At 68.1% G+C, this 57,671-nt stretch carries 49 protein-coding genes and 1 pseudogene (2 of these 50 cut by a window edge); 27 read left to right on the plus strand and 23 right to left on the minus strand.

The features are described from left to right. The 4 genes in view from C6Y44_RS00275 to C6Y44_RS00290 are tightly spaced (at most 29 nt apart) and all read right to left on the minus strand, a layout consistent with a single transcriptional unit that may run on beyond the window. Positions 1–283 carry the 5' portion of an ABC transporter ATP-binding protein gene (locus C6Y44_RS00275; RefSeq protein ID WP_085468680.1) on the minus strand. The gene continues 440 nt to the left of window position 1, outside the view, so only the first 283 of its 723 coding nucleotides appear in the window; it begins with the start codon at positions 281–283; the stop codon falls past the left edge of the window. Beyond that, positions 259–1,146 carry an ABC transporter permease gene (locus C6Y44_RS00280; protein ID WP_159417082.1) on the minus strand — a complete coding sequence of 296 codons (888 nt, stop codon included), beginning with the start codon at positions 1,144–1,146 and terminating at the stop codon, positions 259–261. The genes C6Y44_RS00275 and C6Y44_RS00280 overlap by 25 nt, the downstream gene beginning before the upstream one ends. A 29-nt stretch (positions 1,147–1,175) precedes the next feature. Further along, entirely contained in the window at positions 1,176–2,525 is a 1,350-nt protein-coding gene (locus C6Y44_RS00285; protein WP_159417081.1) for an LLM class flavin-dependent oxidoreductase, read from the minus strand. Between the two features lie 21 nt (positions 2,526–2,546). Then, positions 2,547–3,605, minus strand: coding sequence for an ABC transporter substrate-binding protein (locus tag C6Y44_RS00290; RefSeq protein ID WP_159417080.1), 1,059 nt, complete (start codon positions 3,603–3,605; stop codon positions 2,547–2,549). Positions 3,606–3,848: 243 nt separating this feature from the next. Between C6Y44_RS00290 and C6Y44_RS00295 the strand changes: the two genes are divergently transcribed. Then, positions 3,849–5,249 (plus strand): wax ester/triacylglycerol synthase domain-containing protein, encoded by a 1,401-nt coding sequence (locus tag C6Y44_RS00295; protein ID WP_192378603.1) that lies wholly within the window; start codon positions 3,849–3,851, stop codon positions 5,247–5,249. Here C6Y44_RS00295 and C6Y44_RS00300 read toward each other — a convergent pair whose 3' ends face one another. Next, positions 5,250–6,005 carry a FadR/GntR family transcriptional regulator gene (locus C6Y44_RS00300; RefSeq protein ID WP_085468685.1) on the minus strand — a complete coding sequence of 252 codons (756 nt, stop codon included), beginning with the start codon at positions 6,003–6,005 and terminating at the stop codon, positions 5,250–5,252. Between the two features lie 5 nt (positions 6,006–6,010). Beyond that, positions 6,011–7,378 (minus strand): phosphotransferase family protein, encoded by a 1,368-nt coding sequence (locus C6Y44_RS00305; protein ID WP_159417078.1) that lies wholly within the window; start codon positions 7,376–7,378, stop codon positions 6,011–6,013. A gap of 190 nt (positions 7,379–7,568) precedes the next feature. Here C6Y44_RS00305 and C6Y44_RS00310 point away from each other — a divergent pair, with 190 nt between their 5' ends. Both C6Y44_RS00310 and C6Y44_RS00315 read left to right on the plus strand, forming a co-directional pair. Then, on the plus strand, positions 7,569–9,221 hold the full coding sequence (locus tag C6Y44_RS00310; RefSeq protein WP_225623681.1) for a thiolase C-terminal domain-containing protein: 1,653 nt from the start codon (positions 7,569–7,571) through the stop codon (positions 9,219–9,221). Positions 9,222–9,267: 46 nt separating this feature from the next. Further along, entirely contained in the window at positions 9,268–10,497 is a 1,230-nt protein-coding gene (locus C6Y44_RS00315) for a CaiB/BaiF CoA transferase family protein (RefSeq protein WP_159417077.1), read from the plus strand. Between the two features lie 49 nt (positions 10,498–10,546). Here C6Y44_RS00315 and C6Y44_RS00320 read toward each other — a convergent pair whose 3' ends face one another. Continuing rightward, the gene (locus C6Y44_RS00320; protein ID WP_159417076.1) at positions 10,547–11,233 is read right to left on the minus strand and encodes a TetR/AcrR family transcriptional regulator; all 687 of its coding nucleotides are present in this window, start codon (positions 11,231–11,233) and stop codon (positions 10,547–10,549) included. Positions 11,234–11,462: 229 nt separating this feature from the next. On the opposite strand from C6Y44_RS00320, the gene C6Y44_RS00325 reads away from it, so the two are divergent. From C6Y44_RS00325 to C6Y44_RS00375, 11 genes are all read left to right on the plus strand, one after another. Then, positions 11,463–11,651 carry a ferredoxin gene (locus tag C6Y44_RS00325; RefSeq protein WP_016691128.1) on the plus strand — a complete coding sequence of 63 codons (189 nt, stop codon included), beginning with the start codon at positions 11,463–11,465 and terminating at the stop codon, positions 11,649–11,651. 97 nt (positions 11,652–11,748) lie between these two features. Further along, on the plus strand, positions 11,749–12,609 hold the full coding sequence (locus C6Y44_RS00330) for a mycofactocin-coupled SDR family oxidoreductase (RefSeq protein ID WP_159417075.1): 861 nt from the start codon (positions 11,749–11,751) through the stop codon (positions 12,607–12,609). 37 nt (positions 12,610–12,646) lie between these two features. Beyond that, positions 12,647–14,119 (plus strand): aldehyde dehydrogenase family protein, encoded by a 1,473-nt coding sequence (locus C6Y44_RS00335; protein WP_085468691.1) that lies wholly within the window; start codon positions 12,647–12,649, stop codon positions 14,117–14,119. 34 nt (positions 14,120–14,153) lie between these two features. Then, positions 14,154–15,371 (plus strand): cytochrome P450, encoded by a 1,218-nt coding sequence (locus C6Y44_RS00340; protein WP_159417074.1) that lies wholly within the window; start codon positions 14,154–14,156, stop codon positions 15,369–15,371. Between the two features lie 55 nt (positions 15,372–15,426). After that, a complete protein-coding gene (locus C6Y44_RS00345; RefSeq protein ID WP_085468693.1) occupies positions 15,427–16,614 on the plus strand; it encodes an amidohydrolase family protein in 1,188 nt (395 codons plus the stop codon). A gap of 26 nt (positions 16,615–16,640) precedes the next feature. Further along, on the plus strand, positions 16,641–16,901 hold the full coding sequence (locus C6Y44_RS00350) for a hypothetical protein (protein ID WP_037189688.1): 261 nt from the start codon (positions 16,641–16,643) through the stop codon (positions 16,899–16,901). Then, complete coding sequence (locus C6Y44_RS00355) at positions 16,898–17,848, plus strand: DUF7065 domain-containing protein (protein ID WP_085468694.1); 951 nt, start codon at positions 16,898–16,900, stop codon at positions 17,846–17,848. Before C6Y44_RS00350 ends, C6Y44_RS00355 begins: the two co-directional genes overlap by 4 nt. A gap of 56 nt (positions 17,849–17,904) precedes the next feature. Beyond that, positions 17,905–18,651 carry a Clp protease N-terminal domain-containing protein gene (locus tag C6Y44_RS00360; RefSeq protein WP_085468695.1) on the plus strand — a complete coding sequence of 249 codons (747 nt, stop codon included), beginning with the start codon at positions 17,905–17,907 and terminating at the stop codon, positions 18,649–18,651. A gap of 84 nt (positions 18,652–18,735) precedes the next feature. After that, a complete protein-coding gene (locus tag C6Y44_RS00365; RefSeq protein ID WP_085468696.1) occupies positions 18,736–19,392 on the plus strand; it encodes a superoxide dismutase family protein in 657 nt (218 codons plus the stop codon). Positions 19,393–19,528: 136 nt separating this feature from the next. Then, positions 19,529–21,010, plus strand: a complete 1,482-nt coding sequence (locus C6Y44_RS00370; RefSeq protein WP_159417073.1) for a carboxylesterase/lipase family protein — start codon at positions 19,529–19,531, stop codon at positions 21,008–21,010. Between the two features lie 96 nt (positions 21,011–21,106). Further along, a complete protein-coding gene (locus tag C6Y44_RS00375; RefSeq protein WP_159417072.1) occupies positions 21,107–23,224 on the plus strand; it encodes a catalase in 2,118 nt (705 codons plus the stop codon). 129 nt (positions 23,225–23,353) lie between these two features. Here the strand turns inward: C6Y44_RS00375 and C6Y44_RS00380 are convergent, their stop codons facing one another. Next, positions 23,354–24,397, minus strand: a complete 1,044-nt coding sequence (locus C6Y44_RS00380; protein ID WP_085468699.1) for an FAD-dependent monooxygenase — start codon at positions 24,395–24,397, stop codon at positions 23,354–23,356. A 67-nt stretch (positions 24,398–24,464) separates the two neighbouring features. Here C6Y44_RS00380 and C6Y44_RS00385 point away from each other — a divergent pair, with 67 nt between their 5' ends. From C6Y44_RS00385 to C6Y44_RS00395, 3 genes are all read left to right on the plus strand, one after another. Continuing rightward, a complete protein-coding gene (locus C6Y44_RS00385) occupies positions 24,465–25,049 on the plus strand; it encodes a TetR/AcrR family transcriptional regulator (protein WP_159417071.1) in 585 nt (194 codons plus the stop codon). Positions 25,050–25,350: 301 nt separating this feature from the next. Then, positions 25,351–29,946, plus strand: coding sequence for a glutamate synthase large subunit (gene gltB, locus C6Y44_RS00390; RefSeq protein ID WP_159417070.1), 4,596 nt, complete (start codon positions 25,351–25,353; stop codon positions 29,944–29,946). After that, positions 29,939–31,390 (plus strand): glutamate synthase subunit beta, encoded by a 1,452-nt coding sequence (locus C6Y44_RS00395; protein WP_060652370.1) that lies wholly within the window; start codon positions 29,939–29,941, stop codon positions 31,388–31,390. Before gltB ends, C6Y44_RS00395 begins: the two co-directional genes overlap by 8 nt. 180 nt (positions 31,391–31,570) lie before the next feature. Here the strand turns inward: C6Y44_RS00395 and C6Y44_RS00400 are convergent, their stop codons facing one another. Both C6Y44_RS00400 and C6Y44_RS00405 read right to left on the minus strand, forming a co-directional pair. Further along, the gene (locus C6Y44_RS00400; protein WP_159417069.1) at positions 31,571–32,758 is read right to left on the minus strand and encodes an acetyl-CoA C-acyltransferase; all 1,188 of its coding nucleotides are present in this window, start codon (positions 32,756–32,758) and stop codon (positions 31,571–31,573) included. 67 nt (positions 32,759–32,825) lie between these two features. Continuing rightward, a complete protein-coding gene (locus C6Y44_RS00405) occupies positions 32,826–33,770 on the minus strand; it encodes a winged helix-turn-helix transcriptional regulator (protein ID WP_159417068.1) in 945 nt (314 codons plus the stop codon). Between the two features lie 209 nt (positions 33,771–33,979). Between C6Y44_RS00405 and C6Y44_RS00410 the strand changes: the two are divergent. The 4 genes and pseudogenes from C6Y44_RS00410 (at position 33,980) to C6Y44_RS00425 (ending at position 38,587) form a co-directional block, all read left to right on the plus strand. Further along, a pseudogene (locus C6Y44_RS00410) lies at positions 33,980–35,196 on the plus strand (acetyl-CoA acetyltransferase). Positions 35,197–35,212: 16 nt separating this feature from the next. Further along, positions 35,213–36,730: a carotenoid oxygenase family protein gene (locus tag C6Y44_RS00415; RefSeq protein WP_159417067.1), complete on the plus strand. Its 1,518-nt coding sequence runs from the start codon at positions 35,213–35,215 to the stop codon at positions 36,728–36,730. Between the two features lie 43 nt (positions 36,731–36,773). Continuing rightward, entirely contained in the window at positions 36,774–37,544 is a 771-nt protein-coding gene (locus C6Y44_RS00420) for a YncE family protein (RefSeq protein WP_225623682.1), read from the plus strand. Positions 37,545–37,744: 200 nt separating this feature from the next. Beyond that, positions 37,745–38,587: a cutinase family protein gene (locus C6Y44_RS00425; protein ID WP_159417065.1), complete on the plus strand. Its 843-nt coding sequence runs from the start codon at positions 37,745–37,747 to the stop codon at positions 38,585–38,587. Between the two features lie 3 nt (positions 38,588–38,590). On the opposite strand, the gene C6Y44_RS00430 is transcribed toward C6Y44_RS00425, so the two are convergent. Continuing rightward, positions 38,591–39,502: an SDR family NAD(P)-dependent oxidoreductase gene (locus C6Y44_RS00430; RefSeq protein ID WP_120280994.1), complete on the minus strand. Its 912-nt coding sequence runs from the start codon at positions 39,500–39,502 to the stop codon at positions 38,591–38,593. A gap of 36 nt (positions 39,503–39,538) precedes the next feature. Further along, a complete protein-coding gene (locus C6Y44_RS00435; protein WP_159417064.1) occupies positions 39,539–40,180 on the minus strand; it encodes an MSMEG_1061 family FMN-dependent PPOX-type flavoprotein in 642 nt (213 codons plus the stop codon). A gap of 176 nt (positions 40,181–40,356) precedes the next feature. Between C6Y44_RS00435 and C6Y44_RS00440 the strand changes: the two genes are divergently transcribed. Then, the gene (locus C6Y44_RS00440; RefSeq protein WP_159417063.1) at positions 40,357–40,839 is read left to right on the plus strand and encodes a nuclear transport factor 2 family protein; all 483 of its coding nucleotides are present in this window, start codon (positions 40,357–40,359) and stop codon (positions 40,837–40,839) included. 58 nt (positions 40,840–40,897) lie between these two features. Here C6Y44_RS00440 and C6Y44_RS00445 read toward each other — a convergent pair whose 3' ends face one another. The 3 genes from C6Y44_RS00445 to C6Y44_RS00455 form a co-directional block, all read right to left on the minus strand. Further along, complete coding sequence (locus C6Y44_RS00445) at positions 40,898–41,497, minus strand: histidine phosphatase family protein (RefSeq protein WP_159417062.1); 600 nt, start codon at positions 41,495–41,497, stop codon at positions 40,898–40,900. 44 nt (positions 41,498–41,541) lie between these two features. Next, positions 41,542–44,874: a bifunctional lysylphosphatidylglycerol synthetase/lysine--tRNA ligase LysX gene (gene lysX, locus C6Y44_RS00450; RefSeq protein WP_404817781.1), complete on the minus strand. Its 3,333-nt coding sequence runs from the start codon at positions 44,872–44,874 to the stop codon at positions 41,542–41,544. Between the two features lie 104 nt (positions 44,875–44,978). Further along, positions 44,979–47,093: an MMPL family transporter gene (locus tag C6Y44_RS00455; RefSeq protein ID WP_174246957.1), complete on the minus strand. Its 2,115-nt coding sequence runs from the start codon at positions 47,091–47,093 to the stop codon at positions 44,979–44,981. A 46-nt stretch (positions 47,094–47,139) separates the two neighbouring features. Between C6Y44_RS00455 and C6Y44_RS00460 the strand changes: the two genes are divergently transcribed. Next, the gene (locus tag C6Y44_RS00460; RefSeq protein ID WP_159417061.1) at positions 47,140–47,640 is read left to right on the plus strand and encodes a MarR family winged helix-turn-helix transcriptional regulator; all 501 of its coding nucleotides are present in this window, start codon (positions 47,140–47,142) and stop codon (positions 47,638–47,640) included. Between the two features lie 60 nt (positions 47,641–47,700). Continuing rightward, positions 47,701–48,477: a putative protein N(5)-glutamine methyltransferase gene (locus C6Y44_RS00465; RefSeq protein WP_159417060.1), complete on the plus strand. Its 777-nt coding sequence runs from the start codon at positions 47,701–47,703 to the stop codon at positions 48,475–48,477. Between the two features lie 22 nt (positions 48,478–48,499). Here C6Y44_RS00465 and C6Y44_RS00470 read toward each other — a convergent pair whose 3' ends face one another. The 4 genes from C6Y44_RS00470 to C6Y44_RS00485 all read right to left on the minus strand — a co-directional run bounded on the left by C6Y44_RS00470 (position 48,500) and on the right by C6Y44_RS00485 (position 51,209). After that, the gene (locus tag C6Y44_RS00470; protein ID WP_159417059.1) at positions 48,500–49,318 is read right to left on the minus strand and encodes an anti-sigma factor; all 819 of its coding nucleotides are present in this window, start codon (positions 49,316–49,318) and stop codon (positions 48,500–48,502) included. After that, the gene (locus C6Y44_RS00475) at positions 49,311–49,883 is read right to left on the minus strand and encodes a sigma-70 family RNA polymerase sigma factor (RefSeq protein ID WP_024102602.1); all 573 of its coding nucleotides are present in this window, start codon (positions 49,881–49,883) and stop codon (positions 49,311–49,313) included. Before C6Y44_RS00475 ends, C6Y44_RS00470 begins: the two co-directional genes overlap by 8 nt. 77 nt (positions 49,884–49,960) lie before the next feature. Then, positions 49,961–50,584 carry a DUF1365 family protein gene (locus tag C6Y44_RS00480; RefSeq protein ID WP_033098124.1) on the minus strand — a complete coding sequence of 208 codons (624 nt, stop codon included), beginning with the start codon at positions 50,582–50,584 and terminating at the stop codon, positions 49,961–49,963. Further along, positions 50,574–51,209: an alpha/beta hydrolase family protein gene (locus C6Y44_RS00485; RefSeq protein WP_033098139.1), complete on the minus strand. Its 636-nt coding sequence runs from the start codon at positions 51,207–51,209 to the stop codon at positions 50,574–50,576. Before C6Y44_RS00485 ends, C6Y44_RS00480 begins: the two co-directional genes overlap by 11 nt. A 171-nt stretch (positions 51,210–51,380) precedes the next feature. Here C6Y44_RS00485 and C6Y44_RS00490 point away from each other — a divergent pair, with 171 nt between their 5' ends. After that, positions 51,381–52,055: a fasciclin domain-containing protein gene (locus C6Y44_RS00490; protein WP_033098125.1), complete on the plus strand. Its 675-nt coding sequence runs from the start codon at positions 51,381–51,383 to the stop codon at positions 52,053–52,055. 30 nt (positions 52,056–52,085) lie between these two features. Then, the gene (locus C6Y44_RS00495) at positions 52,086–52,676 is read left to right on the plus strand and encodes a lipocalin family protein (protein WP_159417058.1); all 591 of its coding nucleotides are present in this window, start codon (positions 52,086–52,088) and stop codon (positions 52,674–52,676) included. 145 nt (positions 52,677–52,821) lie between these two features. Here the strand turns inward: C6Y44_RS00495 and C6Y44_RS00500 are convergent, their stop codons facing one another. From C6Y44_RS00500 to C6Y44_RS00510, 3 genes are all read right to left on the minus strand, one after another. Next, on the minus strand, positions 52,822–54,285 hold the full coding sequence (locus tag C6Y44_RS00500; protein WP_159417057.1) for an SDR family oxidoreductase: 1,464 nt from the start codon (positions 54,283–54,285) through the stop codon (positions 52,822–52,824). Beyond that, positions 54,282–55,646 carry a TIGR01777 family oxidoreductase gene (locus C6Y44_RS00505; RefSeq protein ID WP_159417056.1) on the minus strand — a complete coding sequence of 455 codons (1,365 nt, stop codon included), beginning with the start codon at positions 55,644–55,646 and terminating at the stop codon, positions 54,282–54,284. Before C6Y44_RS00505 ends, C6Y44_RS00500 begins: the two co-directional genes overlap by 4 nt. Before the next feature lie 283 nt (positions 55,647–55,929). Beyond that, on the minus strand, positions 55,930–57,285 hold the full coding sequence (locus C6Y44_RS00510; protein ID WP_033097882.1) for a cryptochrome/photolyase family protein: 1,356 nt from the start codon (positions 57,283–57,285) through the stop codon (positions 55,930–55,932). Between the two features lie 28 nt (positions 57,286–57,313). On the opposite strand from C6Y44_RS00510, the gene C6Y44_RS00515 reads away from it, so the two are divergent. After that, entirely contained in the window at positions 57,314–57,535 is a 222-nt protein-coding gene (locus tag C6Y44_RS00515; RefSeq protein WP_033097898.1) for an RNA-binding S4 domain-containing protein, read from the plus strand. A 25-nt stretch (positions 57,536–57,560) separates the two neighbouring features. On the opposite strand, the gene rraA is transcribed toward C6Y44_RS00515, so the two are convergent. Further along, positions 57,561–57,671, minus strand: partial view of a ribonuclease E activity regulator RraA gene (gene rraA / locus C6Y44_RS00520; RefSeq protein ID WP_016695034.1) — the 3' portion only. 378 nt of this gene lie beyond the right edge of the window; only the last 111 of its 489 coding nucleotides appear in the window; its start codon lies off the right edge, out of view; the stop codon is at positions 57,561–57,563.

Here is a 57,671-nt window from a genome sequence, read left to right on the forward strand (position 1 = left end):
GGATCACGTTGTCGAGCACCCGAGCCCAGGGCAGCAGCCGTGAGTCCTGGAAGACCACCGCCCGCTTCTGCGGCACCTCGAGGGTGCCCGAGCCGGGCACGCCGTGGTCGAGTTCGGCCAGGGCGCGCAGCAGGGTGCTCTTGCCCGAGCCGCTGCGGCCGAGTAGTGCCACGAACTCGCCGGGGGCGATCTCGAGGTCGATGTTGTTCAGCACCGCCCGTCCGTCGAAGCCGCGGCTCAGGCCCCGGGTGCGTACGGTCAGTTGCCGATCGTCCTGCGCCATGCCAGCGCCTTCCTCTCTGCCGCACGGACCAGCAGGTCGCTGCCGAATCCGAGGATCGCGTAGACCACCAGTCCGACGATGATGATCTCGGTCATGCCGTAGTTGCGGGCCTGGTACATCAGGTAGCCGATGCCGCTCGAGGCATTGACCTGTTCGACGACCACCAGGGCCAGCCATGCGATGGTCACCGCCAGGCGTAGGCCGGTGAAGAAACCGGGCAGCGCCCCCGGCAGGGCGATGCGCCGGACGAACCGGGCGCGGGACAGATCCAGCGTCTCGGCCAGTTCGACGTAGCGGGCGTCGATGCCGCGCAGCGCCGAGTAGGTGTTGATGTAGACGGGGACGAACACCGACAGGGCGATGAGCAGGATCTTCATCTCCTCGCCGATGCCGAACCACAGAATCGCCAGCGGCATCAACGCCAGGGTGGGGATGGAGCGCTTGATCTGCACCGGGCCGTCGATCAGTGCCTCACCGATGCGCGACAGGCCGGCGGCCAGTGCGAGCACCAGTCCGAGGACGACACCGATGACCCCGCCGATCAGGGCGCGCTGGACGGAGGTCCACAGGTTCGACTGCAGCCGCCCGTCGCCGATCAGTTCCCATGTGGTGGTGACGACCGTCCACGGCGCCGAGAGGGTCTTCGGATCGAGCACCCCGGTGGCCGAGGTGATGATCCATGCCACCAGCAGCAGCGCCGGGCCGATCGCCAGGCCGAACTTGATCGGCTTGCCGGGGGCGAGGCGGCTGCGGGTCGTGCGCGGCGACAGGTCGGCCGTCGCGCCGGGATCGGGCTTCTGGTCGGTGTCGGCGTCACCGGCCAGGCCACTGCCGAAACGCCGGGGTTCGACGGAGACGCTCATGGCTCCAGTCCTTTCGTCGGTTCGGTCGGTCAGACGCCGGCGGCAGCGAGCTCGCGTGCGTACTGGCTCTCCGGACGCGGCAGGCCGTAATGGTCGCGCAGCGTGGTGCCGGTGTACTCGGTCCGGAACAGGCCGCGCTCCTGCAGGATCGGCACCACCTGGGAGGCGAACGCCTCGAGACCCTGCGGGTACTGCGGCGGCATGATGTTGAAGCCGTCCGCGGCGCCGTTGGTGAACCACTCCTCGATGATGTCGGCGATCTGCGCCGGCGTACCCGCGACGACGTTGTGGCCACGTGCGCCGGCGAGCTTGTGCAGCAGCTGACGCAGGGTCGGCTGTTCGCGCTCGACGATCTTCGCGAAGACCAGGCGGCGGCTGTTGTCGTTGTCGGTGATGTCGCCTGCGCCGGCGAACAATTCGACCGGCACCTTCTCGTCCAGCTCGAGCCGGGACACGTCGATGCGGCCCATCTTCTGGAGCTGCCCGAGGCCGTATTCGACGATGGTGAGCTCGTTGAACTCGCGCTGCAGTTCCTTCGCCTCGGCCTCGGTCGCACCGATGAACGGGCTCAGGCCGGGAAGGATCTTCACGTGATCGGGGTTGCGCCCGAATGCCGCTGCGCGGGTCTTGATGTCGGTGTAGAAGGCCTGGGCGTCCTCGATGCGCTGGTGCGCGGTGAAGATCGCCTCGGCGTAGGTCGACGCGAAATCGCGCCCGTCATTGGAGGATCCGGCCTGCACGAGCACGGGGCGTCCCTGCGGGGAGCGGGCCGAACCGAACGGGCCGCGCACCTTGACGTAGTCACCCTCGACGTCGATGCGGTGGATCTTGTCCGGGTCGGCGTAGACGCCGGCGGCCTTGTCGAGGACGAGCGCGTCGTCCTCCCACGAATCCCACAGCTTGATCGCGGCGTCGACGAATTCGCGTGCGCGGTCGTACCGTTCGTGCACGTCCGGGTGTTCGGTGTACCCGAAGTTCGCCGCTGCGGCGTCGGTCGCGGTGGTGACGATGTTCCAGGCGGCACGGCCACCGGAGATGTGATCGAGCGAGGAGAACAACCGGGCGAGGTTGTAGGGCTCGTAGTAGGTGGTCGACGCCGTGGCGATCAGCCCGAGATGCGTGGTGACCGTGGCCATCGCGACCAGCGTGGTGATCGGTTCGAGGCCGTAGTCGGGACGGTACTTCACCTCGGTGCGCAGGGCCGGGCCGTCGGCGAAGAACACCGCGTCGAGCTTCGCGCTCTCCGCGAGGCGGGCGAGTTCCTGGAAGTAGGTGACGTCGTAGAGACGCTCGGGCACGCTGCCGGGATGACGCCACGAGGCCTCGTGGTGGCCGGTCGGGTAGATGAAGGCGTTGAGGTTGAGCTGGCGGTTCGTCATGTCGGATTTCCCCTCGGAAGGTCAGCTGCGGGTGTGGGAGGCGCCGGTCTCGGCGACCGCTTCGGTGACGACCTCGTCGAAACGCAGGTCGAAGGCGTCGGCGGCGTCGACGGGCTTGGGCAGTTCACCGGCGGCATCGATCACGTCGATGGTGTGCTGCTGGATCTCGATGAGCTCCTCGTCGAGGTGCGGGAAGGTGGTGATCCCGGAGGTGTCGAGGATGCGCTCGCCGTCCTCGGCCGTCAGGCCCTGGCTCTTCACGAAGTAGGTGTCGATGTACGCGTCGCGGTTGTTGTTGGCCCAGTCGACGGACGTGATGTACGCGGTGACGTAGGCGCGGACCGCCGCGGCGGTCGCCGGGTCCGACAGGGCCTTCTTGCTCGAGTAGAGGTACGAGATGCCTTCGCTGAGGTCCTCGATCTCGGGGCGCGGCAGCGACGTCGCGCCCGGTGTCTGCATGTAGCGGGAGAAGACCGGCTCGCTCATCGGGGCGGCGTCGATCTGGTTGGAGCGCAGCGCGTCCGGGAAGTCCGGCAACGACATCGACACGAGCTCGACGTCGTCGACCGACAGCCCGGCCTTGTCGAGGCCACGGAGCACGAAGGCCTGCTGCGAGGTGCCCTCGGCGTAGCCGATGCGCTTGCCCTTCAGATCCGCGAGCGTCTCGATGTCCGAAGCGTTCGGAGCGATGCCCATATTGAGGCTGTTGTTCGTCTGCATGGCCGCGACGACCTGCACGTCGTCACCGGCGACCAGCGACTGGACGGTCATGATCTCGCCGGCCCACGCGACGTCGACCGCGTCGGCGCGGAACGCCTCGAGGATCGCGGGCGCGCCCTGGAAGGTCGCGAACTCGTACTCGAACGGCAGCGCGTCGAGTTGTCCGGAACCGGTGAGGAGGGACAGCTGCCGCTCACCCTGGTCGGCGATGACGAGCTTGGTGCCCGCGGGGATCTCGGTGGGCAGCGCGCTGTCGGAACCGAGGCCGCCGTCGCCCGAGGAACCGGAGCTACATGCCGCGACCGCGGTCAGAAGGAGCGCGATGATGGCCGTCGATCCGGCACGACGTAGACGGGGCATGGACTTCCTCACGGTTCTGGCGATGGGGAGCGATCTTCGACGGCGTCGAAGTCGTCACCGATCCTGTGCGATCCGTCGGCGGGGGACCAGGGTTTGCGTCAGCGTGAGCGAAAGGTCCTCGATCCGGCCCATCGGTGCTGTTCGAGGGCCGATATCGCGAGTATCCGCGCATCGCGGCGGTTACCGTGCGAGGGAGAACCGGAGGCGGGGGAGGTGGCGCGCATGGGTGCGGACGATCGGCACATGTCACAGCCGGATCTGATGTCCTGGCGGATGGAGAAGGACCCCGTCCTGCGGTCTACGATCGTCGCGGTGGCGCTGCTCGACCGGTCACCCGACCAGGAGCGCTTCGTCCGGATGATGGAGCGCGGAACACGTGCGGTGCCGAGCTTCCGTCGCAAGCTCGTCGAATCCCCGTTCGGGCGGACCCCACCACGGTGGGTGGACGACCCCGACTTCGATCTGTCCTGGCATCTGCGGCGCATCGCGCTCCCGCATCCCGGGGGACTGGACACCGTGCTCCCGCTCGTGCGTGCCGCGGCGATGTCGGCCTTCGACAAGGACCGTCCCCTCTGGGAGGCGACGATCGTCGACGGCCTCGACGACGGTCGCGCCGCGATCGTCCTCAAGGTGCACCACTCGCTCACCGACGGTATCGGCGGCATCCAGATCGCGAACGAGATGGTCGACTTCGAGCGCGACGGTACCGACCGCGGGCCACTGCCCGAGGATTCGCCGGCCTCGGCTCCGGCATCGGACCTCGCCGATTCCGTGGGCTGGTACCTCTCGACGGCCGGCGAGATGGTGGGGAGGGGTGTGCCATGGCTCGTGCGTTCCGGTCTGCGGTCGGTGACGAATCCGGTCGCGGCGCTGCGCAGCGTCGTGGACACGGCCCGTTCGACGGCCCGGTTCGTGCAGCCGGTGTTCACGACGCTGTCTCCGGTGATGGTCGGCCGCAGCACGGTTCGGGAGGTCGCGGCCCTCGATCTGCCGCTCGACGCGCTGCGGCGGGCCGGACGGGCAGCGGACTCCTCGCTCAACGACGCCTTCCTGGCCGGAATCCTGCTGGGGCTGAGGCACTACCATTCCCGGCACGGTGAGCAGGTCGCCGAACTGAGGACGACGCTGCCGATCAGTCTCCGGCGCGAGGGCGACGCGATCGGAGGCAACCGGATCACCCTGGCGCGGTTCGCGCTTCCCCTCGACATCGCCGATCCGGTCGCATCGATGCACCGGGTGGACCGGATCGTCCGGTCGTGGCGGGACGAACCGGCCGTGCCGCTCTCGTCCGCCATCGCGGGTGTGCTGAACGTGCTCCCGGCCGGTGTGCTGGGTGGAATCCTCGAGCACATCGACTTTCTCGCGTCGAACGTCCCGGGTTCCCCGATCCCGCTGTACATGGCCGGGGCGGAGGTGCTGAGGTACTACCCGTTCGCTCCCACCGTCGGCTCGGCCGTCAACATCACCCTGATGTCGCACACGAACCACTGCTGCATCGGAATCAACGCCGACTCCGCCGCCGTCCCCGACCTGCCCGTCCTCGTCGAGTCGCTGGCCGAGGGCTTCGGTGAGGTGCTCGCGGTGGGAGGCGAGGGCACGCGCATCGAGACCACGCTGTCCGCAACGGCGGTCTCGCACCCCTGATCAGTCGAGGAGATCGCGCACCGGTGTGCCGGCATCCCCCTCGAGCGTGAGCAGCCGGGACGCGTGCATGTGCCGCTGCCAGTGCTCGAACGCACCGTCGCCGTCGCGTAGGCGCAGCAACCGGATCAGACGCCGCAGCGATCGCACGAGCAGCATGAAGTTCTCCGCGGTATCCGGATTCGCGAGCGACATGCGTTCGCGTGCCACCTCGCCGGTGTGCCGGGCGAAGATCTCGTGGAGCATTCCCGCGATGAGCGCCAGCGTCGCGTTCCCGGACAGTTGCACCATCCGCAGATGGAACCGCGCGGCCGCCACACCGAGATCGCGGGTCGTGAACGCTGCGGGGATCTCCTCGTCGACGAAGCGCTCGAGTTCGTCGAACGCCACCTCGGTCCCGGTGATCGCGAGGAGACGTGCGGCAGGAGGTTCCACCGCCTCGAGAGCATCGAACACGTCGGCGACTGTGGCACCGGACAATTCGAGCAACAACGATGCCGGTCGCGCGACGACCTCCGAACCCGGAACCCGGACCCGCGCTCCGGCCCGGGAACCTCGCCGCACCTCGACGAGACGTTCGGCCTCGAGCACCCGGACGGCCTCGCGCAGGGTGGGCCGGCTGATCGCGAAGTGCTCCATGAGTTCTGCCTCGTGCGGCAGATGATCGCCGTCGACGAGGGCTCCCTCGACGATCATCCGGCGCAGGGTCCGCGCCACCACTTCCGCGGCCTTCGGGCTGCGGATCGCTCGGGTCTCCACCGTGCCTACAGGACGTCGAAGTGACGTTCGGCGAGAACGCCCATGGCCGAACGCAACTGCTGGGTGCGCCCGGCGATCTGGCGGGCGAACACCGTCAGGACGTCGTCGATGGGGATCTCACCGGCGAGGTGCCGTTCGACCAGCACGGTGGTGCCGTCGACGACGGTGTCGGGTCGCGACCCGAGCGCGGTTTCGAGATCGTCCAGATCGCGCTCGGTGATGCGATCTGCGTACCGGTCCGCGTCGCGGAGATACTTCAGGATGCGGGCGAGTCCCTTGCTGCGCTGGATGACGAAGGCGTCCTCGCTGCGCGGCACGATGATGTGCCGGATCTGTTCGAGGGCAGCGTCGTAGAGCCATTCGCGCTCGGTCGATTCCGCCTCGACGTCGTTCGGCGTGTCGAGGTCGATGCCGAGGACGTCGGCGAGGGCCTCGACGAGCAGGCGGCGGTGCAGAAGCCCGTAGGGCAACGCATTTCCCACCTCGGCCAACGGATCCGGATGGGCGGCGTTCCCCTGCCCGAGGATCACGATGCGCAGTTCCGCGAGCACCCGGTAGTAGCGCACCCGATCGAGGTCGACCGTGGTCCCGGATGCGCGTTCGTAGTCGGCGAAGCGATCGTGGATGTCGGTGAACGGCTCCTGGACCGCGCGGGTCGTGACCCAGGCGAGGTCGTCGTGAGGGTCGCCGAGATGACCGAGTTCGAGATCGAGAACTGCGGTGACCCTGCCGTTCTCGTAGAGGAAGTTCCCCGGACCGGTGTCGCCCTGGACGATGACGACGGGGCCGTCGACGTCCGGAATGTTCCGCTTCACCCAGGTCAGTGCGAGTTCGATCAGCGGATCGGCCTTCCCGCCGGCGTCGCGGTAGACGGTCTCCCAGGTGTCGATCTCCTGCGCGACCAGCTGTCGCAGTCCCGTCTCCGGATGCTGGTCGGGCAGCTGCAAACGGTGCGGGTCGACGCGGTGCATCTCGGCCAGGATGCGCATGAAATCGGAGGCCACCGACACGCGTTCGTCCTCGTCGCGGATCCGGGAGAACCAGGCCTGCCCGGGAACTCGCTCGGACAGGATGGCCTGTTCGGTGGGGTGGACTCCGACGATGCGGGGCACCGGCACCGGGGAATCGGCGAACGCGCGGTAGAAGTGCGCTTCGCGGTGCAGGGTGAACGGGTCTCCGCGTTGCGCCGGATCGAGCCGGTCGTAGCGCAGGAAGAGCGGAAGGATCGTGCCGTCGCCGGTCTCGACGTCCACGATCCACGCCTCGCGGCGGCCGCCGCCCGGTCGCCGGTCGATCTCCACGATGGTTCCGCCGGCCGTCTCGGACACCCACTCCAGCAGGGCCGGTTCGAGTGCGCCTCGGTTCTCGGTCATGTGCGTGCCCTGCTCCTTCGTGCGCTGTCACCCCGATGGTTGTGCACTAGGTTATATATCTCGATGCGGTCTGGGTAGTGTTCCGCACGCTTTCCCACGAGCTTCGGCATGGATGGTGACGTGGGTCATAGTCGGTGCTAGCATCCGTCCCCAAGTTGTCTAACTTGGTGATCGGACAGGGAGGATACCTGTGGGAGCGTCCCGAAGACCGTTGCCTCAACCCACCCTGACCACAGCGGGGTTCTGGGCCTCCGGTGCCGACGGTGTCCTGAGGGTCGCACAGTGCGATGCCTGCGGAAAGCTCATGCATCCCACCGCGGTGCTGTGCTCGGAGTGCGCATCGCGCGAGATCTCGCTGCAGCCCGTCTCGGGACGCGCCGTCGTCGTCGGCGCGACCGTCAACGCCCAGCCGTGGCTTCCGGATCTCCCACCGCCCTACGTCATCGCGATCGTCGCACTGGAGGAGGACCCGAGCGTCCGGCTCACGACGAACATCGTCGGATGCGAACCGGGCGAGGTCGCGGTGGGCGACCGTGTGCGGGTCGTCTTCGAACAGGCCGCCGACGACATCTGGTTGCCGCTGTTCGAACCCGACCCCGAGGCCGGCGACGAACCCGGCCCGTTGCCGGAACCCGAGGACGTGCGCGCGCATGTCCGTACCCCGGTCTCGACCGACAGGTTCGAGGACCGGGTCGCGATCACCGGTGTCGGCCAGTCCGCCGTCGGCCGACGCCTCATGGTGGATCCGCTGACCCTCACCGTCGATGCGTGCCTGCGCGCCGTGGAGGACGCCGGCCTCACGCTCGCCGACATCGACGGCCTGTCCACCTATCCCGGCGCGGCTCCCGGAGGCATCTCCGAGGGCGGCATCATGCCGGTCGAACAGGCCCTCCGCATCCGCCCGGTGTGGGTGAACGGCGGCGGCGACCTGCCGGGGCAGAACGGTTCGATCGTCGCGGCGATGCTCGCCGTCGCATCCGGTCTGTGCCGCCACGTGCTGTGCTTCCGCACCGTCTGGGAGTCGACGCACTCCGAACTGGTGAAGGCCGGGAAGTGGTCGGGCGGGGGCGGCAGGGCTTCGGGCATGCTCGAATTTCGGCACCCCTTCGGCGCGGTGTCCGCCGCCAACTGGATCGCGTGCCAGGCCTCGCACTACTTTCACCGCTACGGCGACGCCAAGGACGCCCTGGGCGCGATCGCTGTCACGGCCCGCGACCACGCATCGGCCAATCCCGAAGCGGTGTACCGGGATCCGATCACGATGGACGACTACCTCTCGGCCCGCGTCGTCTCGACCCCCTTCGGGCTGTACGACTGCGACGTGCCCGTCGACGGGGCCGTCGCCGTCGTCGTCTCCGCGATCGACGCCGCCGCGGATCTGCGGCACGAACCCGTGCTCGTCGAGGCCGTCGGTACCCAGATCACGGAGAACCTCTCCTGGGACCAGGGCACGCTCACACACCTCCCGCAGTCGCTCGGCCCGGCTGCACACCTGTGGAGTCGCACGGATCTGCGACCCGACGACGTCGACGTGGCCCTGCTGTACGACGGCTTCACGTTCAACGCGCTGTCGTGGCTCGAAGGTCTCGGTTTCTGCGAATTCGGTGGTGCCGCCGACTTCATCGACGGCGGCAAGGGCATCTCCGTCGACGGTGTGCTGCCCCTCAATCCGCACGGCGGTCAGCTGTCGGCCGGTCGCACCCACGGCTACGGCTTCGTCCGCGAGGCGGTGCTGCAGTTGAGGGGACAGGCCCCCGGGGTGCAGGTCGCCGACGCGAAGGTCGCCGTCGTGACCGCCGGCGGTGGCGTGCCGTCCGGCGCGATGCTCCTCCGGACCCGCTAGCGAAGAACATCCCGAACACCCGTACCCGATCAGGTCAGGAGTCGTCATGGACCGTCCCTTGGAGGGCATCCGCATTCTCGAGGTCGCACAGTTCACCTTCGTTCCCGCCGCCGGCGCCGTGCTCGCCGACTGGGGAGCCGACATCGTGAAGGTCGAGCACGCCGAGAACGGTGACGCCCAGCGCGGACTCGTCCGTGTGCTCGGGCTCGACGCGAGCAAGGCGGGATCGTCGTTCGCGCCGATCATGGAAGGACCCAACCGCAGCAAACGCAGCATCGGAATCGACCTCGCCAACCCCGAGGCGCGACCGGTCCTCGAGGAGTTGATCCGGCGCAGCGACGTCTTCCTGACCAACTACCTCCCCGGACCGCGCGCGAAGCTCTCGATCACCCTCGAAGACGTCCGCGCCATCAACCCGAAGATCATCTACGTCACCGGAAGCGGTTTCGGCACCGAAGGTCCCGACGCCGACAAGGGTGCCTACGACGCCACGGCATTCTGGGCGCGCGGCGGAAGCGCCGACGGTGTCATGCCGCCGGATGCCGACCACATGGCGTTCATGCCGTCCGGCGCGTACGGAGACAACATCGGTGGCATGACCATCGCGGGCGGGATCGCCGCCGCGATCGCCGGCCGGGAACGCACGGGGCAGCCGTCGGAGGTCGACGTCTCGTTGCTCGCGGTGGGAGCCTGGGCCACCCAGTTCTCCGTCAACCTCTCGTTGTTCACCGGTGGTCCGCTGCCGAAGGTGCAGCGCAAGACCGCCGCGCCCGGCAATCCCCTCAGCGGCTCGTACCGCACTGCCGACGGACGCTGGCTGCAGTTCTCGATGCTCCAGCCCACGCGCTACTGGAACGAATTCGTCACCGCTCTCGGTCTCGCACACCTCGTCGACGACGAGCGCTTCGCGTCGATGGAGGCGATCTTCCAGCACGCCGAGGAGATCGGCGGCTGGTTCGCCGACGCGATCGCGCAACGCGACTACGACGACTGGCTCGAGGTGTTCGCGTCCCTGACCGGGCAGTGGGCGCCGGTGCAGGACGGTTGGGATCTCGGGCACGACGAAGCGCTCGTGGCGAACGGGCGGATCGTGGAGGTGGTCGACGCCGACGGCAAGCCGCAGAAGCTCGTGGCGAGCCCGGTGAAGTTCGACAACGCGCCGGTGAAGATGACGCGGGCACCCCAGTTCGCCGAACACACCGACGACATCCTGCGCGAACTCGGGTTCGACGACGACAAGCTCATCGAACTCAAGATCGCCGGGGCCGTCACGTAATACGGTCCACGACCATCCCGTGACGTCAGGATCACCCTGTAGCGTCACGTCATTCGGTGGCGTCGTGCCTCAACCTGCGTGCCGCGCGGTTCGCGACGGCGAGCGCCTCGGTGGCCGCCTCGAGGGCCTTCTCGAGGTCCTCGCGTGCGGCATCGCCACCGCCCTCGGAGGGCTGAGGGCGTAGGGCGGGGACGACATATCTGCGAAAGCGCAGGCGTGCGGCCTCGTCGGAGCGCTTGGGGTCCTCGGCCGCGAGAAAGGTCTGCTCGATGAGGTATTCGAGCAATTCCTCCAGCGGGATGTCGGTGCGGATGAGTCCTGCCTCCTGTCCGGTGCGGAGCAGGGGCTCGGAGACCGCCGAGGTGACGGCGAGGATGTCGGGATGGCGCGCCGACGCCGAATGCTGAGCCATGAGAGCGACGATCACCGGGTCCTCGGGGAGTTCCCGGGCGTTATAGGCCATCGTGTCTTCCATCTTGGCGAAGATGTCGCCGTGGCCGGCCGAGCGGTCGAGTGCGCGTTCGATATGACGCTCGGCGCGAAGCAGCCCTACCTGGACGATCATCTCCTGGGCCCCGCCGAGCTGCCGGAACGCCGTCGCTCGGGAGACACCTGCGCGTTCAGCGATCGCGGTCATGCTCACGGACACGGTGCCGCGGTGCCGGATCTCCTCGTCGGCGGCGCGGACGAGGCGCTCGCGCAAGCTCATCTCGTTGGTCGTCACGGACTCGTCCATCGGCACCACCTCACCCTAACGGTGGTCACTGCACGTCGTCCGGGGCACGCACACCGCGACATAGTAAACTTGGTAAAAAGTGTGATCCAGGTCTCGACTTACGCATCCGATGTTGCTACGGTGTGTCCAATGAGTCTCAGGCAGTGAGACCGATCGGGGGATTCGGTCTCACGATCTGCCGCGACCGTCAGTACTTCGTCTCTTTCGTCCACGTCGAAAGCAGGGCTTCATGAGACTTACGATCGACACCGCCAAATGCTCCGGCCACGCGCGCTGCTGGGAAGCCGCCCCCGAGGTCTTCGATATCGACGACAACGGATACGCCCTACCGCTCGACCGCGAGGTCTCCGAACCCGTCGACGCCGCGGTGCGCGCCGGCGTCGCCGCTTGCCCCGAGCGGGCCATCACGCTCTCCTGAATTCTCGTTACCTATGTGAACAGTCTGCACGACAACCGATCTCGTCCGTTTCTTCACACCTCCCCTCCCACCGGATCCGAAGCAAAGGACACCCCTCATGGGCCGTTTGCAGGACAAAGTCGTCTTCGTCACCGGCGTCGCCCGCGGTCAGGGACGCACTCACGCAGTGCGTCTGGCGCGCGAAGGCGCGAAGATCATCGGCGTCGACCTCTGCGACAACATCAAGACCAACGCCTACCCCCTGGCGTCGCCGGAGGATCTCACCGAGACCACCCGCCTCGTCGAGGAGGCCGGCGGCACACTGCTCACCACCGTCGCCGACGTCCGCGACCGCCAGGCCCTGTTCGACGCCGTGCAGCGCGGCGCCGAGGAGTTCGGCCGGCTCGACGGCATCGTGGCCCAGGCGGGAATCTGCCCCTTGGGAACCGACGATCCGCAGGCCTTCATGGACGCCTTCACCGTCGACTTCGTCGGTGTCGTCAACGCGGTCGAGGCCGGCCTTCCGCACCTCGCCGACGGCGGGTCGATCGTGGCCACCGGCAGCCTCGCGGCCCTGCTCCCCGGCGCCACCGACAATCCCACCAACGGCACGGGCGGACTCGGTTACTCCCTGGCCAAGCGGATGATCTCGTCGTTCGTCAACGACCTGTCGGTCGTGCTGGGACCGAAGAAGATTCGCGTCAACGCAGTACACCCCACGAACTGCAACACCGACATGCTCAACAGCGAGGTGATGTACCGGCAGTTCCGGCCCGATCTCGAGTCGCCCACCCTCGAGGACGCCCTGCCGGTCTTCCCCGTCATGAGCGTGATGAACGTGCCCTACGTCGAACCCGAGGACGTCACCGACACGGTGCTGTTCCTGCTCTCCGACGAGTCGCGGTACATCACGGGCATGCAGATGCGCGTCGATGCCGGCGGCTACGTGCGCAATCGTCCCGCCACCCCGGCCTTCTGAACTGCGCACGCAGTTCCTGCCCAGTACGGAGAATCCTGTGACACACGACTTTTCCCGGCTGTTCATCGACGGTGCCTGGGTCGACAGCGACGGCGGCGAGATCCTCGACGTCCACAATCCCGCGAACGGCGAACTCGTCGGCCGCGCCCCGCAGGCCACCGTCTCCGACGTCCGCCGGGCGATCGCCGCCGCCCGGCGCGCGTTCGACGAGGGACCATGGCCGCTCATGACCCCGCACGAACGCGCCCAGGTGATGCTGCGCATGGCCGACGCCCTCGACAAGCGCCGCGCCGAACTGGTCGACCTGAGCATCGCCGAGGCCGGTTCCACCCGGGCACTCGCCGAATACCTGCAGGTGGGTATTCCACTGCAGCACTTCCGCGACATGGCCGAACGCATCCTGCCGTCCTTCGATTTCGAGAAGCCCGTGCTCCCGACCATCGGACAGGGCATCGGGCAGGGCGTCGTGCTGCGCGAACCCGCCGGTGTCGCGGCCCTGATCTCGGCGTACAACTTCCCGCTCTTCCTCAACATCATGAAGGTCGCGCCCGCGCTCGCCGCCGGATGCACCGCGGTCCTCAAGCCGGCACCCACGACGCCTCTCGAGGCGCTGATCCTCGGCACGATCGCCGAGGAGGCCGGGCTCCCGCCGGGCGTGCTCAACATCGTCACCGGCGACACCGAGGCCGGCCGCGAACTCACCACCAGCCGCGACGTCGACCTGGTGAGCTTCACCGGCTCCGACACGGTGGGCCGCGCGGTCTACGAACAGGCCGCCCCCACCCTGAAGAAGGTCGTTCTCGAACTCGGCGGCAAGTCGGCCAACATCATCTGCGAGGACGCCGACCTGGCGAAGGTCGCCGAATCGGTGATCGGCAACATGGTCACCCACTCCGGGCAGGGATGCTCGCTGTTCACCCGCACTCTCGTGCACCGTTCCCGCTACGACGAACTCGTCGCCTACGTGACCGCGGGACTGGGGACCATCACGGTCGGCGACCCCGCAGATCCGAGTGTCATGATGGGTCCGCTCATCAGCGAGGCGCAGCGCACCAAGGTCGAGAAGCTCATCGCCCGCGGGGTCGAGGAAGGCGCGAAGATCGCTTTCGGTGGAGGTCGCCCCGCCGGACTCGACAAGGGTTACTTCGTCGAACCGACCCTGTTCGTCGACGTCGACAACTCGATGGACATCGCGCAGAAGGAGTTCTTCGGCCCGGTCGGTGTCATCATCCCGTTCGACGACGACGATCACGCCGTCCGTCTCGCCAACGAGAGCGAATTCGGCCTCGGGGGAAGCATATTCGCCGCCGACCCGGCGCGCGCCTACGGCATCGCCAAGCGCATCCGCACCGGTTTCGTGTCGATCAACGGAGGCGGTGGGGGAGTGACCCCGCACGTTCCGTTCGGTGGCTACAAGCAGTCGGGACTCGGACGCGAATGGGGCGCAGCCGGACTCGACGAGTACCTGGAAACCAAGGCCGTCACATGGAGCGCCGCCAGCGGCGGCTGAACCCCCTCACACTTTCTCTTCGTAAGGATCTGACATGACCCGAGCCGAATCCGACCGAGCCACCACCTCCGGTTGCCCCGTCCACAACTTCAACTACACCGAGCTGCAGAAGGCCGGCACGTGGTTCGAGAAGTACGACGAGCTGCGCAGTGAATCCGCCGTCTACCGGAACGAATTCGGTCCGGGTTTCTACTCGGTGGTGAATTACGAGGGCATCCTCGACCTGCTCCAGCGGCCCGACACCTTCTCGAACAGCGTCGTCACTCCGCTCGACCCGAACCCGGCCTTCAAGTGGATCCCGGAGATGCTCGACGGCGACGAGCACCACCAGTGGCGACGGCAGCTCGGCCCACTGTTCTCACCCAAGTGGGTGGAGTCGCTCGAACCACACATCCGTGAGTGTGCCGCGGGACTGGCCGACGAGATCGCGTCGCGGTCGGACAACCAGGTGGACTTCATGCGCGAGTTCGCGCAGGTCTTCCCCGCGACGATCTTCCTCGAACTCATGGGCATGCCGGTCGAGGAACTCGACCAGTTCATGGAGTGGGAACACGCGATCCTGCACGCCACCGCGAACGATCTCGAAGCCCACGGGGAGCGTCAGTTCGCGGCCATGCAGGCCGTGATGGGACGGTTCGCCTCGATCATCGCCGAGCGGCGTGCCGAACCCAAGGACGACATCGTCAGCAAGGCACTGACCTTCGAGATCGACGGTGAGCCCGTCAAGGACGAGGATCTGCTCTCCTTCTGCCTCCTGATGTTCATGGCCGGACTCGACACGGTGGCCGCGACCCTGGGATGGACGTTCTATCACCTGGCGTCGCATCCGGAGGATCGGGCGCGCATCGTCGAGGATCCGTCGATCATCCCCAGTGCGGTCGAGGAGTTCCTCCGCGCCTACGCGATCGTCGTTCCGGCCCGGAAGGTCATGCACGACACCGAACTCCAGGGTGTGCAGCTGAAGGCCGGCGACATGGTGAACTTCCCGCTGAGCGGCGCGACCCGCGACGAGGAGGCCTTCGACGGTGCTGCGGAGGTCGACATCGAACGCTCACCGAACAACCACATCGCCTTCGGTGCGGGTCCACACCGCTGCCTCGGCTCCCACCTCGCGCGACGTGAACTGCGTATCGCTCTGGAGGAGTGGCACAAGCGGATTCCGGAGTACCGCCTCGTTCCGGGTGTCGAGCTCACCGAGACCGGCGGTCAGCTCGGTCTCACCTCGCTGCCGATCGAATGGGACCGGGCCTGAGTTCGCCGGCCGCGAGCTCCCCGCACGGCGATCCCCGCACATCCAGGAGGACGTAATGCCATTGCAGGACCACATGCACCTGATCTCCACCGACGATCACCTGATCGAGCACCCGGCGTTGTGGTCGGACCGGTTGCCGTCGAAGTTCCTCGAAGCCGGCCCGAAGATCGTCGAGAAAGAACTGCCGAAGGCCATCCACGTCGGCGACGGCGACCGCGCGCTCGACGCCGCGACCAAGATCGCGCAGGTGTGGGAGTACGAGGGACGTATCTACCCGTACATCGGCCTCAACGCCGTGGCGGGCAAGAAGCCCGAGGAGTACGGCGTCGAACCCACGCGGTACGACGAGATGCTGCCGGGCTGCTACGACCCGAAGGCCCGTGTGCAGGACATGGACATCGACGGTGTGCAGGCCACCCTGTCGTTCCCGTCCTTCCCCCGGTTCGCCGGCACCGTCTTCCTCGAGGGGCAGGACAAGGATTTGGCCCTGCTCTGCGTGCAGGCGTGGAACGACTACATTCTCGACGAATGGTGCCCCACCGCACCCGATCGCCTGGTCCCGCTGACGATCCTGCCGCTGTGGTCGGTGGAGGAGGCCGTCAAGGAGGTGCACCGCACCGCCGCGAAGGGTTCGCGCGCCATCTCGTTCGTGGAGAACCCCGTCCCGCTCGGTCTGCCGTCCTTCCACACCGATCACTGGGACCCGCTGTTCTCGGCGGTGGAGGAGACCGGCCAGCCGCTGTGTGTGCACTTCGGCACGTCGGGTCAGGCACCGATCACCGCTCCCGAAGCACCGATGGCGGTGATGATCGCACTCTTCGGCTGCAACTCGATGTACGCGACCGCCGACCTGCTGTTCTCGCCGGTCTTCCACAAGCATCCGCGCCTGAAGTTCATGCTCTCCGAGGGTGGCATCGGCTGGGTGCCCTACATGCTCGAGCGGATGGACCAGACCTGGCAGAAGCACCGCTACTACCAGAACATCAATCAGAGCGTCCGGCCGTCGGAGTTGTTCGCCAAGCATATCTACGGCTGCTTCATCGACGACCAGTTCGGTGTCGACAACCGCGCGGCCGTGGGCATCGACAACATCACCTGGGAGGGTGACTACCCGCACTCCGACTCGAACTGGCCCAACAGTCGCAAGGTGGTCCAGGAGCAGATGCGCCTGGTGCCCGACGAGGACGTCCATAAGATCGTCGAACTCAACGCGCGGGGGCTGTTCAATTTTCCGCGTGCGTGATCCGGCCCGACGAGAGGGAATCCGACATGGAGGAACCGATCACGCAGATCCCGGAGGACGACTGGGCCGATCAGGATCTGCTGACCCGCGATCTGGCGGGATCTCTCCTCGACGAGGAGATCGAGGCCGAACGCGAACGTCTCGCGAGGCTCGACCGAGGTGAAGGGGGAGACGACATCGTGATGTCGCGGGAAGACATGGAGCGCAGACTCGCCGCGATGATCGCCGTGCGCGATCGCGTGCGCGGCGAGGGCCGGCCGGCTCCGTTGAGAGGACTTCCGGAATGACGGATTCCACTGTTGCCGAAGAATTCACGACGGACGGTGGATTCACGGCGGAGGACGACGGTCTGCATCCCGTCTCCGACAACTTCTACGAGACGGAGACCTTCTGGTTCTCGTTCTTCGTGCCGGAGCGCAACATCGGTGCCTGGGTGTACGTGAGCGTCCGGGCCAACGCCGGCACGACCGGTGGGGGATTGTGGTTGTGGGACCACACCGGTAGCGAACCGTGGAATGTTCCCTTCTTCGAGGGGTTCTCGCATCTCAAGCCACCGAAGTTCGAGGACGGTGTGCTGACGAGCCCCACGGGAGCGACGATCACGGTCGTGCAGCCGGGGATGGAGTACTCGGTCCGCTACGACGATCGCGACCGCATCACCGCCGACCTGCACTTCGTCGGGCTCGAGCGGCCGGTGCCGCTCCGCAGCGGGTCACCGCCGTATCCGTCGGCGTCGCACTACGACCAGACCGGACGCGTCACCGGCACCGTCGTGCTCGACGGCGAACGCATCGACGTCGACTGCTACGCGATGCGCGACCGTTCGTGGGGGCCGCGGACCGAACGTGGCTACCGCCGTGTGGGTTACACATGGCTGGCCGATCCGCAGCTCACCCTCCTCACCTATTCGGCACCCACCGACGACAGCGACGACATCCACTCCGGGTATGTGCGCCGGGGAGAGGACGTCGTCGCGGTGCGCGGCGGGCACCGGAAGGCCGGCCGCGATCCCGAGCGAGGATGGATCGAGTCGCTGGATCTGACCGCGGTCGACGAGAGCGGTGCCGAGATCACCGTGAGCGGTCGCGCTCGGAGCCGCCTGATCCTGCCGGGATCGACGAACATCTGCATCAACACGTTGCTCGAGTTCGACGTGGACGGCCGCATCGTCTACGGCGAGGACCAGGACGTCTGGCCGATCAAGGAGTTCCGGGCAGCGGTACGTCCCGGCTGACGATCGGTCGTCAACCCAGGGTTGACGGGTTCCATGCGTCAACTTAGAGTTGACGCATGGAACCCATTCGTCCTTCCCATCCCATCCGGCTCGACGACCTCATCGACGCGATCAAGAAGGTCCACGATGATCCACTCGAACAGCTCTCCGATGCCGTCATCGCGGCCGACCACCTCGGCGAGGTCGCCGATCACCTGATCGGACACTTCGTCGACCAGGCCCGACGTTCCGGCAAGTCGTGGTCGGAGATCGGCCAGAGCATGGGCGTGTCCAAGCAGGCAGCCCAGAAACGGTTCGTGTCGAAGAGCGACAACGACCTCGACCCCGAGCAGGGGTTCTCGCGATTCACCCCGCGCGCACAGAACACCGTGATGGCGTCGATGAACGAAGCACGTGCCACGGGAAGCCGCGAGATCACGCCCGTCCATCTGATCCTCGGTCTGCTCGTCGACACCGAGTCGCTCGCCGCCCGCGCACTCGCGGCCCAGGACGTCGACTTCGCGGCGCTGCGCTCGGCCGCCGTGGCGACGCTCCCCGAACCGACGAGCGACGTCCCCGAACTCGTCCCGTACGACGCGGGTGCCCGCAAGGCCCTCGAGCTGACCTTCCGCGAAGCCCTGCGACTCGGGCACAACTACATCGGCACCGAGCACATCCTCCTCGCGCTCCTCGAACTCGAGAACGGCGACGGCGTGCTCTCGGCGGCCGGCGTGAACAAGAGCGCCGTGGAGAAGAAGGTCGCGGAGGATCTCGCCGCGATCGTCGAGGCCCAGCAGGCCGAGGACGGCAAGACCGGGTCGTAGGACCGGCGGGACCTGCGCGCCCGTGGCGCGGGCACGTTCCTGCGGCCAGGTTCGCCGACGGCCCCCTCGGGGTACGTCGAAGTCATGAACACACGCCACGCATGTCTCGTCGCGGGCTTCTCCGTCGCCACGCTCGTGGCCGCCGGGTGCAGCAGCGACGACTCGTCGACCGATACCGAGACCACCGTCGAGACCCCGCCCACTTCGCTCACGACCACCACCACCGATTCCATGCCCACGCCGCTGCCCGGAATGAGTGGCGACGCCTTCGGGCTCCCGAACGAGGGAGGCGACGACGACAACGCCTTCACCTACGACGAAGCGGCCGTGCCGGTCGGCGCGACCTTCGACGTCGAATCCGAAGAGGAGAACGGCCGGACCACCGTCACCCTCAGGGTGATGGGTCTGCAACCCGATCGGGACTTCGGGGCGCACGTCCACACGCAGCGGTGCGGGCCGAACCCGCCCGATTCGGGGCCGCACTACCAGAACCAGGTCGACCCGGCGGCGAACCCCGACTCGCCGTCCACCGATCCCGCCTACGCCAATCCTCAGAACGAGATCTGGCTCGACATCACCACCGACGCGCAGGGCAACGCCGAGGCGTCCACGACCGTCGATTGGGAGTTCCGCGACGACGAGGCCAATTCGGTGGTGCTCCACGCCCAGCACACCATGACCGCACCGGGTGAGGCAGGGCAGGCCGGCGACCGGCTCGCCTGCATCGACGAGGACTTCTGACCCGGACGACGCAATGACGACCCGACGGTCCGGTGGGTGACGGCCACCCGCCGGACCGTTCTCGTGCCGTGAATCGGGCTCGGGCGAACGACTTCCGTGCCATGCTGACGCCGGAACCGGTGAAGGAGGAGCGTGGATGGAACCCGTCGTCGACACCACCGGCGGACGAGTACGCGGTACGACCGTCGGCGGCACGGCCGTCTTCAAGGGCATCCCGTACGCCGCCGCACCTTTCGATGAACTGAGATTCGCGGCGCCCGCACCTGTTCCCCGGTGGGACGGCGTGCGCCCCGCGACCGAGTTCGGTCCCACCGCCCCGAAGGCGCCGTACGCCCCGCCGATCGACCAGCTCCTGCACGAACCGTCGATCCCTGGCGAGGACGTCCTCGGCCTCAACGTGTGGAGTCCCGATCTCTCCGGCTCGCTGCCCGTGATGGTATGGATCCACGGTGGTGCGTTCGCGCACGGCAGCAGCGCGGTGGCGCTGTACGACGGTGCGAACTTCGCGCGCGACGGTGTCGTCTTCGTCAGCATCAACTACCGACTGGGCGCAGAGGGATTCGCGCTCCTCGACGACGCGCCGGCGAACCGCGGTCTCCTCGATCAGGTTGCCGCCCTCGAATGGGTCCGCGACAACATCGCGGCCTTCGGCGGCGACCCGGATCGAGTGACGATCGCCGGTGAATCGGCGGGGGCGATGAGTGTGGTCTCCTTGCTGGCGATGCCCGCCGCCCGCGGGCTGTTCCGTCGCGCGATCGCCCAGAGCGGCGCCGGACACTCGGTGATGTCGGCCGGCACCGCGCGGACGGTCGCCGGCGCCCTGGGCGACATGCTCGGCGTCGCCCCGACCCGCGTGGCGTTCGCCGGGATCGACCCGAAGGTGCTCGTCGACGCGCAGGAACGTCTCACGGCCCGGATCCGCGGTGAGCGCGACCCGGCGACATGGGGTGAGATCGCCACCGATTCGATGGCCTTCGAACCGTGCGTGGACGGGACCGTGCTCCCGGGCCGGCCGATCGACCTCGTGGGGAAGGGCGCGGGATCCGACGTCGATGTGCTCATCGGCCACAACGACGACGAGATGACGCTGTTCTTCGTGCCTCTCGGGGTCGACGGACTGCTCGACGAGGCCGCTGCGCGCGGACTCGCCGCCGCCTACGGCCTCACCGATCCGGAGGCGTTCGACGCCTACCGTCGCGCCCGGCCCGATGCTCGTCCCGGTGAGGTGGCCATGCACATCGTGCGCGACTGGATGTACCGCATCCCGGTGCTCCGCGTCGCGGAGGCGCGTGCCGCACACGACGCCGAAACCCATGTCTACCGGTTCGATTGGAAGTCGCCGCTGTTCGACGGCCGGCTCGGCGCGACCCACGCGCTCGACATCGGTTTCGTGTTCGACAATCTCCATCTCCCTCAGGCCGCGGCGCTCGCGGGTTCCGCACCTCCGCAGGAGCTGGCGACGCGGATGCACCGGGCGTGGGTGGACTTCGCGACCACGGGTTCGCCGGGATGGCCGCCCTACGGGGACGAACGCACCGAGATGCTCTTCGGCGACACGTGTACGACCGCCGACGACCACGAGGCCGATCTGCGGACGCTGTGGGACGGAATTCGCTGACCGAGTTTGATCTTTGTTCCCACGGGTAGTCGTGGGGAAGACGTGCCCAGCCCCGGATATCCACTCGACAGACGACAGCCACGAATCGGAGTTCCCATGCCCGCCGACACCCCGAAGATCCCCGGTGTTCCCTCGTCCACCGTGCCGTCCGTGGAGGAACCCACGACGCCCACGACTCCGCCCGAGCCCAAGCCGGAGCAGGCCGAGCCCGAGGTCAGGACGGCCACCGGTACTCCCGCGGATCTGCCGCGCGGTCGTGCCCAGCAGGGGGAGTACCTGACGACGGCTCAGGGTGCGCGGCTGACGGATACCGACCACTCCCTCAAGGCGGGCCGGCGTGGTCCGATCCTGTTGCAGGATCATCACTTCCGCGAGAAGATCACCCACTTCGACCACGAACGCATCCCGGAGCGTGTGGTGCACGCCCGCGGCGCCGGCGCCCACGGCGTCTTCCGCGCGACGGGCGCGGCGAGCTCGATCACGCGTGCCCAGTTCCTCCAGAAGGACGTGGAGACACCGGTGTTCGTGCGGTTCTCGACGGTGCTCGGTTCTCGTGGCTCGGCCGACACGGTGCGAGACACCCGCGGTTTCGCGACGAAGTTCTACACCGAGGAAGGCACGTTCGACCTCGTCGGCAACAACATCCCGGTGTTCTTCATCCAGGACGCCATCAAGTTCCCCGACATCATCCACGCGGGCAAGCCGCACCCGGATCGTGAGATCCCGCAGGCGCAGAGCGCCCACGACACTTTCTGGGACTTCGTCTCGCTCCACACCGAGGCCACGGCCCACACGATGTGGAACATGTCCGACCGCGGCATCCCGCGCTCCTACCGCATGATGGAGGGCTTCGGCGTCCACACCTTCCGCGTGGTCAACGCCGAGGGCGACACCGCGCTGGTGAAGTTCCACTGGAAGCCGCGCCTCGGCGTGCACTCGCTGGTGTGGGAGGAGGCCCAGCTCATCAACGGTTTCGACCCGGACTTCCACCGCCGCGACCTCGCCGACGCGATCGAGGCCGGTGCCTACCCCGAGTGGGATCTCGGTGTGCAGGTCTTCCCGGACACCCCGGAACAGACTTTCGAGGGGATCGACCTGCTCGATCCCACCAAGATCGTTCCCGAGGAACTCGCGCCCGTGCAGATCATCGGCACGATGGTCCTCAACGCCAACCCCACCAACTTCTTCGCCGAGACCGAACAGGTCGCCTTCCACCCGGGCCATCTCGTTCCGGGCATCGACGTCACCGACGATCCGCTGCTGCAGGGCCGTCTGTTCTCCTACCTCGACACCCAGCTGACGCGACTCGGCGGACCGAACTTCGGGCAGATCCCGATCAACCGTCCGCACGCACCCGTCAACGACATGTTCCGCGACGGCTTCCACCAGCACGCCGTCCACACGGGTGTCGCTCCGTACAAGCCGAACTCGCTCGACGCGGGATGCCCGTTCATGGCCGGTGTCACCGAAGGTGCCTTCGTCGATCTGCCGGTGGAGGTGCCGGCGGCGAAGAAGGAGCGTGAGGTCTCCCGGTCGTTCGACGACCACTACACGCAGGTCCGCCAGTTCTACCTGAGCCTGTCGGAGATCGAGCAGGACCACGTGGCCTACGCCTACACCTTCGAGCTGGGCAAGTGCTACGAGCAGTCCATCAAGGAACGGCAGCTGCAGATCCTGGCGAACATCGACACCGGACTGTGCGCGAAGGTGGCGGCCGGTCTCGGTCTGCCGGCTCCGAAGCCGACCGTCGAGGTCTCCGATCTCCCGCAGAGCCCCGCGCTGGCGCAGGTCGGCAAGACGTGGCCCGTGCAGGGCCGGTTGATCGGCATCGTCGCCGACGACACCACCGACGTCGACCAGGTGCTCGCGGCCGTGCAGGCCGTGGATGCGGCCGACTGCGTCCCGCTGGTCGTCGCCCCGCACGGCGGGATGCTCGGGGGAATCGTGCCGATCTCGCGCACCTTCCTCACGGCCCGCTCGATCGAGTTCGACGCGGTGATCATGGCGACGACCGTCCCCGACACGAGGGTCCGGATCCTCGTCGACGAGATGTTCAGGCATCACAAGGCACTGGCCGCGTGGGGCGCCGGTGCGGCGGCACTGGAGGAGCTGAAGGCACCGGGTGTCGAGATCGTGGACGGACCGGAAACGGCCGTCGCGCAGGTGCTGGAGCTGCTGGGTACCCACCGTGTGTGGGATCGAGACGCCGTGTGACAGACCTCACCCGAGCTCGTCTTCCGAAGTTCGGGTGCCCCAAGTTATTCTTTCGTTACCTCTGGCCGCAGCTGATTCTCATCGCTGCGGCCAGTTGTTATTTACGCCCAGGTCAGGGCACGAATCGCATCATCGGGTGAATCGCGCTGCCGCGCCCACGAACGGGTCGCGCAGAGCCGTGAACCGGCGTGCGGTCGCCACCCGGGCAAGGGTTCGGGACGCGCGCACCAGCCGCTGGGTGCGGCGCCGCCGGGTGCGGTCGTATCGCTCCAGCGCCTCGGTCACCGGATGCTCGGACAGCAGGACCGCGAGTGTCGCGCCGTCGATCATCGCCTCGCACGCGCCGCGACCGAGATTCGGTGCCATCGCGTGAGCGGCGTCACCGATCAGCGCGACGTTGCCGTGGACGAAGGACGGCAGCGGGGGCGATTCGTACAGATCGTGGTGCAGCACGTCGGCGGGGTCGATCCGATCGAGCACGTCGCGCACGGCCGGGTGCCAGTCGCGGTAACGCTCGCGCAGTTCGTCGATGCTCCCCGCTCCGCCGGCCGGGGCGCGCACGGCGGCGAACCAGTTGGTCAGATCCCCGTCACGCGGGGTGATGCCGAACAGCGCGCCCGGTCCCCACGACTCGCTCGTCGTCGGCACCGTGCCCGATACCCAGCCGCGCCACGCCGAGTAGCCGGTGTACACGGGACGGTAGGCGGGACCGAACAGCCGGTCGCGCGTCGCGCTGTTGATGCCGTCCGCTGCGATCACGACGTCGTAGGCGGCGAGATCGGGCAACCCGGGTGCCGGCGCTCCGAACCGGACGGCATCGGACGGAAGCCCCTCGGCCAGGATCGTGAGCAGTTTCGGCCGGGAGAGAAGGACGACCGGTCGCGCCAAGGTGCGGATGCGTCCGATCACCCGCCCGTCCCATCGCAGGAAGGCCGCGCCGTCCTGCAGCACGCCGAGCTTCTCCACCTGCCCGCCGAGACCGGAGCCGCAGCCGGCGGTGGTCAGGGCGTCGAGGGCTTCGGCCCACATGCCGAGTGCGGTGCCCGTCTCCGGAAGGGAGGGTGCGCGTTCGAAGACGTCGACGTGCCAGTCGCGCCGGACGAGCGCGTTGGCGACGGTGAGCCCGCCGATCCCTCCGCCGAGGATCGCTGCTTTGCCGTGTCGTGCGGTCATGACCCGACCGTACTACGGATGTAGTGTCGTGTCACTACTCCTGTAGTGAATCTCGTAGGATCGAGTCGTGACCGACGAACGCCCTCGGGTGGCAACCGACAAGCGCACAGCGGTTCTCGACGCTGCGATCCATCTGGTGGGGACCGAAGGGCTGCGCGCCCTCACCCACCGCCGCGTCGATGCCATGGCGGGTGTGCCGGCCGGATCCACGTCGAACTACTTCCGCACCCGCCAGGCCCTCGTCGAAGGAGTGCTCGACAGGCTCCTCGAGCAGGACCGGGTCCAGCTCGCGGCGATCGGCGCCGCGTTGCCGGGCGACGCGCGTGAGCTCGAAGACCTGATGCACGGTTATGTGATGTTCGTTACGGGGGACGACCTCGTGCGAACCCGCGCACGCTTCGCGATGTTCGTCGAGGCGATGGCGACGCCCGAACTGCGTGCCGGGGTCGAGACCCGCCGCAGCGAACTGCGCGGATGGATCGGGACGGTGCTCGCGGGCCTCGACGTCGACGATTCCGTCACCGCCGCGCGGGTTCTCATCGACTACCTGGACGGACTGATCCTGCATCGCTGCACCTCGCACGACGACGGACCGGACCCGCGCGACGGCGTGTCCCGGATGGTGCGAATGCTCCTTTCCACGGCAGGGTGACGCCCGCGATTCCGGTGCGTTACGGCTGCGTTTCCGCAGGTGGGCGGGAGAATAGGGCAGGCTTGCTTGCATTACCCCCCGCCACCTGGCATATCGTTCATTTCGAAGACGGTGGGACCACGACGTCCCACCGGTCGCCGGATCCACGCTCGTGCTGCCGAAAAAGGCACCCGCACCGTCGCGGATGAGCGGATACTGGCGATGTCGAAGGTATCGGGCACCCGGCCGATACCCGTCTACGGCAGTAGATGGCCATCAGCGCTGCTGGTCGTCGGTGCTATCGCATCAACGAAGGCTAGGTATGACTCATCTCCCCGGGCCTCGAGGGCTCTACCACCCGGCGAACGAGCACGACTCCTGTGGCGTCGCGTTCGTCGTCGACATGCACGGTCGTCGCAGTCGCGACATCGTGGAGAAGGCGATCACCGCCCTGGTGAATCTCGAACACCGCGGTGCAGCGGGAGCGGAACAGAACACCGGCGACGGCGCCGGCATCCTGATCCAGGTCCCCGACGCCTACTTCCGTGAGGTCGTCGACTTCGATCTTCCCGCCGAAGGCGCATACGCGACCGGTATCGCGTTCCTGCCCAAGGACACAGCCAAGGCCGACGCCGCGGCCGCCGAGGTCGACCGCATCGTCGCCGAAGAGGGCCTCGAGGTCCTCGGCTGGCGCGAGGTGCCGATCGACGAGTCCGAGCTGGGTTCCATGGCCAAGGACGCCATGCCTACCTTCCGGCAGATCTTCATCGCCTCCGGCGCCCGCGCGCTCACCGGCCTCGAGCTCGAGCGCCGCGCGTACGTCGTGCGCAAGCGCACCGAGCACGAGCTCGGCCACCACGGCGCGGGCGAGGACGGTCCCGGCAGCGAGACCGTCTACTTCCCGAGCCTGTCGGCATCGACCTTCGTCTACAAGGGCATGCTCACCACGCCCCAGATGAAGGGCTTCTACCGCGACCTGCAGGACGAGCGCGTCGTCTCGGCCCTCGGCCTCGTGCACTCGCGGTTCTCCACCAACACGTTCCCGTCGTGGCCGCTCGCGCATCCCTTCCGCCGCGTGGCGCACAACGGCGAGATCAACACCGTCACGGGCAACGCCAACTGGATGCGCGCCCGTGAGGCACTCATCGACACCGAGGTCTTCGGCGGTCGCGACAAGCTCGAGAAGATCTTCCCGGTCTGCACGCCGGGCGCGTCCGACACCGCGCGTTTCGACGAGGTGCTCGAACTGCTGCACCTCGGTGGCCGCAGCCTGCCGCACGCCGTGCTCATGATGATCCCCGAGGCGTGGGAGCGCCACGACTCGATGGATCCGGCACGTCGCGCGTTCTACGAGTACCACGCGGCCCTCATGGAGCCGTGGGACGGACCGGCCTCGGTGTGCTTCACCGACGGCACCGTCATCGGCGCCGTGCTCGACCGCAACGGCCTGCGCCCCTCGCGTGCCTGGGTCACCGACGACGGCCTCGTCGTCATGGCCTCCGAAGTGGGTGTGCTCGACATCCCCACCGAGAAGATCGTCAGCAAGCGCCGCCTGCAGCCGGGCCGCATGTTCCTCGTCGACACGGCCAAGGGCCGCATCGTCGAGGACGAGGAGATCAAGCGCGAGCTCGCCGCCGAGCATCCCTACGAGGAGTGGGTCGCCAACGGCGTCACCCGTCTCGAGGATCTGCCCGAGAGCAAGTACACCTACATGTCGCACGAGCGTGTCGTGCTGCGGCAGCAGGTCTTCGGCTACACCCGCGAAGAGGTCGACCTCCTCGTCAAGCCGATGGCGGCCTCCGGCGCCGAGGCGCTCGGCTCGATGGGCACCGACACGCCGATCGCCGTGCTGTCGTCGCGTCCGCGTCAGCTGTTCGACTTCTTCTCGCAGCTGTTCGCCCAGGTCACCAACCCGCCGCTCGACGCGATCCGCGAGGAGATCGTCACCAGCATGGGCGGCATGCTCGGCCCCGAGGGCGACCTGCTGAACCCGACCGAGGCGTCGTGCAGGCAGATCCTCATCGGTGCGCCGGTCATCGACAACGACGACCTGCAGAAGCTCATCCACGTCAACGACGAGAAGCAGTTCCCCGGCTTCAACAGCGTCATCATCCGCGGCCTGTACCCGGTCGCGGAGGGCGGTGAGGGTCTGCGTCGCGCGCTCGCCTCGATCCGCGAGCAGGTCTCGCAGGCCATCGAGAAGGGCGCACGCCTGATCGTGCTGTCCGACCGCGAGTCCGACGAGAAGCTGGCGCCGATCCCGTCGCTGCTGCTCACCTCCGCGGTGCACCACCACCTCGTCCGTGAGAAGACCCGCACCAAGGTCGGTCTGCTCGTCGAGGCCGGCGACGCCCGCGAGGTCCACCACATCGCCGCCCTGTGCGGTTTCGGTGCGGCCGTGGTCAACCCGTACATGGCGTTCGAGAGCATCGACGAGCTGCTGCAGAACGGCGACCTGCCCGAGGGCATGACCCTCGACAAGGCCATCGCCAACTACATCAAGGCGGCCTCGAAGGGCGTGCTCAAGGTGATGTCCAAGATGGGCATCTCCACGCTCGCCTCCTACACCGGTGCGCAGCTGTTCCAGGTCATCGGCCTGTCGCAGGAACTCGTCGACGAGTACTTCACCGGTCTGCAGTCGCAGCTCGGCGGCGTCGGTCTCGACGAGATCGCCGCGGACGTCGCGGCCCGTCACCGCACGGCCTTCCTCGACCGCCAGTCCGAGCGCGCGCACCGTGAGCTCGAAGTGGGCGGCGAGTACCAGTGGCGTCGTGAGGGCGAGTACCACCTGTTCAACCCGGACACGGTGTTCAAGCTCCAGCACGCGACCCGCACCGGCCAGTACTCGATCTTCAAGGAGTACACGAAGCTCGTCGACGACCAGTCGGAGCGACTCGCGTCGCTGCGCGGTCTGTTCGAGTTCAAGAAGGGCGTGCGCCCGCCGGTGCCGCTCGACGAGGTCGAGTCGGCGAGCGAGATCGTCAAGCGCTTCTCGACCGGTGCGATGAGCTACGGCTCCATCTCGGCCGAGGCGCACGAGACCCTCGCGATCGCGATGAACCGTCTCGGTGGCCGCTCGAACTCCGGTGAGGGCGGCGAGCACCCGAGCCGCTTCACCCCGGACGAGAACGGCGACTGGCGGCGCTCGGCGATCAAGCAGGTCGCCTCGGGTCGCTTCGGTGTGACCGCGCACTACCTGAGCAACTGCACCGACATCCAGATCAAGATGGCGCAGGGCGCGAAGCCCGGTGAAGGCGGCCAGCTGCCGCCGCACAAGGTGTACCCGTGGGTCGCCGAGGTCCGTGGTTCGACGCCGGGCGTCGGCCTGATCTCGCCGCCGCCGCACCACGACATCTACTCGATCGAGGATCTCGCGCAGCTGATCCACGACCTCAAGAACGCCAACCCGAAGGCCCGCATCCACGTGAAGCTGGTCTCCGAGCTCGGTGTCGGCACGGTCGCCGCGGGTGTGTCGAAGGCACACGCCGACGTCGTGCTCATCTCGGGTCACGACGGTGGTACCGGTGCGTCGCCGCTGACCTCCCTCAAGCACGCGGGTGCTCCCTGGGAGATCGGTCTCGCCGAGACCCAGCAGACGCTGATGCTCAACGGTCTGCGCGACCGCATCGTCGTGCAGGTCGACGGTCAGATGAAGACCGGCCGCGACGTCGTCGTCGCCGCTCTCCTCGGTGCCGAGGAGTACGGTTTCGCGACCGCGCCGCTCGTGGTCTCGGGCTGCATCATGATGCGCGTGTGCCACCTCGACACCTGCCCCGTGGGTGTCGCGACGCAGAACCCGGTGCTGCGCAAGCGGTTCACCGGCAAGCCGGAGTTCGTCGAGAACTTCATGCTGTACATCGCCGAAGAGGTGCGCGAGTACCTCGCCGAGCTCGGTTTCCGCAGCCTCGACGAGGCCATCGGCCAGGTGGACGTCCTCGACACCCGCAAGGCCGTCGAGCACTACCGCGCGTCGAAGCTCGACCTGTCGCCGCTGCTCGAGAAGGTCACCTCCCCGATCTACGGGGAGCAGGACATGCACTGCACCAAGGAGCAGTACCACGCTCTCGACAAGGCACTCGACAACGAGCTGATCGCGAAGGCGCAGCCCGCTCTCGAGTCGGGCACGCCGGTCTCGTTCGACACCCCGATCACCAACGTCAACCGCACCGTCGGCACGATGCTCGGCCACGAGCTCACCAAGAAGTACGGTGCGGAAGGGTTGCCGGACAACACGATCGACATCACCTTCACGGGTTCGGCCGGCAACAGCTTCGGTGCGTTCGTCCCGCGCGGCATCACGATGCGGCTCAACGGCGACGCGAACGACTTCGTCGGCAAGGGCCTGTCGGGTGGTCGCATCATCGTGCGCCCGCCGCACAATGCGGCCGAGGGTTTCGTGCCCGAGGACAACATCATCGCCGGCAACGTCATCCTGTTCGGTGCCACCTCGGGTGAGGTCCTCATCCGCGGCATCGCGGGTGAGCGCTTCGCGGTCCGCAACTCCGGAGCCACGGCCGTCGTCGAAGGCGTCGGCGACCACGGCTGCGAGTACATGACGGGTGGCAAGGTCGTCATCCTCGGCAAGACCGGCCGCAACTTCGGTGCAGGCATGTCCGGTGGCGTCGCGTTCGTGTACAACCCGGACAAGGACTTCGAGAACAACCTGAACACCGAGCTGGTCGACCTCGAGGATCTCGAGGGCGAGGACTTCGCGTGGCTCAAGGGCGCCGTCGAACGGCATCGTGACGAAACGGGCTCCGAGGTCGCAGCCCGCATCCTGGCCGACTGGTCACAACAGGTCAGCCACTTCGCGAAGGTCATGCCTCGCGATTACAAGAAGGTACTCATGGCTATCAAGGACGCCACCATCCGTGGTGCGAACGTGGACGAGGCGATCATGGAGGCTGCTCGTGGCTGATCCCACCGGTTTCCTCAAGCACGGTTCCCGCGAGACGCCGGTCCGCCGGCCCGTCCCGCTGCGACTCCTCGACTGGAAGGAGGTCTACGAGCCGTTCCCGCTCGACACCCTCCGGACCCAGGCAAGCCGTTGCATGGACTGCGGTATCCCCTTCTGCCACAACGGTTGCCCGCTCGGGAATCTCATCCCCGAGTGGAACGACCTCGCCTACAAGGGCAAGTGGGAGGACGGGATCGAGCGTCTCCACGCCACGAACAACTTCCCCGAGTTCACCGGCCGGCTCTGCCCGGCGCCCTGCGAGGCGTCGTGCGTGCTCGGCATCAACCAGGACCCGGTGACCATCAAGCAGGTCGAGGTCGAGCTGGTCGAGAAGGCCTTCGACGACGGCCGCGTCAAGCCGGTTCCGCCGTCGAAGCTCACCGGCCGCAAGGTCGCGGTCGTCGGTTCCGGGCCCGCGGGCCTCGCTGCGGCACAGCAGCTCACGCGTGCCGGTCACTCCGTGACGGTGTTCGAGCGGGCCGACCGCATCGGTGGTCTGCTCCGATACGGCATCCCCGAGTTCAAGATGGAGAAGCGCTTCATCGACCGCCGTCTCGCGCAGATGGAGGCCGAGGGCACCGTCTTCAAGCCGGGCGTGAACGTGGGTGTCGACATCACCGCCGACGAGCTGCGCGAGCAGTTCGACGCCGTGGTGCTCGCCGGCGGCGCGACCGTCGCCCGCGACCTGCAGATCCCCGGACGCGAACTCGACGGCATCCACCAGGCGATGGAATTCCTGCCGATCGCCAACCGCGTGCAGCTCGGCGACCTGCCGGCCCCGACCATCACGGCCGAGGGTAAGAAGGTCGTCATCATCGGCGGTGGCGACACCGGCGCAGACTGCCTGGGCACCTCGCACCGTCAGGGTGCGGCGAGCGTCCACCAGTTCGAGATCATGCCGCGGCCGCCGGAGCAGCGCGCCGAGTCCACCCCGTGGCCGACCTACCCCCTCATGTACCGCGTCTCGTCGGCGCACGAGGAGGGCGGCGAGCGCGTCTTCTCCGTCAACACCGAGGAATTCGTCGGTAAGGACGGCAAGGTCACCGCGCTCAAGGCACACGAGGTGCAGATGGTCGACGGTCGCTTCGAGAAGGTCGAAGGCAGCGACTTCGAACTCGAGGCCGATCTGGTGCTGCTCGCCATGGGCTTCACCGGTGCCGAGAAGCCCGGTCTGCTCACCGATCTCGGTGTCGACTTCGACCAGCGCGGCAACGTCGCCCGCTCGTCGGAGTGGGCCACCAACGTCGACGGCGTCTTCGTCGCCGGCGACATGGGTCGCGGACAGTCGCTCATCGTCTGGGCGATCGCCGAGGGTCGCGCGTGCGCCGCTGCGGTGGATCGTTTCCTCGAGGGTGAGACGGCACTGCCGGCGCCGATCGCGACCACCACGATGCCGCAGCGCTGAGCGCGGAAATCTATCGGCGTCCGAGTGGCGCCGGAGAGTTGAGCGCTCCAGCGTCGCAGCGCTGAACGAGGTACGACCACTGGGCCGCACACCGGAAGGTGTGCGGCCCAGTGGTGTTCGTGGGTCCAGATCTCGGTGGATCCGCCCCCGTTTTCCGGGGTTGGATCCACCGAAATCCGTTCAGCACCGCCGCAGGATGAGCGCCGCTCCGAGACCGAGTGCCGCGGGAATCGTGACGAGCGCGTACTCGCCACCCGTCCGCTCCAGCCGGTCGAGGGCCCGGGCGACGAGGATCCCACCGGTGGCGCCGAGCGGATGACCGACGGCCAGCGCGCCACCGAAGGTGTTGACGCAGGCGGGATCGAGATCCAGTTCCTCGATCATCATCAGGGGAGTGACCGCGAAGGATTCGTTGACCTCGACGACGTCCAGGTCCGCCGCCGTGATCCCGGCCCGTTCCAGCGCACGCGTCGAGGCGTCGACGGGTGCGGTGAGAAGCGGTGAGCGGACAGCGCTCTGGGCCGCGGCGACGATCTGTGCCCGAGGCTCCCGCGACAGTTCGGACCCCACCTCGGCGTCGCCGATCAGCACCGCGGACGCACCGTCCACCAATTGCGGTGCGGTGGCCACGGTGTGCAGTCCCGTCGCAGGTCGCGGTGAACCGGGCAGGTGCCGCGCCACGCGTTCCCAGGCGGGATCGTCGCCGAAGAGAGCGGGTAGTGCCGCGAGATCGCCGACGGTCACGTCGGCTCGAACGCCTTCGTCCGAATCGAGTTCCACATCACCGGCTTTCGTCGCGACCAGGGACGAGCCGGCCGGTGCCTGCGCGGCGCGGTGGTGCGAGGACACGGCGTACTCGTCGAGTTGTTCCCGGGTGAAGCCGTAGCGCGCCGCCGTGAGATCGGCCGACACGCCGATGGTGACGAAACCGGTGCGCTCGCCGAGTTCCGGATCGACGGCGATCGGTGGCGAATCGGCGAACATCGGTACGCGCGACATCGACTCGACACCCCCGGCGACGACGGCGCGCGCGTTGCCGGTGGCCACGCGCATCGCACCGGTCTCCACGGCGTCGAGCCCGGAACAGCACAGTCTCGACACGACGCCACCGGAGACGTGATCCGGCCAGCCGGCCCACTGCACCGCGGCCCGTGCGATGTTGCCCGACTGTTCGCCGGTGACGGTGCTGATGCCGAGCACGACGTCGTCGACGACATCGGAGGCGCCGCACCGTTCGTCGAGTGCCTCGAGCAACCGCCCGATCAGTTCGACGGGCGGAACACCCGCGAGGGTGCCCCCGCCCTTCCGTACGCGCGCCCGGGGGAGTCGGACGGCGTCGTAGACGTAGGCGGGATTGTTGCTGTTCACCGTTATCGACTCCGACCGACGTATTCACTACAACTACCGAAGTGATACCGGTCTCCCGCGGACGGTGTCAAGCGTGGGGACGCGGCACGATCGACTCGATACGCGCGGACTCCCGATTCACGGGACCGTCGCAACCCCGGCACTGGAGTTCGGGACGCAACAGACCGCCGCAGTCCCGATGCAGGACCTGCAGCGGGCCTGGCACCTGCGGAAACGCCTGCATCGACCACCGGATCAGGAAGACGAAGACCCCGAACAGTGCGCGACCCCGCGGTGTCAGGCGGTACTCCCGCTCGGAGCCGGCCGGACGCTCCAGGATCTCGACGGCGCACAGGCGGGCCAGCCGGTCGGTGAGTGTCGTGGGGGAGATGTCGAGCGCCGACCGGAACCGGCCGAAACGGCGGGTGCCGGCCAGGGCCAGGCCGGTGATCGCGCCGCTCCACCGGTCGCCGATCGCCTCCATGACGGCGTTGAACTGCATGTCCGCGCCCGCGGCGCCGCGAGCCGGACCTCGGGTGGATCGTCGCCGCGCACCCGAGGTGACGGTCCAGATCGCTTCGGCATCCATCTCGATGTCGGTATCGGCGCCGGTCACCGGGGTGCCGCACGCCCCGCACCGGATCGTGGCCGGACCGCGGTGCCCACACGCGGTGTGGACGAGATCGGGCTGCCATGCCCCCTCGGGTGTCCACTCCCGCTGCCAGCCCCAGATGCACACGAGGATCGGCCAGGTCGCGTTCCCGAGTTCGGTCAGCAGGTAGTCGTGACGATCCGAGCCGGCCGACTGCGGTGAACGTTCCAGCACACCGGCCTCGGCCAGCGAGTTCAGCCGGTCGGTCAGCACCGACGGCGGTGCGCCGGTCAGCTCGAGCCACCGGGTGAAGCGGGTCGTGCCGCTCACGAAGGCGTGCCCGAGCAGCGCGAGGGTCAGGCGGTCTCCCAGCAGGTCGAGGGTGGCCGCGACCGGATTGACGGCAGCGCGGGTCTCGTCCGGTGTGTTGTTCGGATCCACGACCGACCTCTCTCGGATGCGTGACCGTCGTTGCGGGCCCTCTGTCCGAATGCTTCAATAACTGTACTGATCGAGGCGGGGACACCCGCCGTGAACCCACTCTTCCAATTCGACCCTTGCGGAGTCGAACCGTGCGGGACGGAGCCGCACAGGTCGAACCGCCCGGGACGGAACCGCACAGGTCGAGCCGAACCGGAGAGCGAGACGACATGACATCGACGCAGGTGTGGATCGCCGGCGGGCACCAGAGCGACTTCGCGCGGAACGTCACCCGCGAGGGCCTCGACATCGCAGATCTCACCGGCGAGGTCGTGCGGGGAACCCTCGTCGACGCCGGGATCGAGCCGGAGCAGGTGGACGTCGTCCACGTCGGCAACGCCTTCGGGCAGTTGTACACCGGTCAGGGTCATCTCGGAGCGATGCCCGCCTCGGTGATCCCCGAACTGTGGCACGTGCCCGCGAGCCGTCACGAGGGTGCGTGTGCGTCCGGTTCGCTCGCGATCCTCGCGGCGATGGCCGACCTCGAATCCGGCCGGTACGACTGCGCACTCGTGCTCGGGGTGGAGATCGAGAAGTCGGTGCCCGGCGACATCGGGACGGACTACATGAGCCCCGCCTCCTGGGTCGGCCACGAAGGACAGGACGCGAAGTACATCTGGCCGTACATGTTCGCGCGCATCGCCGACGAGTACTCGGCGCGCTACGGGCTCGACCCCGAGCACCTGTGGGCGATCTCCGAACTGAACATCCGCAACGCTCGGCGCAACCCCCTGGCACAGACCCGCACCCGTACGTATCCGTCCGGGGCGTTCACCGCCGACGACACCGCGAACCCGATCGTCGAGGGCAGCCTGCGCCGGATCGACTGCGGCCCACTGACCGACGGAGCCGTGGGCCTCGTGCTCGTCAGCGACCGCTTCGTCGACCGGCACCCGGACTTCGGTTCGCGGCCCCGCTCCCGGATCCTCGGCTGGGGACACCGCACCGTCGGGCTCGCCCTCGACGACAAGTTCGCCCGCACGTCGGGCGACGAGCTGATGTTCCCGCACCTGCGCGCCACCATCGACGATGCCTTCGGACGGGCCGGCATCGGGGACGTCGACGATCTCGACCTCATCGAGACGCACGACTGCTTCAGCATCAGCGAATATCTCGCGATCGACCACTTCGGCCTCACCCCACCGGGGAAGAGCGGTCGCGCCGTCGAGTCGGGTGATCTCGAGATCGGCGGGCGGATGCCGGTCAATCCCAGCGGTGGACTGATCGGTGGTGGGCATCCCGTCGGCGCGACCGGTGTGCGGATGGCGCTCGACTGTCACCGGCAGGTCACCGGCACGGCGGGCGGCTATCAGGTCGACGGTGCCCGGCCGCCACGCTCAACTTCGGTGGCAGTACGACCACCACCGTGTCCCTGATCATCGGTTGATTCCCAAGGAGCATTGATGGACCTCGAGATCCTCGGCCGCGCGCTCTCCACGCTGCCCGCCGACGACGATCACCCCTATCGCACCGGTCCGTGGCGTCCGCAGACCACGGAGTACCGCGCCGACGACCTGGAGGTGATCGGAGATCTGCCCGACGACCTGGACGGCGTGTACATCCGCAACACCGAGAACCCGGTGCACCCCGCCCAGCAGGGGTTCTACCATCCGTTCGACGGCGACGGCATGGTGCACCTCGTCGGATTCCGGAACGGGAAGGCGTTCTACCGCAATCGCTTCGTCGAGACGGACGGTTTCCTCGCCGAGCAGGAGGCCGGCCGGGCCCTGTGGGCGGGTATCGCCGAGAAGCCGCACAGGTCGGAGCGACAGGACGGCTGGGGTGCCCGCGGCAGGATGAAGGACGGTTCGAGCACCGACGTCGCCTTCCACAACGGTGTCGCGCTGACGAGCTTCTGGCAGTGCGGCGACCTCTACCGGATCGACCCGATCTCCCTCGAGACCCTCGGCAAGGCCGACTGGAACGGCGCCTTCCCGTTCGATCTCGGTGTCTCCGCGCACCCGAAGCCGGATCCGCACACGGGGGAGATGCTGTTCTTCAACTACGGCACCGACGCCCCGTACATGCACTACGGCGTCGTCGACTCGTCCGACAACCTCGTCCACTACACGGGAATCGAGCTGCCCGGACCACGCCTGCCGCACGACATGGCATTCACCGAGAACTACGCGATCCTCAACGACTGTCCGCTGTTCTGGATCCCGGAGGCACTCGAGGCAGGCAAGTACCACTCGAAGTTCCACCCCGACATGCCGATGCGGCTCGGCGTGATCCCGCGTCGCGGCGACGGCAGCGAGATCGTCTGGTTCGAGGCCGAATCGACGTACGTCCTGCACTGGACGAACGCCTACGAGGACGGCGACGAGATCGTGCTCGAGGGCTTCCACCAGGAGACGCCCGAACCCGAGGACACCGGGCGGGGATCGATCTACGAACGGGCCTTCCGCGCTCTCGCCCTCGACCGCCTGGGGACCCATCTGCACCGCTGGCGGATGAACCTGCGCACGGGAACGCTGAAGGAGGAACGTCTGTCCGAGAGCATCACCGAGTTCGGGATGATCAACCCGGCGTACGGGGGCCGCCCGCACCGGTACACCTACGCCGCGACCGGGGTCCCCGGCTGGTTCCTGTTCGACGGACTCGTCAAGCACGACACCGTGACCGGCACCGAGGAACGCTACGCACTGGGCGAGGGAGTCTTCGGCAGCGAGACGGTGATGGCACCGCGCATCGGATCGACGGGCGAGGACGACGGCTATCTCGTCACCATGACCGTCGACATGAACCGCGACCTGTCCGAATGCCTCGTCTTCGACGCGCAGCGACTCGCCGACGGACCGCTGGCGCGCATCCGGTTGCCCGAGCGGATCAGTTCCGGCACCCACTCGACGTGGGCGTCGGGCGCGGAGATTCCGGGATGGCGGATCACCGACCGGCCGGAGGACGCTCTGCGCTTGTGACATTTCCGTGTCGCCGGGCGTCACACCCGTTATGGTTCTGCGCATGACGGCTACGAGACGGGCACTGGCGACGGTCGTGATGGGTGCGGGTGCCGTCGTGGCCGCCGTCGCGGCGGCTCCCGCCGCGGCCGCGGATCCTGCGGACGCGTGCATCCGCAACGGTGGTGGGCTCGTGACGATCGACGGCGCCGAGCCCGTCCCACCGGTTTTCGGATTCGACGGTCCCCGCCTGCTCGGACTCCAGGGCGGGGTCGGCAACGCGTGCATCACCAACGTGGGTCCCGGCGCCGTGACGGTCACGCATCCCGAGGGACGTGTCCCGGGACGCACCGAGGTGTCCACCGCGCTCGTGGAGATGCGGGTCGACGGCGGGCTCGGCAACGTCGCCGTCACCAACGTCGGTACCGGTGCGGTCACGGTGCACCGGACGGAGGTCACGCCCGAGCCCGTTGCGGCGCCCGCACAGGCTCCGCTCCCCGGGATGCCGGAGCTGATCCTCGACGCAGGAACCGACGGCGTCTTCGTCACGAACGTCGGTACGGGCGGTGTCACGGTCGTCGACCGTGCCGTCGCGCCGGCGGAGCTCCCGGCCCCGCCGCCGCCTCCCCCGGGTGCGGTCGTCACCGATCCGTTCAGCGGAAACATCTATGTTACAAACCTCTTCGGGCCCGACATCGTCGTCGCGGAACCCGCCTCGACCGCCGAAGGGAGCGTGGTCGAGCGGCCGGTTCCGGGAACGGCGGTCGACTACGGGACGGGCAACGTCTTCGTGACGAACATCGGCGGGGGACAGGTGACCGTCATCCGCGGCTGATCCGCCGGCCCCGTCGTTTCCCGACAACGTTCCGGACTCGGATACATCACATCCGGTTCACGAATATGTCATCCTTCTACTCGATACTGCCGGGGAGGGACGCGGCACCAGGACAGTAGCGGGGCGGGGGCATGGCTATGAGAAGAGTGTGGGCGGCAACGGTGGCCGCAGTGGCGGCATGTGCAGCAGTATTCGTCGCAATGCCTGCGGCCCAAGCGAATCCGCCCGCATGCCCGACGCTGAACGTGGTCGCGGTGCCCGGAACGTGGGAGACCTCGAACACCCCCGACCCCGGCCGCGGGAACGGCATGCTCGCCCAGGTCACGTCCAATCTTCCCGCCGGGGCGCGCGTCGACTACGTCGCGTATCCCGCCACGGCCTTCCCGTGGGAGGGCGACGTGTACGCGGCCTCCCGCAACCGCGCCGTCGACAATGCGCGCGGCATCATCGCGGCCACCGCCGAACGGTGCCCCCTCACGAACTTCGCCCTCGTCGGCTACAGCCAGGGTGCCGATGCCGCAGGTGATCTCGCCGCCGAGATCGGCACCGGGCTGGGAGTGGTCGGTCCGCACCGCCTCGTCGCGGTGGGTCTGCTGTCCGATCCGCGCCGCTCCGAACTCGACCCGTTCGTCGGTCCGCCCGTCGCCGGCACCGGTGCCGGAGGTGCCCGCGCGGGAGGCTTCGGATTCGTAACGCCCAACGTGCGCACCATCTGCGCGGTGGGCGACCTCTATTGCTCGACGCCGCCGGAGGACTTCGTCACGCGACTGGCCGGCTTCCTCGCCATCTCGGCGGGCAGCCCGTTCGAGCAGCTCGAGAACTACCGCGACGAGGCGACCGCGCTCTACAACGACATCATGACCGCCGGGGGCATCCCGATGCTGCAGCTGCAGCTCACGCCCGAGGCGAACGAGCTGCGCGAGCAGAAGATCCGCACCTTCTACGAGTCGCAGATCCACCAGGACTACTCGAACTACGTGGTCGACGGTCGCGGAACGACGGCCACACGGTGGCTGCACGACTGGATCGCCTCCAAGGCCTGACCATCAGTCGATATCGAATCGTGCGCCCACACGCATGACACGGGGCGCGAAGCGCATCAGCCACTTGCGGACCTTCGCACCCGGGGCGACCGTCACCACAGGTTTGTTGTGACGGACCGCCCCGACGATCGCCTTGGCCACCTTCTCCGGCGCGATGTGCAGGCGCCGGTACATCGCGAGGGTGCGGGTGCGTCGCGCTGCTCGTAGTTCCTTGTTCGGCGCGACGTACTCCGTCGCCCGGGTGAGGTTGGTGTCCACCAGGTCGGGACACACGACGGTCACGCCGATCCCGTGTTCGAGCAGTTCGGCGCGCAGGCACTCCGACAACATGAACACCCCGGCCTTGCTCGTCGTGTAGGCGGCGAGGTTGCGTTGCGGCATGTACGCCGCCGCCGACGAGACGTTGACGATCTGCCCGCCCGTGCCGGCTTCGATCATCTGCTCGGTGAAGGCACGGCAGCCGTAGACCACGCCCCAGAAGTTCACGTCCATCACGTTCTCGAAGACGCTCTGCGGGGTGTCGGCGAAGGCACCGATGACACCGATGCCCGCGTTGTTGACGAGCACGTCGGCGACGCCGTGCCGCTCGCGGACGGTCTGCGCGAACTTCCGGACCTGCTGTTCGTCGGAGACGTCGAGTTCGTAGGCGTGGGCGGCGCCGCCGAAGACGGCCTCGGAACCGCCGGCGCCGGGAGCCGGGACGTTCACGAGCGCCACCGTCTCGCGGGCACTGTCGAGATCCTTGTCGGCGACGACGACGATGGCGCCTTCGGCGGCGAAGGCGATCGCCGACGCCCGGCCGATCCCGCTACCGCCGCCGGTGACGACGACGAGGGCGCCGGTCAGGTCGCGCAGACGGCTGCGTAGTGCAGCGCCGGCGCGCCAGCGGCGTATCTGAGCGATCCGAGAGGGCACCCCACCATCGTGACGCACTCGCCGCGTGTGGTCCGGTCAGTACAGGAACTCGCGGTAGAGCTCGCGCTTGCCCGGCTCGGCGTCGGCCGGGATCTCGATCGAGTGGAGTTCGGCGTGCATGTCGCGCATCGACGGGACCGCCGCGCGGTCGGGATAGGTCGACGGATCCCACAGTTTGGCGCGCAGCAACGCCCGCGCGCAGTGCAGGAAGACCTCGTCGATCTGCACGATCACAGCGAGCTGCGCCGGCTTGTTCTGCAGCGACAGCTTCTCGAGCAGGTCGGGGTCGGTCGACAGGGTGGCACGGCCGTTGATCCGCAGCACCTCCTCGTCGCCGGGGACGAAGAACAGCAGCCCGACGTGAGGATTCTCGAGGATGTTCCGGTACGAGTCGGCGCGGCGGTTGCCGGGCCGGTCGGGCAGCGCGATCGTCTGGTCGTCGAGGACGAGCACCGCCGACTCGATGTCGCCACGCGGCGAGCAGTCGCAGTTGCCGACGGCGTCGGCGGTGGCGATCGTGAAGAACCGCGCCAGCGACAAGAAATGCCTGATGAGCGGGGTCAGGTGTGGTCGTGCCTTGTCGACGATCGCCGGGTGCGGAATGCCCAGGACGGCCTCGAGCTCGCCCTGTGTCCGTATCCCGCCCTGTACGAGCTCGTCGATCCTGTCCGCATCCATCCGGTGCACCTCCGGCGGTGACCGTACCAATCCTGCGGGCGAAGATCACGTCGGCATCCGGATCGTGCCTGATCAGGTGGTGGTCGCCGGAGCTTCCGGTCACCGGGACAGACCGGGAGCGCACGCTCCCGATCCCGGTAGAACGGAAGGCGATGCCCCCGTCCGGAAGGATCGAGATGACCGACTCCGCCCTGCTGGCCTCCCTCCTCGAACGCGTACAGCTCCTCGAGGACAAGGCTGCGATCCACGAGGTCCTCACGGCCTACGGCCCGGCCGTCGACGCCGGTGACGCCGAGGCGGTGGGGGAACTGTGGACGCAGGACGCCGTCTACGACATCGACATCCGCTTGATGGAGGGGCGCGACACGATCATGGAGATGGTGCGCACCCGGCCGCACCAGGACTACATCGAGGAGGGCTGCGGTCATCTGCTGGACCCGGTGCACATCCGGGTCGACGGCGACACCGCCGTCGCGACCTGTCACTCCCTGCTGCTGCGCCGCAACGCCGATTCGGATTCGTTCCGGGTGTGGCGGGTGAGCGCCAATCGATTCGAACTCGCCCGGATCGACGGCAGTTGGAAGATAGCGCGCCGCACGTCGCGGTTGCTCGACGGCAGCACCGCCGCCCGCGACCTCTTCGCGAGCGCACGGCGCTGAACCCACGACTCGTGGGTGGGCGCTGGGGGCTCACCCACGGGCCGGCTGCCGGAGGGGCTCAGACGCGCAGGGTGTCGCGTACGTGCCCGGTCTCGTTGATCGACGCGACGCGGCGCGCGCCGCTGCGTGAGACGAGGATGCGCGTCACCGACGCGTACTCGATGGGGAACATCAGCGGCCGGGGCAGCTCGAGCAGGTGCTGCAGCACGATGTTCACGACCCCGCCGTGGACGAACAGCGCCACGGTCTCGGCGTGGTCGCACGAGCCCACCACCTGGTCGATCCCGCGCAGCACCCGTGTGCGGAAGGCGTCCCCGTCTACGAAATCGGGTAGGTGACCTGCCAGGATGCGCTTGTAGGCAGCCGGTGCGACGTCCTTCGCGGCGTCGATCGTGAAGTAGTGATCGTGGCCGTAGTCGTACTCGGCGATGTCCTCCATCTTCTCCACGTCGAGCCCGCGTCGTTCCGCGACCGGCTCGGCCGTCTGCAGGGCCCGCAACTGCGGGCTCGAGAACAGGCGGGTGATGTTGTAGGGGGACAGCGCGTCCGGTAACCGCGACGCCTGGAGACGACCGGTCTCCGTGAGCGGCGGGTCGGCGACCCCGGTCTCGGCGCGGGCGTTGTTCGGCTCGGCGTGGCGGATCAGGAGTAGCTGCACGACCTCACGATGCCAGGTGGAGCGGTTTCACGTGAAACGACCCGTCAGGAGCGTCGCGGCTTCGTGAACGGGAACGCCAGCGACTCGCGGATGCTGCCTCCGAGGACGAGCATCACGATCCGGTCGACACCCATGCCGAGACCGCCGGTGGGAGGCATCGCGTATTCGAGTGCTTCGAGGAAGTCCTCGTCGAGTTCCATCGCCTCCTCGTCACCGCCCGCGGCGAGCAGCGACTGCTCGGTGAGGCGGGCACGCTGGTCGAGGGGATCGGTGAGCTCGCTGTAGGCGGTCCCCAGCTCGACACCCCAGGCCACCAGGTCCCACTTCGCTGCGACACCCGGTTTGCGGGGGTGCGGCCGGGTCAGCGGCGACACCGAGGTCGGGAAGTCGGTGTAGAAGGTGGGGAACTCCGTCTTCGATTCGACGAGGTGCTCGTACATCTCCTGTGCGGTGGCGCCGGCGTCCCAGGCCGGGTTGTAGGGGATCTCGTGTTCGTCGCACATGCGTCGCAGGACGTCGACGGGGGTCTGCGCGTCGACGAACGTCCCGAGCGCCTCGGAGATCGCGTCGTGGAAGGTCTTGACGGGCCACTCGCCGGAGATGTCGATCTCGACCGGGGTGCCGTCGGGGCCGGGTCGCAGGATGATCTCGCGTCCGTGTGCCGCGCGGGCCGCTGCCTGGATCAACTCGCGTGCAACGACCCGCATCTTCTCGTAGTCGCTGTGCGCCTCGTACGCCTCGAGGATCGTGAACTCCGGGTTGTGCTTGAAATCCGCACCCTCGTTGCGGAACACCCGGCCGATCTCGAAGACCTTCGCCATGCCCGCGACGCACAGCCGCTTCAGGTACAGCTCGGGGGCGATCCGCAGGTACAGATCGGCGTCGTAGGCGTTGATGTGCGTGACGAACGGTGCGGCGTTCGCGCCGCCGTGCACCGACTGCAGGATCGGCGTTTCCACCTCGAGATAGCCGCGGGCCTGCAGTTCGTCGCGCAGCGACCGCACCACCGCGCTGCGAGCCGCGAGGTGGTCGCGTGCGCCGCGGTCGATCGCGAGATGCAGATAGCGTTGCCGCACGCGGGCTTCCGGGTCGACGAGACCGTGGTACTTGTCGGGCAGCGGGTGCAGGCACTTGCCGTCGATGCGCCACGAATCGGCGAGCACCGAGATCTCGCCGGTGCGGCTGCGTCCCGTCTCGCCGGACACCTCGACGAGGTCGCCGAGGTCGAACAGGAAGCGTTGTCCGGCAACCCGTTGCCGATCGACGAGGATCTGGATGTCACCCGACCAGTCGCGCAGCACCGCGAACAGCACACCGCCGAAGTTGCGGATGCGCAGCAGGCGTCCCGCCACGGTCACCGGAGTGCCGGGCTTCGCGGCCCGGGCCTCGGCGGCGGTGTGGGTCGGGGGATGCGCGACCGGATAGGGATCGACACCGTGTTCGACGATCCGCTGCAGGGTGTTCATCCGCACCTGGACCTGCTCGGGGCGGCGACGTCCGTGCGAGACGGCGGGCGTGCCGTCGGCGAGTTCGACGCCGGGTGCGCTGCCGTCGTCGTGCAGTTCCGCCGCGACCACCTGGTCCTCGGGGAACGCCGAATGTGTTCCCGTGTGCTGCCGGGTGTTCCGGCGACCGAAGGTGGGGAGGGTGAGGAAGCCCTCGGCGATCGCCGACGCGAGCGCGACGCGCGGGATGAGCCGGTTGTCGCGGAAACACAGGAAGCGGGGCACCCACTCGGGGTGGTACTTGACGTTGGACCGGTACAGCGCCTCGAGCTGCCACCACCGCGAGAAGAACAGCAGGATCGACCGCCACAACCGCAGGATCGGGCCGGCGCCGATCCGCGCGCCCTCCTCGAAGACCGACCGGAAGACCGCGAAGTTCAGCGAGATCCGCTCGACGTCGAATTCGGCACCACGTGAGGCGAGCTCGGAGACCATGAGTTCGACGACCCCGTTGGGTGCCTGCGGGTCGCGGCGCATCAGGTCGAGCGACACCCCGTCCGATCCCCACGGCACGAGCGACAGCATCGCGACGACCTTGCCGTCCGCGACCGCTTCGACGAGCAGGCAGTCGCCGTCGAGTGGATCACCGAGCCGGCCGAGGGCCATCGAGAAACCGCGCTCGTTCTCGGTGTCGCGCCAGGCCTCGGCGCGCTGGATCGCCGCCGACAGCTCGATGGGCGACAGTTCGCGGTGACGCATGATACGTGCGGTTACACCGTGTTTGCGAGCGCGGTTGACGGCCTGCCGCACCGGTCGCATGTCGCGTCCGGCGAGACTGAAGTCGCGGGTGAGCAGGACGGCCTCGTCGCCGAGCTGTAGCGCGTTCAGGCCCGCCCGGTGATAGGCCGTCGCGCCGTCCTCGCTCGCCCCCATCACCGCGGGTGTCCACCCGTAGGCGCGGGCGAGATCGAGCCATTCGTCGATGGCGTGCGGCCACGCCTCGGGGTTGCCGATCGGATCACCGCTCGCGAGGCACACACCGAGTTCGACGCGATAGGTCACCGCGGCCTTGCCACTGGGGGCGAACACCACGGCCTTGTCGCGGCGCGTCGCGAAGTAGCCGAGTGAATCGTCGCTGTGGGCGAGCAGGCCGCGGATGGCCGATTCGTCACTGCCGGTGAGCGCATTGCTCGCTCGCTGCGAGCGGAACAGCACCACGACGGCCGCGAGCACGGCGAGCGCGCCGAGCAGGCCGAGGACCGTGTTGACCAGCCCGTTCGGGCGACCACCGAACTGGTCGTTGTCGATGAAGGTCAGCGCGGTGACACGGTTGAGCGCCCACAGGAACCGGTCGGGAGCGGGCAGGGTGCCGGGGAACAGCTCCACCAGACCCCAGCCGATCAGCGTCGCGACGGCCAGGCCACCCACGAGCACACCGAGTGCGGCCCAGACGTTTCCGCGCCGCACGCGCGTGTAGAACTCGGGATAGGACAGCAGCAGGAGCGCGACGATCAGCAGGTGGACGACCAACGCGACGAGGTGGTTCGGGTCGCGCTCGACGATGCTCATCACGAGATTGGTGATGGTGAATCCGCCGAGATAGATCGTCAGGATCCACCACGCGATGCGCTTGCGGCCGGCGACGGCACCGGCGAGCAGGCCCAGGACGAGAGCGAACGACAGGCTCGTGTCGGGAGCGTCGAAGTAGTACTCGTCGAGATATTCGCGCGGAGCGTGGATCCAGTAGCGCAGGGTCGGGGAGATCGACCACAGCGCGACCACCACCGCGTAGATGCCCAGGATCAGGCCGAGGATGTGCGGTACGGCGGACAGACGCCCACCGACGAGGTCGGTCGGCGATGGACGGGAGGGCGCTGGGTCGTCCTCCACCGGACGCGGGCGCTCGACAGGAGCGGTGGAATCCGCAGACATGGAATAGAACGGTAACGGGCAAACGCGGCAGACGTGGGACGAACGGCCGCGGGACCGGGTCGCATTCCCGGTCCCGCGGCCGTTCTCATCCGTTCATGCGCCCGTCAGGAACGGGGTGCTCCCGCGGTCGCGACGTCCTCGGTGGCGTCGGGCTCGGACGGTTCGGTCCGCGCCAGCTTGCTCGGCCACCAGATCTTCTTGCCGATGTCGATCGTCAGTGCCGGCACCACCAGCGACCGCACGAGCAGTGCGTCGAGGAGGACGCCGAAGGCGACGATGAACGCGAGTTGCGCCAGGAACAGCAGCGGGATCACCGCCAGCGCCGAGAACGTCGCAGCGAGGACCACGCCGGCGGACGTGATGACACCGCCGGTGACGGTCAGTGCCCGCAGTGTGCCGGCGCGGGTACCGACCTTCTTCGTCTCCTCGCGGACGCGAGTCATGAGGAAGATGTTGTAGTCGATACCCAGCGCCACGAGGAAGACGAACCCGAACAGCGGCACCACCGGGTCGGCGCCGGGGAAACCGAGCAGGTCGTTGAACACGAGCGACGAGATGCCGAGGGTCGCCGCGAACGAGACGATCACGGTCAGCATCAGCAGGATCGGTGCGACGACCGCCCGCAGCAGTGCGATGAGCACCAGCAGCACCACGAGCGTCACGGCCGGGATGATGACGGTGCGGTCGCGGGTCGCGGTGTCCTTCGTGTCGAGGTCGACGGCCGTGGGTCCGCCGACGAGTGCCTCGGCGTCGGGCACGGAGCCCACCGCGTCGCGGATGCGTTCGACGGTCTCCTCGGCGGCGAGGGAGTCGGCAGGATCCGACAGCGTCGCCTGCACCGCGACCAGTCCGTCGACCACGCGCGGCGCGCCGTCGGGGCCGGGGACGGGCTGGACGGTCGTCACGCCCTCGACGCCTTCGGTGGCGTCGACGACACCCTCGAGCGCGCCTTCGCGGGCGACGACGATGCTGGGCGAACCGGTGCCGGCGTCGAAGTGCTCACCGAGCACCTCCTGGCCGGACTTCGAATCGGTCTGCAGGAGGAACAGATCCGAGGACGCGACACCGCTCGCCTTGAACTGCGGTGCCAGCAGGGCGAAGGCGACGAGCACGAGGCTGCACACGATCCAGATGGGACGCGGCTTCGACCCGACGAAGTCGGCCACCCGGCCCCACACCTTGTGGGACTTCTGCATGTCGTCGGCATCGGCGTTCGCGTCGTAGACCGGGCGGGTGGGCCAGAACGCGACGCGGCCGAGCAGCACGAGCGCTGCGGGCAGGAAGGTGAGCGACGCGAGGAACGATGTCGCGATGCCGATGGCGGCCACCGGGCCGAGACCGCGGTTGGAGTTCAGGTCCGACAGCAGCAGGCACAGCACGCCGAGGATGACTGTGCCGGCGGACGCAGCGATCGGCTCGATCGAACCGCGGAGCGCGCTGCGCATCGCGGCGTACTTGTCCTGCTGCAGTCGCAGTTCCTCGCGGTACCGGGAGACCAGTAGCAGTGCGTAGTCGGTGGCGGCACCGAACACCAGGATGAACATGATGCCCTGGCTCTGGCCGTTGAGCGCGATCGCTCCGGCATCGGCGAGCACGTAGACCAGCAGGCTCGCGAGGGCGAGTGCGAACAGCGCCGAGATGATGACGACGAACGGCAGGATCGGGCTGCGGTAGACCACCACGAGGATGACGAGAACGACACCGCCCGCGACGAGCAGGAGCAGTCCGTCGATGCCGCCGAAGGCAGACGACAGGTCTGCGGCCTGCCCGGCGGGGCCGGTGACGTAGACGGTCAGGCCGTCCGGGGCGCCTTCGAGGGCCGTCCGGAGTTCCTCGACGGCCTCCTGGACCTCCCCGGAGGCGTCGAGTGGCACGATCATCTGCGCCGCTGCGCCGTCCTCGGACGGGATCGGCGGCGGTCCTGCGGATTCGGTGGCCAGGAAGGCGAGGTCCTCGTCGGTGATCCCGCCGTCGCGTTCGGCGACGACGATCGCGGGGATGAACTCGCTCTCGTTGAACTGCGCGTACAGCTCGTCCGCGCGGGTGGATTCGGCGGAAGCCGGGAGGAAGGTGCTCGCGTCGTTGGAGGCGACCTCGCTGAGCTTGCCTGCGAACGGACCGCCGCCACCGGCGGCCACAAGCCACGCGATGAGCAACAGGGCGGGTAGGAGCCACCGCCATCGGCTGGTTCTGCGTGGGGGCTCGGTAGCAGTGCTCAAGATTCCTCCTGGCGTGAGCGAATGTGTCGGAACTAGATTATTCAGCGTGCTGAACGATGGGGGTGGAGACGACCTCGACGAGTGGCCCACCGGACGTCTGCTGTCCACCGCGGCCCGGCTCGTCGAGCAGGCCTGGGAGCAGTCCTTGCGACGGCGAGGGCTCACCCACGCGGGGGTGATCGCACTGCACGCGGTGGCCCACGCCCCGCTGTCGCAACGGGAGATGGCGCGCGCATGCCGGGTGACCGACCAGACCATGAGCCGGACCGTCGACCATCTCGTCCGCGGCGGTTTCGTCACGCGCGCGGTCGACCCGGAGGACGAACGGAGGATGCGGGTGGAGATCACGCCGTCGGGCGTGGACGCCTACCGGCGCGTGATCGAACTCGAACGCGACGACGAGCCCGGCGGTGATTCTCCGGTCGCGGTGTCGGACCCGGCTACCCTGCGCCGGCTCCTGCTCGAAATCGTTCGTTCGCACAGCACTCCTCGTGACAGCGCCGGGAGTACCCACGATCGGGAGAGTCCACCCCTCGGCGGGATGTGAGCTGCCACCCTCTCCGGAAAACGAGAAGATCCGTCCGGAGCGCGCGCGGTAGGGTGCCGCATGGTCTCCGCCCCCCGGACCCACGCCGACGTCGTCTCCGCACTGCGAGCAGCCGGGTGCGTGTTCGCCGAGGAGGAGGCGCAGCTGCTCGTCGAAGCCGCTCCCACACCCTCGGATCTGGAGCGGCTCATCGCGCGGCGGGTCGGCGGCGAACCCCTCGAACACGTACTGGGACAGGTCTTCTTCCACGGCAGGCGCATCGCGGTGCGAGAAGGGGTGTTCGTCCCCCGTCGCCGCACCGAGTATCTGGTGGACTGCGCGATCGAACTCGCGCGGCCCGGTGCCGTGATCGTCGACATGTGTTGCGGGTGCGGTGCCGTCGGTGCCGCGCTCGCCACCGCCGTCGAGGACTGTGAGGTCTACGCGGCCGACATCGATCCCGTCGCCACCGCGTGTGCCCGCCTGAACCTGCCGCCCCACCGGGTGTTCGACGGCGATCTGTTCGACGCCCTGCCGGGCACGCTGCGCGGTCGCGTCGACGTGCTCGTCGCCAATGCACCCTACGTGCCGTCGGGGGCGATCGGGTCGATGCCGCGGGAGGCGCGCTGCAGCGAGCCGCGACACGCACTGGACGGCGGACCCGACGGACTGGACGTCCACCGCCGGCTCGTCGCCGACGCGGGCCGGTGGCTCACCGACGGTGGGTCGCTGCTCGTCGAGTCGGCCGCATCGCAGGCACCCGTCGTGCGCGACCTCGTGACCCGGGCCGGACTCGACGCCGACACGCGGGGTTCCGAGGAGTCCGACGCGACGGTCGTCATCGGCACCCGTCGATGACGTGCTCGCTGCCGCGAACATGTCAGTCGAGCGGTAGCTGAGCGAAGATCGCGGTCGGCTGGGTCGACCCGCCCGTCGGTTCGACGCTGAAGGCGAGCGCGGTGGCACCCGAGATGTCCTCGAGCACCGCGGTCGTCGACGGCGCGACGTCGTCGGGTGTCATCGTGCCCGCGGGTTCCATGCCCTCGGGCCCGACCAGCCACATCTGGTAGACGCTGCCCTCGGCCGGCGGGGCGACGTTGTTCATCACCAGCACGCCCGCGTCCTCCTCCTTGGAGAACACCACGGTCGCGGTGCCGCCACCGTCGAGCTCGCCCGACGAGGTCCGTACGTCCTCGGCGGCGAAGACCCGCTCGCTCGTGCCCGGCTCGGACGTGGTCTGCCACTGACCGGCCACCACGACGCCGCCGATCGCGACGATCACGGCCGCTGCCGCGGCGAGCAGGAAGTTCCGCCGTCGGGCCTGGCGGCGCTCGTCGAGGGAGACGGGCGGGGGGAGGTGATCGTCCTCCGCCCGAGCTGCCTCGGTCGCCTCCGGCTCACCGGGTCGTTCCGTGTGCGTCTTCTCGGCGGGCGTTTTCGCAGTGAGTTCGGCGTGGACCAGATCGAGCAGTCGCACCCGGAGTTCGGGCGGCGGCTCGGTCGCGGTAGCGGCCGACATCGCCGCGAGGGTCTCGTGGACCTCGCGGACCTCGGCGTCGAACCGTTCGGCCACCTCCGGGTCTGCTTCCGCGAGTCGCTCGGCGAGCTCCCGACGCTCGTCGGGCGTGACGGCATCCAATGCGAAGACGGGTGCCATGTCGAGCAGATCGCGCGAGGAATCGTTCGCCTCATCAGCCATCCACAGTCACCCCCAGACAATTCTTCAGTCGTTTCAGGCCGTCCCGGATGCGCGACTTGACCGTCGGCAACGGGGACGAAAGTTCTTCTGCCACTTCGGTATACGTAAAGCCTCTGTAGTAGGCGAGCTCGACCGAGCGTCGCTGCAGTTCGGTGAGCGAACCCAGACACTCGTTCACCCGGCGGCGATCGTCGCGCTGCGCGACCTCCTCGCTCACCGAGTCGAAGGCCGCGTCGACGTTCGTCGAACCGTACTGCGACTCGCGGTCGGCTCCGGACTGTTCGCTTCGGACCCGGTCGACGGCGCGCCGATGGGCGAGCGTGATGATCCACGACAGAGCGGAACCCTGACGCGGGTCGTACTTGTCGGCCGACCTCCACACCTGGAGGTAGACCTCCTGGGTGGTCTCCTCGCTGTAGCCGGGATCCCGCAGGACCCGCAGCACCATGCCGAAGACTCGGGAACGCGTCGCGTCGTACAGTTCGGCGAACGCCGTGGGGTCTTGCCGGGCCACCCGCCCGAGCAGTTCGCCGAGGGTATCGGTATGGCCTCCGACGCCGGTCATCGGCTCAGTCCGCTCATCGGGGGAAAGCCTAGCCGGGACATTCCCTCCACTCAAGGCAACCGTGTCGCCCACGAGCGTCACCCCATCCACATCCGAGCACGGAGAACCGTCGTGAGATCGACGGGCAGCCGTTCGCCGCTGACGGTCGCGGTGAACACCGGGACGCCGGGCCGCCGCAGGGCGACCGAAACCGCGAACATGTCGCCCGCCCGGGTGATGATGTCGATCTCGTCCGAGCGCAGCGTGTAGCAGTGCCGTCCGTTCCGGCGCGAATGGATCTCCGCGACCACACAGGCCAGGGAACCACTCGGATCGTGGCACCAGAACAGGTTCAGCGGATCCGATCCGAGACCGAGACGCCGGATGTTCAGCAGCGCCGTGATCCGCCCGCCCGCAACCCGCACCCCGTCGGCCACGAGCTGGTCCTCGACCCGGCCGCGGAAGGTGTCGGAATCACTCGCGACGAAGTGGTCCCACGGCTCGAACCGCATCAGCGTGCGCAGCCACCAGGACGAGGGCGTCGTCTCGTCGACGTCCATGACCCAGCTGAAGCCGCGGTACTCGAGCGAGGGGCACTCGGCCGAGCCCTGCGCGTGGCGGACGAAGGTCCGGTAGATCGCCGGCGCGACCGCTTCCCGGCCACCCCGGAACTCGACGTCGTCGCCGATCATCGCGACTGCGCGGGGAAGGTCAGGATGCATGGTCGTCTCCGGGGCACGTGGTCGGTTTCCCCGCCAGTGTGCACGTGAGGAAATCGGCCGTGGTGTCGGCCCACCAGCGCGGGTCGGTGAGGAGGAAATGTCCGGCTCCGGGCAGGGGCCGCCAGCGCGTGTTCACGCCCCGGTCTCCCGCCGCCATCGTCTGGCTCTGCGCCATCCGTGGATCGGTCCTGGTGTCCTCCGTACCGTGCGCGACCAGCAGGTGCCGGCCCGCAGGGATCAGGTCGGCGTCGTCGGCCGGCCACCACGGAGCCAGGGCGACGAGCGACTCGACTCCGTGCTGGGCCGCGAGATGCGCGATCGCCCGCGCACCCATCGCGTGCCCGACCAGACCGAACCGGACGTCCCCACGACGCCGGGTCACCGACTCGATCGCCCGCAGACCGTCGCGGACCGGGCTCATGTGATCGTCGTTCCACCCGCAGTACCGGTAGTCGACGAGGTCGACCGCGATGTCGTACTTGCTCAGCCTCAGGCGCAGTGCATCGGTGAACAGACGCATGCGCAGCTGCGACGGATGCCACGGACGTGGCGGTGTGGTGCCGACCGGACGCCCACCGGGCAACACGAGTACGTGAGCCGGTCGGAGATCCTCGACGTTGTCCATGACCTGCATTCGGAGCCGACCGCGATCCGGATGGGTCGAACACCGGATACCGATCCGAAAAAAATTCTTTCGATCCGACCCATCCGCACCGCCCCGGGGATCGAATGCTCAGTGACACACCTGGTCGACGTGGCTGCTTTCCGGCCACGGCATACGAAGGGAACCACGATCATGAACATCACTGCGCGCAAGAGCCTGGCCGCCGTCGGAATCGGTGCGATGTCCCTGCTGGGTGTCGCGGCATGCTCCGACGATTCGGGGAGCGACACGGACGAGACCACGATGGAGGAAACCGTCGAGGAGACCATCGTCGAGGAAACCACCACTGCTGCAACGGGAACCGCTGCTCCCGCTGCCGGCCCCGTCGGCCCGGGTTGTGCCGACTATGTCGCCGCGAACCCGACCGGCCCGTCGTCCGTCGAGGAACTCGCGAACCAGCCTGTCGCCGAGGCCGCCGGAAACGTGCCGATCCTGACCACTCTCACGCAGGCCGTATCCGGCCAGCTCAACCCCGACGTCAACCTGGTCGAGACACTCAACGGTGGCGAGTTCACCGTCTTCGCACCGGTCGACGACGCGTTCGCCGCCCTGCCGCCGGAGACCGTCCAGACGCTGCAGACGGATTCGGCTCTGCTCACCGACATCCTCACCTACCACGTGGTTCCCGGTGAGCTGACCACCGCCGACATCGCCGGCACGCAGACCACCGTCCAGGGCGGCACCGTCGAGGTCGCCGGCGAGGGTGAGATGTGGACCGTCAACGACGCCAACGTCATCTGCGGTGGCATCGAGACCGAGAACGCCACCGTGTACCTGATCGACGGCGTTCTCATGCCCCAGCAGTAACCGATACCGGACGACGGAAAGGTAGAAGACATGCGTAGGTCCCGACACGGCGTTCGGGGGCTTGCGGCGGCGTTCATCGCCGCCGCAGGCGCGCTCCTGTTCGCCACGCCCGCCGCCGCAGCCCCGCTCACCCCGGTTCCCGAGCTCGACGTGAACCGATATGTGGGGCAGTGGTATCAGCTCGCCGCCAATCCGGCTCCCTACAACATCGACTGCGCTCGCGACACGACGGCGTTCTACACGCTGCTCGACGAACGCAACGTGCGCGTGGAGAACTCGTGCACCACGTTCACCGGTGATCGTCGCGGGATCATCGGGAGCGCTCGTGTGAACGACACTGCTGCACTGCACGTGTCGTTCCCGGGGGTGCCGTTCCAGGATTCGCTCGACGGACCGAGCAACTACATCGTCACGTATCTCGCGGACGATTACTCGTGGGCATTCGTCGGTGACCCGACGCGCATCTCCGGATTCGTACTGTCGCGTTCGCCCGTCGTGAGCGACGACGCGTGGCGCGAGATCCGGAACGTCGTCGAGGCGAGCGGGTACAACTCGTGCCTGATGCTCACCTCGCCCACCACCGAGGGACTGCAGGAGATCAAACCGCTCTGCACCGTGTGACTCTCGGGACGATCGGGGTGGTGTGCGGATCCAGAGGAAGATCCGCACACCACCCCCGATTCGTCGTCTCGGTAGATCCGCTCGCGAATTCGCCATCTGCTACAGCAATTGCCGCAGCGGATGGCGAAAGATGTAGCGGATCGCTCTAGCGGCCGGCGGTGCCCGCGATGTTCTCGAGCATCCCGCGGAAGATGATGCCGTGGAAGGGAACCAGCGCGTACCAGTAGAGACGGCCGGCGACGCCGCGCGGGAAGAAGATCGCCCGCTGGTGCACGCGCGACCGACCCGACTCCAGAGGCTCGACCCGCCATTCGAGCCACGCCCCGCCGGGTGCCCGCATCTCCGCGCGCAGGCGGAGCAGCGTCGGGCGTTCGATCCGTTCGACGCGCCAGAAGTCCAGGGCGTCGCCGGTGTGCAGGGTCTTCGGGTCGCGGCGACCCCGGTGGAGTCCGACGCCGCCGACGAACCGGTCGAGCCAGCCGCGGATGGTCCACGCCAACGGGAAGGAATACCAACCGTTCTCGCCGCCGATGCTCTCGACGACGGCGAACACCTTCTCCGGAGACGAATCCGACTCGAGTGACCGTTCGTCGGTGAAGACGACCTCGCCGGCCCAGTCCGGATCGGACGGAAGCGGATCGGCGGGTGCACCGACCGGTGACGCGTTCGTCCACGTCGTCTCGACCTCTCCCCGTTCGATACGGCCGAGGGCGAGCCGGACGGCGTCGCGGTAACCGGTGAGGCCGGATTCCGGTGGGGGGATGATCGAGTCGACGTCGCGATTGCGCATCACCGCGTCGGTCGACAGCGATTCGAGGAGCGCCCGGCCGAGAGGCGGAGGGATCGGCGTGACCAGACCGATCCACAGACCGGCGAGCTTCGGGGTGAGGACGGGAAGGACGAGGATCCGGCGTTTCGTCAGACCGGCGACCTCCGAGTACTGCTGCATCATCTCGCCGTACCGCAGCACGTCGGGCCCACCGATGTCGTAGGTGCCGCTGCGGGGGAGGGGTGCATCGGCGGCGGCGACCAGATAGTGCAGGACGTCGCGCACCGCGATGGGCTGGATCCGGTTGTTCACCCAGCGCGGAGTGGTCATGACGGGGAGCCGGTTGCTCAGGTGCCGGATCATCTCGAACGACGCCGAACCCGAACCGATCACGACCCCGGCCTGCAGCACGAGCGTCGGCACACCGGAATCCGTCAGGATGCGTCCGACCTGGGCGCGCGAATACAGGTGCGGTGAGAGATCACCCGACTCCGGGTGCAGCCCACCGAGGTACACGATGCGGGAGACTCCGGTGTCGCGTGCCGCGTCGGCGACGTTCTGTGCGGCCCGCTTCTCCGCGTCGACGAACTCGTCGCGGCCGCCCATCGAATGCACCAGGTAGTACACGACGTCGATGTCGCGACACGCCTCGTGCAGCGATTCGGCGTCGTCGAGGTCGCCGCGGACGATCTCGACGTCGTCGGCCCACGGCACGTCGCGCAGTTTGTCGGGGCTGCGCGCGAGCACCCGTACCCGGTAACCCGCCTCGAGCAGGCGTGGAGCGAGCCGGCCACCGATGTAACCGGTCGCTCCGGTGACCAGGACTCGCTTTCCGCTCACGGCTCCTCCAGGATGTGGCCGAGTTGATGGCGCAGCGACGCTTCGAGATCGGGACGCCGGAACCGGTGCCCGACGTCGATCAGCGCCTTCGGGACGACGAACTGATCGGCCTGGGCGACCTCGCGTGCACCCTCGTCGCCGAGCAGCAACCGTGGGCCGAAACCGGGGACGGGCAGCAGTGCGGGACGGTGCAGCACCGACGCCAGTACTCGGGTGTACTCCTCGTTGCGCACCGGTTGCGGTGCAACGGCGTTCACCGGCCCGGCCAGGCCCGGGTCGGTGAGGGCGCGGTGATAGACCTCGAGGAGGTCGTCGATGTCGATCCAGGAGAACCACTGCCGGCCGTCGCCGAGCCGGCCTCCGAGACCACTCGCGAACAGCGGCCGCATCAACTGGAGCGTTCCGCCGCGAGGTGTCTGGACGATGCCGGTGCGCACGTGCACGACCCGCATGCCCTTCTTCTCCGCGGGATGTGCCGCGGCCTCCCAGTCGGCGACGACGTCGGCGAGGAAACCCGTTCCACGTGACGCTTTCTCGTCGAGCGGTGTGTCTCCTCGGTCGTAACCGTAGAAGCCGATCGCGGACGCGGAGACGAAGGTCGCAGGACCGTTGGGTGTCGTCGCGGCGAGTTCGGCGAGTCGGCGTGTCGGTTCGATGCGGCTGTCGCGGATCGCGGCCTTGTGGGAGTCGGTGAACCGTCCCGCGATCGACGCGCCCGCGAGGTAGACGACGGCGTCGACGCCTTCGAGCAGGTCGGGCGCCGGATCCTGCGGGTCCCAGCGTCGTTCGTCGGGGCGCTGCGGTTTCCGGCGCACCAGGCGGACGACCTGGTAGCCACCCGTGGACAGAAATGCCGTCAGGGCGGTACCCACGAGTCCGCTCGATCCCGTCACCGCGACCGTCCCGGGCCGGATGCCCTGCGCGTGCGACCAGCGGTGGCTCGCGAGATCGTCGGCGAGCTGGCGATGCCGGTAACGGAAGGTCTGGGTGAGGAAACGGCCCGGTACCGGCGTGTCGACGCGATCGGTGACGCGGGTGCGGAATTCGTCGACGACGTCGAAGCGGTGTTCGTGGCGCCACGAGCCGATGACGGTGGCGGGGCGCGACAACAGACCGTCGTGGGAGAGTTCGTCGACGAAACGCGCTGGTGGATCGTAATCCTCGGGTCTGTGCCGGGAGATCCAGCGTAGTCCGCCGGGGAGACCGAGGACGGCCGTGCCGGATTCGAGGGAGTCGGCCTCGGCGACGACGCTCATCGGTTGCCAGGGCGGGATCAGACGGAGGATGGCGCCGGGACGGGAGTGCCAGTCGAACACTTCGTCACGCGGTGCGTCGACGGCGCTCGAGAATTCGATGCCCATGCCCTACCTCCCGTTCGCAGAGTGCTCACCCGGTGGTGACGGCGCCGGGGCGCCCAGTGGTCACGGCGCCGGAGCGGACTCCGGCGCCGTATCCACTCAAGCAGGAAGGACGCTGATCAGGAAGGTGTATGCGTCGACGAGCGGGTTGTGGATGGCCATGAAAGCTGCTTCGACGAGAGCGCGCACTGCGGTGTCCTTTCGTTGGGTGTACGGCGAACACGTTGTCCGTCCGGAAGTTGTTCGGAGCACCGCCACGACCGGATGGGTCGTTTCGCCGTCTTTTTCATCGGGGTGAGCGAATCCGCTCGTATCTGTCCAGAGCGACGCGACGTTCGTGTGCGTGATCGACGACCGGTTCCGGATATCCGTCCGGAGGGCCGTCGGGCAGGCTGTGCACACGAGCGCCGTCGATGCTCCGCAGTTCGGGTACCCACCTGCGCACGTATTCACCCCTCGGATCGAACTTCTCGCCCTGCCGGGTCGGATTGAACACCCGGAAGTAGGGAGCGGCGTCGGTGCCGCTACCTGCCGTCCACTGCCAATTGTGTTGGTTGGACGCCAGATCGCCGTCCACCAGATGCTTCATGAAATGTCGTGCCCCGCGCCACCACGGCAGGTGCAGATCCTTCGTCAGGAACGACGCGACGATCATCCGCACCCGATTGTGCATGACGCCCTCGGCGAGAAGCTGCCGCATCCCGGCGTCCACGATCGGGAATCCCGTCCGGCCCTCGCACCATGCCGCGAACAGGGCGTCGGCGTCGGGTCCGGAATCGTAGGTGATGGCGTCGAAGTCGCTGTTGTAGTTGGTCCGGGCGGTCTCGGGCCGCTGGAACAGGACGTCGGCGTAGAAGTCGCGCCACGCCAGTTCGCTGCGGAAGGTGACGGCCCCGTCGTCGGACCGGTTCCTCATGTCGTGCAGCAGGGTCCGCGGATGGATACAGCCGAATTTCAGATAGGGCGACAGGCCGCTCGTGCCGTCGAAGGCCGGCCGGTCGCGGTCGGTGGCGTACCGCTCGAGACCGTCGTCGAGGAATTCGCGCCACCGCACCAGCGCGGCCGCCTCTCCGGGGGGAGGTGCGGGTTCGTAGCCCGCCTCGGGAATCGGCACGCGTGCGGAGCAGCCGCTCGGGTCGACCCAGTCGGCGGTGTCCGGTCCGGTCGCCGCGGGTGTGTGCCATCCGTGGTCGTTCCAGGCGCGGCGGAAGGCCGAGAACACCTTGTATACAGTGCCGTCGGGTTTCGTCACGCGGCCCGGCGTGACGGCATACGGCGAGCCGGTGGCCACCAGCGGGACGTCGCCGAGCGCTTCGGCGACCGCCCGGTCACGTCGCGTGCCGTAGGGCCCGTGATCCGAGCTGATGTGGACCGCGGTCGCATCGAACTCGGCGGCGACCTGCGGCACCAGGGTCACCGGGTCTCCCTCGACGACGAGCAGGCGCCCGCCGAGATCCCGGTCGAGGGCTCGCAGGCATCCCATGAGGAAGTCGCGCCGGCGGGCCCCGGACGGGCGGAGCAGTGCGTCGTCGAGGACGAACAGGGCGAGGACGTCGTCGGCGGCCTCGGTCGCCGAGAGCAGGGTGGGCAGATCGTTCAGTCGGAGATCACGACGGAACCAGATGATGCTGGGGCGGGCCATGGATCCAGTGTCGGGGACAATGGGTGCCATGTCCGACGCATTCGATGTACCGATCCGTGACGAGTCGATCCGGCTCGGTCAGTTCCTCAAGCTCGCAAGCCTCATCGAGTCGGGTGCGGAGGCCAAGGAAGTGATCGCCGACGGCCTGGTGTCGGTCAACGGTGACGTGGAGGTGCGTCGCGGCCGTCAGCTGAAGGTGGGCGACGTGGTGGAGATCGCCGGGGCGAGCGCGCGGGTCGCGCACGAATAGCGGGTCGACCCGCGCGCTCGGCTGATCAGTTCTCGGCGCGGACGACGACGCCGTCGGAGTCGCTGTAGACGATCTCGCCCGGGTTGAACGTCACGCCGCCGATCTCGACGGGCACGTTCTTCTCACCGGAGCCGGT

The sequence above is a fragment of the Rhodococcus rhodochrous genome (assembly GCF_014854695.1).
Classification (GTDB): Bacteria; Actinomycetota; Actinomycetes; order Mycobacteriales; family Mycobacteriaceae; genus Rhodococcus.

Coding starts and splice junctions, on each gene's coding strand:
- C6Y44_RS00480 (WP_033098124.1), bottom strand. CDS start 50,584: ATGCATCCTGACCTTCCCCGCGCAGTCGCGATGATCGGCGACGACGTC.
- C6Y44_RS00315 (WP_159417077.1), top strand. CDS start 9,268: ATGGACCGTCCCTTGGAGGGCATCCGCATTCTCGAGGTCGCACAGTTC.
- C6Y44_RS00365 (WP_085468696.1), top strand. CDS start 18,736: ATGAACACACGCCACGCATGTCTCGTCGCGGGCTTCTCCGTCGCCACG.
- C6Y44_RS00355 (WP_085468694.1), top strand. CDS start 16,898: ATGACGGATTCCACTGTTGCCGAAGAATTCACGACGGACGGTGGATTC.
- C6Y44_RS00510 (WP_033097882.1), bottom strand. CDS start 57,285: ATGGCCCGCCCCAGCATCATCTGGTTCCGTCGTGATCTCCGACTGAAC.
- C6Y44_RS00375 (WP_159417072.1), top strand. CDS start 21,107: ATGCCCGCCGACACCCCGAAGATCCCCGGTGTTCCCTCGTCCACCGTG.
- C6Y44_RS00490 (WP_033098125.1), top strand. CDS start 51,381: ATGAACATCACTGCGCGCAAGAGCCTGGCCGCCGTCGGAATCGGTGCG.
- C6Y44_RS00440 (WP_159417063.1), top strand. CDS start 40,357: ATGACCGACTCCGCCCTGCTGGCCTCCCTCCTCGAACGCGTACAGCTC.
- C6Y44_RS00330 (WP_159417075.1), top strand. CDS start 11,749: ATGGGCCGTTTGCAGGACAAAGTCGTCTTCGTCACCGGCGTCGCCCGC.
- C6Y44_RS00360 (WP_085468695.1), top strand. CDS start 17,905: ATGGAACCCATTCGTCCTTCCCATCCCATCCGGCTCGACGACCTCATC.
- C6Y44_RS00320 (WP_159417076.1), bottom strand. CDS start 11,233: ATGGACGAGTCCGTGACGACCAACGAGATGAGCTTGCGCGAGCGCCTC.
- C6Y44_RS00415 (WP_159417067.1), top strand. CDS start 35,213: ATGGACCTCGAGATCCTCGGCCGCGCGCTCTCCACGCTGCCCGCCGAC.
- C6Y44_RS00425 (WP_159417065.1), top strand. CDS start 37,745: ATGCCTGCGGCCCAAGCGAATCCGCCCGCATGCCCGACGCTGAACGTG.
- C6Y44_RS00325 (WP_016691128.1), top strand. CDS start 11,463: ATGAGACTTACGATCGACACCGCCAAATGCTCCGGCCACGCGCGCTGC.
- C6Y44_RS00515 (WP_033097898.1), top strand. CDS start 57,314: ATGTCCGACGCATTCGATGTACCGATCCGTGACGAGTCGATCCGGCTC.
- C6Y44_RS00305 (WP_159417078.1), bottom strand. CDS start 7,378: ATGACCGAGAACCGAGGCGCACTCGAACCGGCCCTGCTGGAGTGGGTG.
- C6Y44_RS00295 (WP_192378603.1), top strand. CDS start 3,849: ATGTCACAGCCGGATCTGATGTCCTGGCGGATGGAGAAGGACCCCGTC.
- C6Y44_RS00475 (WP_024102602.1), bottom strand. CDS start 49,883: ATGACCGGCGTCGGAGGCCATACCGATACCCTCGGCGAACTGCTCGGG.
- C6Y44_RS00280 (WP_159417082.1), bottom strand. CDS start 1,146: ATGAGCGTCTCCGTCGAACCCCGGCGTTTCGGCAGTGGCCTGGCCGGT.
- C6Y44_RS00340 (WP_159417074.1), top strand. CDS start 14,154: ATGACCCGAGCCGAATCCGACCGAGCCACCACCTCCGGTTGCCCCGTC.
- C6Y44_RS00290 (WP_159417080.1), bottom strand. CDS start 3,605: ATGCCCCGTCTACGTCGTGCCGGATCGACGGCCATCATCGCGCTCCTT.
- C6Y44_RS00370 (WP_159417073.1), top strand. CDS start 19,529: ATGGAACCCGTCGTCGACACCACCGGCGGACGAGTACGCGGTACGACC.
- C6Y44_RS00465 (WP_159417060.1), top strand. CDS start 47,701: ATGGTCTCCGCCCCCCGGACCCACGCCGACGTCGTCTCCGCACTGCGA.
- C6Y44_RS00380 (WP_085468699.1), bottom strand. CDS start 24,397: ATGACCGCACGACACGGCAAAGCAGCGATCCTCGGCGGAGGGATCGGC.
- gltB (WP_159417070.1), top strand. CDS start 25,351: ATGACTCATCTCCCCGGGCCTCGAGGGCTCTACCACCCGGCGAACGAG.
- C6Y44_RS00435 (WP_159417064.1), bottom strand. CDS start 40,180: ATGGATGCGGACAGGATCGACGAGCTCGTACAGGGCGGGATACGGACA.
- C6Y44_RS00485 (WP_033098139.1), bottom strand. CDS start 51,209: ATGGACAACGTCGAGGATCTCCGACCGGCTCACGTACTCGTGTTGCCC.
- C6Y44_RS00345 (WP_085468693.1), top strand. CDS start 15,427: ATGCCATTGCAGGACCACATGCACCTGATCTCCACCGACGATCACCTG.
- C6Y44_RS00505 (WP_159417056.1), bottom strand. CDS start 55,646: ATGGGCATCGAATTCTCGAGCGCCGTCGACGCACCGCGTGACGAAGTG.
- C6Y44_RS00285 (WP_159417081.1), bottom strand. CDS start 2,525: ATGACGAACCGCCAGCTCAACCTCAACGCCTTCATCTACCCGACCGGC.
- C6Y44_RS00420 (WP_225623682.1), top strand. CDS start 36,774: ATGACGGCTACGAGACGGGCACTGGCGACGGTCGTGATGGGTGCGGGT.
- C6Y44_RS00470 (WP_159417059.1), bottom strand. CDS start 49,318: ATGGCTGATGAGGCGAACGATTCCTCGCGCGATCTGCTCGACATGGCA.
- lysX (WP_404817781.1), bottom strand. CDS start 44,874: ATGTCTGCGGATTCCACCGCTCCTGTCGAGCGCCCGCGTCCGGTGGAG.
- C6Y44_RS00350 (WP_037189688.1), top strand. CDS start 16,641: ATGGAGGAACCGATCACGCAGATCCCGGAGGACGACTGGGCCGATCAG.
- C6Y44_RS00495 (WP_159417058.1), top strand. CDS start 52,086: ATGCGTAGGTCCCGACACGGCGTTCGGGGGCTTGCGGCGGCGTTCATC.